The following is a 56,092-nucleotide window of genomic DNA, read 5'->3' as shown; positions in this document are numbered from 1 at the left end:
CGAGCGGCGAGGACGGCAAGCTTTCGGAGACGAGCTGGCCCGAGCTGCAGCGCAAATCGGCGGCGCTTGCGCTGCATCTGAAGGCCAGGAGCGTCCGTGCCGGCGATCGCGTCGCGGCCTATCTGCCGAACATCCCGGAGACGATCATCGCGTTTCTTGCGACCGCGAGCCTGGGTGCGATCTGGAGCGTCTGCGCGCCCGACATGGCAGCACCGGCGGTGATCGACCGCTTCAAGCAGATCGAGCCGAAGGTATTGATCGCCTGCGACGCTGTGACCTATGCCGGCAAGCGCCATGACCGGAAGTCGGTGATCGAGGAGCTGCGGCGCGCGCTGCCGACGGTCGAGCATGTCATCCTGCTCAGCGATGCCGCACCGTCAGAGACACGATTGTCGTCCATCCTTGCGGGCCAGAGCGCGGAGATCGACGCCTTCGAGCCGGAATGGCTGCCGTTCGATCATCCGCTCTGGATCGTCTATTCCTCGGGCACCACCGGATTGCCGAAGCCGATCCTGCATAGCCATGGCGGCGTGATCGTCGTGGCGCTGCCGCTCTCGACCCTGCACAACGACATCGGCTGCAGCTATCAGCCGAACTCGTTCGGCGAACGCTTCCACTGGTACTCGTCGACCGGCTGGATCATGTGGAACTGTCAGGCCAACGGCCTGCTCAATGGCACCACCTGCTGCATCTTCGACGGCAGTCCCGGCGGCACCAGGGACAAGCCGGACTGGACCACGCTATGGCGCTTCGTCGCCAATGCCAAGGCAACCTTCTTCGGCGCGGGCGCTGCGTTCTTCGCCAATTGCACCAAGGCCGAGATCGATCTCGCAGGGGTCGGCGACCTCTCGGGGCTGCGCACGCTCGGCTCGACCGGCTCGCCGCTGAGCGCCGACACACAAGCCTGGTTCAACGAGCGCTTCGCCGCGCTTTCGAAGCGCAACGGCAACGCAGCGCAGGCCGACATGTGGTGGGCCAATATCTCCGGCGGCACCGATTTCGCCGGCGCCTTCATCGGCGGCAATCGCGAGCTGCCGCAGACCCCGGGCATCATGCAATGCCGGCTGCTCGGCTGCGCGGTGGAGGCTTTCGACGAGCAGGGCCGCGCCGTGATCGACGAGGTCGGCGAGCTCGTCTGCACCGAGCCGCTGCCCTCGATGCCGCTGCGCTTCTGGAACGATCCCGGCAACGCGCGCTACATGGCGAGCTATTTCGAGACCTATCCCGACAATTTCGACGGCACCGGCCGCGGCCCGGTGTGGCGGCATGGCGACTGGCTCAAGATCAACCCCGACGGATCCTGCGTGATCTACGGCCGCAGCGACGCCACCATCAACCGCCATGGCTTGCGGATGGGCACCAGCGAGCTCTATTCGGCGATCGAGGCGCTGCCGGAGGTGCTGGATTCGATGGTCGTCGACCTCGAATATCTCGGCCGCGACAGCTACATGCCGCTGTTCGTGGTGCTGCGCGAGGGCATTGTCCTCGATGCCGCGATGAAGGCGAAGATCGACAAGGCCGTGGAAGCCGGGCTGTCGCGCCGCTTCCTGCCCAACGACATCTTCGTCGTGGCGGAAATTCCGCGCACCCTGTCCGGCAAGAAGCAGGAGCTGCCGGTCAAGAAGCTGTTGCTCGGCCATTCCGTCGAGAAGGTCATCAACCGCGACGCGATGGCCAATCCCGGCTGCCTCGACTGGTATCTCGACTTTGCCAGGAGCTATCTGAGCAGGCCGGCCGGCGCGGCGTAAGCGATCGCGCCGTCTGTCAGCGCGGCCTGCTGCGCCAGGGCGGCGGCGCGAGGGCGGTGCGCAGATGCTCGACGAAAGCCTGCGTGCGCCTGGCCCGGCCACCGCGGCCCGGATTGAGCAGCGCGACGATGTCGGCCGGCGGCAGGCGGAAGTTCGGCAGGACACGCACCAGCCGGCCACCGGCGAGATCCGCGGCGACATCCCATTCCGACCTGACGATCAGGCCGTGATCCGCCAGCGCCCAGGCCTTCACCACCTCGCCGTCATTGCTCGACAGCATCGGCTCGATCCTGACGACATCAGGTTCCGCCGGCGCGCGCCTGCGCGAGAAGCGCCAAAGCGTCACGTCCTCCTCGTTCTCACGCAACGCGATGCATTGATGCCCGCGCAGCTCCTGCGGGCTCGCCGGCGTTCCGCGGCGCTTCAGATAGGCCGGCGAGGCGCAGAGAACGCGTTCATTGGGCGCAAGGCGCAGCAAGCGAAGCGTGGAATCCTTCAACGCGCCGATATGGATCATGACGTCCCAGGCGCTCGCGGCGGCACGCCCCGGCCGATCGGATAGTTCGAGCTCAACCGACACGTCGGGGTGGCAGGATCGGAAGGCGGCAACGGCCGGGGCGATGTAACGGCGTCCGAAGCCGAGCGGCGCAAGAATCTTCAGGTGACCTGCGATGGTTCCGCGCCGCGCCTGCAGCGCCTCCGTCAACTCCGTCGCCTCGTCGAGCAGCGTGCCGCCACGCAGCACCAGCAGCTCGCCCTCATCGGTCAATGTCAGCCGCCGGGCCGAACGGCCGACCAGTTGGACACCCAGGCGCTGCTCGAGGCTCTGCAGCCGCTGCGACACCGCCGATGGCGTTACGTCGAGCGCCCGCGCCGCGGCCGCGAGCGACCGGGCCGCAGCGATGGCCAGGAAGAAGCGGATGTCGTCAGTCGAGATCATTAAGCCAAGACTTAATATAGGAATGACATTCGGTAAATTGTACTTAGCATGGAAACGGCTAGTCTCGCCGCATGTCATCAGCCCCTACCGTGAACGCCTCGCATCCGCTTGCCGATCTTGAGACGCCCTGCCTCGTCCTCGACGAAGACCGGATGCTGCGCAACATCGCCCGCCTGAAGACGCGGCTGTCGCGGCTTGGCGTGCCGCTGCGCCCGCATCTGAAGACCGCGAAATCAATTCCGGCGGCCCGCGCCGTGATGCACGGCCCAGGCGGCCCGGCGGCGGTCTCGACCTTGCAGGAGGCCGAGCTGTTTGCCGCGGCAGGCGTCAAGGACATCCTCTATGCCGTCGGCATCGCGCCGCAAAAGCTCGATCGCGTCGCGGCGCTGCGGCGGCAGGGCGTGGACCTGTCGGTGGTGCTCGACAGCCTCGAGCAGGCCGCCGCCGTCACCACGATGGCGCGCAGGACGAACGACCGCATTCCCGTGCTGATCGAGATCGATTGCGACGGCCATCGCGCCGGGGTCGGTGCGCGCGACCCGCTGCTGGTCGAGATCGGCCGCGCGCTGCATCAAGGCGGCGCCGAGTTGCGCGGCGTCATGGCGCATGCCGGCGAATCCTATTCCTGCCGCAGCGTGGCGGCGCTGGAGCAGGCCGCCGAGCAGGAACGCGCCGCCGCGGTCGCGTGCGCCGAGGCGTTGCGCGCGGCCGGACTGCCATGCCCCGTGGTCAGCGTCGGCTCGACGCCGACGGCCCATTTCGCGCGCCGGCTCGACGGCGTCACCGAGGTGCGCGCCGGCGTGTTCGTGATGTTCGACCTTGTCATGGCCGGGATCGGGGTCTGCGCGGTCGAGGACATTGCGCTGTCGGTGCTCGCGACGGTGATCGGTCATCGCGCCGATCGCGGCTGGACCTTCATCGACGCCGGCTGGATGGCGCTGTCGCGCGCGATCGCGGCACCGCGAAGCAGCCGATCGACCAGGGCTACGGCATCGTCTGCGACATCGATGGACGGCCCTATCCCGATTTGATCGTGACCGAAACCAATCAGGAGCACGGCATCATCGCCCTCCGCCCCGGCAGCACGGAGCCCCAGGTGACGTTGCCGGTCGGTGCGAAGGTGCGGATCCTGCCGAACCACGCCTGCGCGACCGGAGCCCAGCACGACCGCTATCATGTCGTCGCCACAGGCTCCGACACGGTCAGGCAATGGGAGCGATTTCGCGGATGGTAGGAGACGGAGCGCAGCCCATGACCCGAACCTATGACGCCGTTCTGTTCGATCTGCTGACCGCGCTGCTCGACAGCTGGTCGCTTTGGAACAAGGTCGCGGGCTCCGACGAAGCCGGGCTGCGCTGGCGGGCCGAGTATCTCAGGAACACCTACGCCACCGGACGCTACCGTCCCTATGAGGATCTGGTGGGCGAGGCCGCGCGCAATGTCGGGCTGCCGTTCGAACGGGCTGCGGAACTTAGCGCACGCTATGCGGAGCTCGATCCCTGGCCCGAGGTTCGCGATGTTCTGCAAACGCTGCACGATGCGGGCGTCGCGCTCGGCGTCGTGACGAACTGCTCGGAGCGGCTCGGCCGCATCGCCGCCGATCGCATCGGCGTTCCCCTCACCGTGTTCGTGACGGCCGAGCGTGCGGGCTATTACAAGCCGCAGCCGCAACCCTATCAGCTCGCGCTCGATGAATTGCCGGTCCCGGCCAATCGATGCCTGTTCGTCGCGGGATCGGGCTATGATCTGTTCGGCACGGCACGTGTGCAGTTGCCGACTTGGTGGCATAATCGCGCCGAAATGAACCTGCCGGAAGGGGCGCCCGCCCCGATCATGGTTCGTGACAATCTTGCGACCTTGCCGGCTTTTGTGCTCGGTCGCGACTTGTCCGGCCAGACCGTGCCCTGAGGACCGAACTGAGATGCCTTCACCCAGCTACATCGACCCGCCTCAACGGCAAGCTCTATCCGCTGGATGTTCCGCGCTGGTGCTCCGACGAGGGCAAGCCGCTGCTCGTCACAGCGCTGCCCGGCATCTCCCGAGACGAGGTCGATCGCGGGACGCGCTCGCTGTGGCGCTATCGCGCGGCGCTGCCGGTCGAGATCAAGCAGCCGATCACGATGGGCGAAGGCTGCACGCCCGCGGTCGAAAAGGCGTGGGGCGATCTGCGGCCGCATTTCAAGCTCGAATGGTTCAACCCGACCGCGAGCTTCAAGGATCGCGGCACCACGGTGATGCTGTCTTTGCTGCGCCAGCTCGGCGTCGACGCGGTGCTGGAGGACAGCTCCGGCAATGGCGGCGCGTCCGTCTCGGCCTATGGCGCGGCGGGCGGCATGCGGGTCAGGATCCTTGCGCCGGCGACGACATCGCCGATGAAGGTGGCCCAGATGCACGCCTTCGGCGCCGAGGTGCAGCTGGTCGAAGGCCCGCGCGAGGAATCCGAGGCGGAAGCGATCCGCCAGTCGAAGCAGATCTTCTACTCCAGCCACAACTGGCAGCCCTTCTTCCTGCAAGGCACCAAGTCGCTGGCCTACGAGATCTGGGAAGACTTTGGCTTCACCGCGCCCGACAATGTCATCATGCCGGTCGGCGCCGGCAGCAGCCTGCTCGGTTGCTATATCGGCTTCAAGGAGCTGCTCGCGGCTGGGCAGATCAAGAAGCTGCCGCGCTTGTTCGTCGCGCAGCCGCTCAACTGCTCGCCGGTCGATGCCAGCTTCGCCGCCGGCGTCGACACGCCGGTCGATCGCGCGGTCCGCAAGACGATCGCCGAAGGCACCGCGATCAAGCATCCGCTGCGCCTGAAGCAGATGATCGCGGCGCTGAAGGAGAGCGGCGGCGGCACGGTCGCGATTCCCGAAGACGGCATTGTCGCCGCATTGAAGCGGCTGGCGCGTACCGGCCTGTTCGTCGAGCCGACCTCGGCCTCGGCCGCCGCCGCGCTCGACGTCCTGGCGGCGCGCGGCGCGATCCAGCCGGCCGAGCGCACCGTCGTCATCATCAGCGGGACCGGGATCAAGGCAGCCGGGCTAATCACGGAGCTGCTCGGCAGCTAAAGCGCGATGAGATCAGGTTGAATCGTCATCGCGCATTAGCTCTTTGTTTGAGCATGATCTTTTCGGAAAACCGCGTCGCACTTTTCCGGATCATGCTTTAGTCAGCCCGCGACGGCTGCGCGCGTCGGCGAGGCGTGCGCCCGCCCGATATTGTCGAGGAACTGCCGCACGCTTTCCCGCCAGGTGAAGGTCAGGGCGTGGGCGCGGCATTTCTCGCGCGGCACCAGCAGCGCGCCGAGCGCCGCGCGGCGTAGATCGTGATCGAGACAACCGCAGCCGGACTTGCCGATCACGTCGAGCGGTCCCATCACCGGAAAGGCCGCAACCGGCAGGCCGCTGGCCAGCGCCTCGAGGATCACCATCCCGAACGTATCGGTCAGACTTGGAAACACCATGACGTCGGCGGACGCATAGACATCGGCGAGTGCGCGGCCCGTCCGCGTGCCGAGAAAATGGACGTGCGGAAACCGGGTCTGCAAACTGCTGCGCAGCGGCCCGTCCCCGACCACGACTTTCGAGCCCGGCAGGTCGAGACCGAGAAAGGCGTCGAGGTTCTTCTCGACCGCAACGCGGCCGACATAGAGGAACACCGGCGCCGGGAAGGCGATCGGCCGCTCCGTACGGGGGCAAAACAGTTCGGCGTCGACGCCGCGCGACCACGGCATCAATTTGCGGAAGCCGTGTGCCTGCAGCGCCTGCTCGAGCGACGGCGAGCCGACCATGATGCCGTCTCCGCTATTGTGGAAGCGGCGCAGCGCCGCGTAGCTCCACCGCAGTGGGACCGACAGCCGCGCGGCGAGATATTCGGGAAAGCGCGTGTGATAGCTGGTCGTGAACGGGTAGCCGCGTGTCCGGCAGACGTGCCGGCTGATCCAGCCGATCGGACCTTCGGTCGCGATGTGCACCGAGTCCGGGCGCGCAGCCGCGATCGCGCGCGCGATCCGCCCGATCGTCGGCAGCGCGAGCCGGATTTCCGGATAGCCGGGCAACGGCACGGTGCGGAAATCGGCCGGCGTCAAGAAGCTGATTTCCGCGCCGAGCGACGGCGCTTCACTGGCGAGATATTCGAGCGAGCGGACCACACCATTGATCTGCGGCCGCCAGGCGTCGGTTGCCACCAGCACGCGCATCAGGCGACCGCCTGCGTGAGCGGCGCGAGGCCTGCCCTATCCAACGCTGCCCGCGCTTCCGTCCATCGGACGATTTCAAACTGCCCGTTATAGCGCTCGACCACGCCCGTGCAGGACTCGACCCAATCCCCGGTGTTGACGTAGCGGACGCCGAAATGGTCGTGCAGTGCTGCGTGGTGGATGTGGCCGCAGATCACGCCTTGAACGTTGCTGCGCGCGGCCTCCGATGACAGCACCTCCTCGAACCGGCCGATGTGGTTGACCGCATTCTTGACCCGCAATTTCGCCCAGGAGGAGAACGACCAATAGCCGAACCCAAATCGGCGCCTGATCCAGTTGAGCCAGATATTGCAGGCCAGCGCGGCCCGATAGCCGGCATCGCCGATCAGCGCGAGCCAGCGCGCATGCCGCACCACGAGATCGAAATGATCGCCGTGAACGACGAGATAGTCGCGGCCGTCGAGGCCACGATGGATTGCCCGTTCGACAATCTCGACGCCGCAGAACGCCGCGCCGGCATAGTCACGCAGGAACTCGTCGTGATTGCCGGGAATGTAGACCAGGCGACGGCCCCGTTGCGCGAGCTCGATCAGCTCCCGCACGACCGCATTGTGCGCCGTGGGCCAATACCAGCTCGACCGCAGACACCAGCCATCGACGATGTCGCCGACCAGGAACACGGTTTCGGCATCATGGTGGCGGAGGAAGTCGATGAACCGCTCGGCCTGGCATCCCCGGGTCCCGAGATGGACGTCGGAGACGAACAGGCTCCTGACCTTGACGACATCCCGCGGCGAGACCCGTCTCCCGTCCGCGCGATCGCCAGCCCCAAGCATCGCAAATTGGGAATCGACTTTGCTGCCGTCCGGCCGAAACGCCGCCGCCATGGCCTCGGCCAATCCCGCGAGAACTTTCGTGACATCGCGGCTCGCGCATCGCCTGAAGATCGAGCGGTGCCAATAGATGCCTGCGATAAGCACCAGCAGCGCGAACTCGGCCGCGCGATATCGCCCGCTCGAAGCCGCGTGACCGAACTGATAGCTCGCGGCCAGGACCAGCAGGGTCGCGGCTGCACGCTCAAGCGTATCCGAGCCGGGCCGCAGGCGGGACAGCAGGGCTCTCATACGCCTTCCTCCACCGGCAAGCGTGAGGGTAGTGCGCGCGGCTCCCCGAGAGTGCGCGGCACCAGCGAGCGCTTGTAGAAGCGAAATCCGAGGAAGAGCGCAACCTCCACGGCGACCAGGATGACCACCACCCAGAAGCCGAGGCTGACCGGATCGTGGCTGCTGCCGCGCAGGGCATAGCCCAGGGTGAGGAACGGCATGTTCCAGATCACGGTGCCGATCGCCGTCGCCATCACGAAGGCGCGCGGCTCCAGCCGCAGCACGCCGGCGGGGAGTGCAAGGTAGATCCGCACGGTGGGCAGGGTCTGACCGATCAGCGTCACCCAGAAATGATTGCCGCGATAGGCGTCGGTGAGCTGTCGATAGAGCGAGGGCCGCAGCAACACGAACTTGCCATAGCGCGCCACCAGCCCCTCGATGCGCCGCGAGCCGAGCACGCGCCCGAGCCCGTACCACCCGATGGCACCGACGACCGACCCGGCGCTGGTCGCGAGGATGGTCATCGCAAGCATCGTGCCGTCGGAGACCGTCAAGCCGAGCAGCATCAGCAGCACGTAGGACGGCAGCAGCGGAATGAATTTCTCGGCGACGGCGAGGCAGCCGATACCCACCAGGCCGAAGTGCAGAAAGATTGCGATCGTGCTCGACGTGTCCATGGCGTCTCGATCAAGCGTGGGAGTGGCGGCGGCTGATCCGGTACACGGACGCCGGCGGCAGGTTGAAGAACGTCTGCCCGATGCAGCTCGCCTGCAGATCGAGGCGATCAAGGATCGCGTCTGCGACAGGACAACGCGGACCATAGGTGATCTGGTAGAACGCCCCGCCGGCGCGGAGATACCCAAAGGCGCCGTGGAGGATGGTTATGACTTTCTCCGGCGGCATCATGAGGAGCCCGAGGCCGCTCACGACCGCACCGACCGGCGCCCCGTCGAACAGACTCTCCCTCCGCAGCCAGGCCGCGTCCATCCAGAGCACCCGCGCGCCCGGGAAGCGCCGCTGCAGCAGCGGGATGAACTCGGAGCCGTACTCCACCAGCGTCAGATCCTGCTGCCTGACCCCGCGCTTCAGCAACGCGCGGGTGAAGACGCCCGTGCCGGGGCCAAGCTCGAGCACGGGGCCGGTGTCCGCGGTGATCTCCTGCGCCATGAGGGACGAGACAGCAGGCCCGGAAGGCGCGACCGCGGCGACACGCAACGGATTCCGCACCCAGGCGCGGACGAACGGCAGGATGTCAGCGGCCGACATGCTGGAGCTCCCGCACGATAAGCGCGCAATCGGTCTGGCGCCACGGATTCATTAACAAGGCCATTCGCGTGTCTTTCGCATTGCGGGTGCCCACCATCATGTGTGGTAGGCTCGCGCCGGTTGAGCAGTGTCGGTCGGTGTCGAGACGATTCGACCGTCCCGATGCAGCCTCTGTCTCATGCGAAGCTTGCGTCAGCCTGTCGCGAATGCGCGCGCGTGCGAAATTTCGGTCCGCGACGTATTCGCGCGGAGAAAACCGCAAGGTTGCCGCAATGAATCAGGCATAAAGCCGGCAGATCGAATGACGAACCAATGCAGAGGTAAGGACGACGAATGCGCGTGCTGTTGGTGGAGGACCAGCCGGATATGGTCGCGGCGCTGCGTGCGGCACTCGCGCGCCACGACATGCTGGTCGATCACGCGCCGGATCTTTTGGAAGCCGAGGCGATTGCCGCTGCGGGAAGTTACGACGCCATCGTGCTGGATCGCCAGTTGCCTGACGGCGACGGGCTGTCGCTGATTCCGAAATTGCGCGCGAGCGGCAACACCGTGCCGGTGCTGGTGCTGACTGCTCGCGGCGAGCTCGCGGACCGGGTCTCGGGTCTCGACAGCGGCGCCGACGATTATCTCGGCAAGCCGTTTGCGTTCGAGGAGTTGCTGGCACGGTTGCGCGCGCTGTTGCGCCGGCCCGCGAGCGTGCAGGAGCATGCCGCGCGGATCGGCCGCCTGTCGTTCGACTTCACCCATCGCGAGGCCAGCGTCGACGGACGTCCCCTGGAGATGCCGCGTCGTGAGCGGCTGGTGCTCGAGACGCTGCTGCATCGGATGGGACGCATGGTGCAGCGCTCCGCGCTGATGGAGGCGGTCTACGGCCTCGACGACGAGGTGCAGCCCAATGCGCTCGACAGTCATGTGTCGCGCTTGCGCCGCAGGCTCACCGAGGCCGACGCCGGCGTCACGATCAACGGCGTTCGTGGCCTCGGCTATGTGCTGCGAGAGACACCGTGAGCGTGCTGCGACCGCGATCCCTCACCTGGCGCCTGGTCGGACGCCTCGCGGGTCTGCAGGCCGTTGCGTTGACCCTCCTGATCCTGCTGATCGGGGCCGCCGCGATCGGGCTGCTGTGGGCAGGGCTGCTGATCGGCGAGTACCAAGGCAGCACCCTCGATACGCTGAGGGACGCCGTCACCCGCGATGAGGCGGGCGGACTGACGCTGCGCCAGACGCCGGAATTGGCCGCCCTGCGCGCCGAGCACGCCGATCTCTGGTTCATCATCCGCGACGCTGACGGTCACCAAATCTCCGAGGGCACGGTGCCCACGCAATTCGCACCGATCGCGTCGGCCCTCGAACATGTAAGCGAGGCGGTGCTCAAGTGGGACGCCGCCGAGGCCCCGCGCCCCGGTGGTCTCGTCAAATCGGTCGACACGTCGGCTGGACGGGTCCAGATCCTGACCGGAACATACGGCGAGCTCTCGATGTGGCGAGCGCTGGAGATCACACCGCAGCTGTTCCTCAACATGATCCTGCCGATCGTCGTGCTGATGACGCTGGCGACGTTGGTCGCGACCCCATTCGTGGTACGCCGGGCAATGAAGGGACTTGGCCAAGTCGCCGCGCAGGCCGAACGCATCGACATTGACCAGCGCGGCGCGCAGTTGCCGCTCGATGAGGTGCCGATCGAGATTGCCCCGCTGGTCAAGGCCATCAACGCCGCGCTCGAACGCCTCGACAAGGGTTACGAGCGCCACCGGCGTTTCCTCGCCGATGCCGCACACGAGCTCCGGACTCCGATCGCGATTCTTTCAACACGAGTCGCCTCACTGCAGGCCGGCCCGGAGAAGACCTATCTGCTCGAGGACGCGACTCGCCTCAGCGTCATGGCCGGCCAGCTGCTGGACCTGCAACGGCTCGATCAGCAGACCGACGTGTTCACCGCCGTCGATCTCGTCGGCGTTGCCCGACAGGTCGTGCTCGACCTCGCGCCACTTGCCTTCGCGGCAGGATATGAAATGTCCTTTGAGCAGAAGGACGGGACGATTGTGGTGAGCGGCGACCAGACCTCACTCGAACGTGCCCTCACCAATCTCGTGCAGAACGCCATCGATCATGGACAGCGGCGCGGCACGATCCTGGTCCGGGTGACGACAGCCGGTTGCATCGAGGTCTGCGACGACGGCGACGGCATTCCGCCCGACGAGCGCGAGCAGATCCTGGAGCCATTCCGCCGGCTGCATCCGGGCGGACGCGGCGCTGGCCTCGGCCTCGATCTGGTGCAGAGCATCATGCGTCTGCACGGCGGCCGGATCGAGGTCGATCAGGCGCCGTCCGGCGGCGCCTGCATGCGCATGGTGTTCCCGAAGGTTTAACCCGCCTTGCGCAGTTTCAGGGCCTCGTAGAATGCGGTTTCGAGATTGATGTAGCCGACGAAGGATGTCGGATCACCAAACGGCAGGATCTGCGTCGCCCAGAATCCGCCGAAACCATTCTGGCGATCGATCCAGTAGAACAGGTTGGCGAGGCCGGCCCAGCCGAGCGCGCCGGCGGGGCGGCCGGTCGGCGCCTGCTCATCATTGATCATGAAGCTGAGCGCCCAGGATTTCGACTGGCCGGGGAAGAACTCGGCATCGTTGGCGAGCGAGGTGATCACGCCGGTAATCGCAGTGACCTTGTTGTTGCCGAGATGGTTCTTCTCCGCCATCCGCACGGTTTCGGCCTTCAGGACCCGGCCATGCTCGCCGGCGCCGTCGTTCAGCCACATCCGGATGAAGCGCATGTAGTCGCCAACGGTGCCGTAGAGGCCGTGGCCGCCCATGTGGACTTCGGGGTTAGCCGGCAATTCGAAATCCATCGGCGTGAGCGAGCCGTCGGCGTTGCGGGCGTGAATGCCGGCGAGGCGGCGGCGCATCGCGTCGGTGAGCTCAAATGCCGTGTCCTGGATTCCGAGCGGCTCGAAGATCCGCGTCTTGAACACCTCGCCGAGCCGGCGGCCGGCGATCGACTCGACGATCTGGCCGCACCAATCCAGGTTGGTGCCGTACTCCCATCGCTCGCCGGGATCGAACAGCAGCGGCGTCATCAACGAAGCCTTGGACGCCGTGATCACGCTGGGCTGCCCCTTCTCCTGCGCGAGGCGATTGTAGGTGTGATTGATGAAGTCGTAGCCCAGGCCTGCGCTGTGGACCATCAGCATGCGTGTGGTGATGTCGCGCTTGGGCGCACGCAGCCGTGGCTCGCCATTGTCGTCAAATCCCTCGATGACCTGGAGCTTGCCCAGGTCGGGTGCGTAGGTCTTGGCCGGCGCGTCGAGATCGAGCTTGCCCTCCTCGACGAGTTGCAGGACCGCCGTCCCGGTGATCGCCTTGGTGGTCGAGAAGATGGCGAACACGCTGTCGGTGGTCATGTCCGCGGCCTGATCGAGGCGGCGCTTGCCGGCGGCACCTTCGTAGATGTTGCGATGGCGGTCGGTCACCATGGCAACGACGCCGGGAACGCGCGGGTTGGATGTCACGACGCCGTCGAGAATCGCATCCGCTGCCGCACCAAAATTCATGCTCATTGTCGTCCTCCCATACTTGTGATGTTGACCTGTAGCCCGGATGGAGCGAAGCGAAATCCGGGGGCTGATGCAGCCGGTATCACCGTCCCCGGATTGCGCTTCGCTCCATCCGGGCTACGAAGTCCAGTTGCGATCAGGCGCTATTGCATGGCAAAGCCCTGATAGCCGCTCGCGGCGACCTCGTCGCATTTCTGGCGATAGGTACCGACGCCGCCGCAATAGGACAGCACCCGGCGCGGCTTGCCCTCGACATTCGAGCCGAGGTACCAGGAATTGGTCTTGGCGATCAGCGTTGCGTTGGCGGTCTCGTCGTGATGCGCCACCCACTGATCCTCGGCATCCCTGGTCGGCTCGATGACGTGGAGGTTCTTGCCGCGCAAATACTTGATGCAATCGGCGATCCACTCGACCTGCTGCTGCAGGCAGGTGGTCATGTTGCAAAGCGCGGCCGAAGGCGCGAGCGGCACCGCGGTCGTGAACAGGTTCGGATAGCCATGGACCTGCAAGCCCATCGTGGTGCGGATGTCCCTGCCCCAATCCTCCTTCAGCGATCGCCCCTCGCGACCGCGGATGTCGATCCGCGTCAACGCCCCCGTTCCGGCGTCGAAGCCCGTGGCCAGGATGATGACGTCGAACGCGTGGACGGTGCCGTCTGCGGTCTGGATGCCCTCGGGTGTGATGCGGGCGATCGGATTGTTCTTGACGCCGACGATCTCGACATTGGGCCGGTGGAAGGCCTCGAGGAAATTGCTCTCCAGCGGCACCCGGTGCGTGCCGAAACCGTAATCGGACGGAATCAGCTGCTCGCACAGCTTGGGGTCCTTGATCCGCTCGCGCATCTTTCCGCGCACGAATTCGGTGATCTCGGCGTTGATGGCTTCGTCGAAGAACAATTCGGCAAAGGACGAAACCCACAGTTTGAGCGATCCGTCATTCCAGCAGTCCTCGATCACCTGGCGGCGCTGCTGCGGCGTCAGGTCAGCCCAGACGTGCTCGAAGTCGAACTCGAATCCGGTGAACGTCTTCGGCAGCCGTTCGGTAAGGAACTTGAACTTCGACTTGTAGGCCACGGCATCCGCCGCATCCCATTTCGGGTTCTTCATCGGAATGATGTATTGCGGGGTGCGGATGAACACCTTGAGATGACCGACCTCGCCGGCGATCGACTGGATCACCTGGATTCCGGTCGCGCCGTTGCCGACCACGCCGACGCGCTTTCCCGCAAGCTCGATCGGCCCCTTGGGCCAGCGCGCGGTGTGGAACAGCTCGCCCTTGAATGTCTCCTGTCCCGGAAAGGATACGTGCGGCGCCGAGAGCATGCCGCAGCAGGTGACCAGGAATTGGGTATCGATCACATCGCCCTGGTCGGTCGTCACCAGCCAGCGTTGCGTCGCCTCATTGAAATGCGCGCTCTTGACCGTGGTGCCGAACCGGATGTCCTTCCTGAGGTCGAGGCGGTCGGCGACGTAGTTCAGCCAGCGCTCGATCTCCGGCTGGCCCGGGAACCGCTCGCTCCAGCTCCAACCCTTGTAGAGTTCTTCGGAGAACAGGTACTGATAGGTGTGGCCTTCGGAATCGAAGCGTGCGCCGGGGTAGCGGTTCCAGTACCAGGTGCCGCCGACGCTTGAACCGGCATCGATCGCCTTCACGCTCAGCCCCTGCTCGCGCAGACGGAACAGTTGGTAAAGACCGGCGACGCCGGCGCCGACGACCACGGCGTCGAGCTTGGTCGTTGCACGCGCACCATTGCTTCCATTCGACCTTGTGACGGTCTCGGTCATCGTTTCCTCCTGTTGTCTTGCTTCGCACGCGCTCATACCCACCGTGTCGCCGGGTGATGGTGCGTTGCGTCAATTGGATCTCGGCCGCTGGCGCTGTCGCCGAGACGCAGAGCAGGCTACGTGCCGTGCGACCGAGCGGCTTGGATGAAACCGACAATCTCTGGAACGCGGCCGTGCAATCGAGCCATCGGCCGTTGGTCGCCTTGGCAAACGGCGAAAGCGGCCTATCCTGCGCTCAGACGTTCGGCCAAGAAGAAGCGGTCAACCGCGCCACAGATTCCACGGAGGAGGCTCGCGCGATGGGCCAATTGATCACGGTCGAGGAGCTGCCGCGCTATGCGCCCGGTGAACTGAAGCTGGACAGCGCCTCAGTCGGGAGGAGCGACTTCCGGCTGCGGATTTTCCGCTATGAGCCATCGGATATCTGGGTTCCCCCGTCGGAAAACTTCCTGCTCGTACTCTATCGCGACGGCGTGACGTCGATGAACCGCCGCGTCACCGGCGCGTGGAAGCAAGATCACGTCGGTCGCGGCGTCACGTCATTGCTGACCCGTGCCGAGCCATCAAGCTGGCACTGGAAGAACGACATCGAAGTCACCCATTTCTATATCGCTCCAGCGCTCATGATGAAGACCGCGAGCGATGCCTTCGACCGCGACGCCGATGCGATCGAGCTTCACGACCTGCTCAAGGCCGAAGACCCGATGCTGACCTGGATCAACGACCAGATGGTTCAGGAGGTTGCCGCAGGCGGTCCGGGCGGACGCCTCTGCTATGACGCGCTGGCGCTGCAGGCGAGCGTGCACATCTTGCGGAAGTATGCGGCGATCGAATTCAAGATGCCGTGCGCGCAAGGACGCTTTCGCCCGGCGCACGCCCGGCTGATCGAGGACTATATCGAGCAGAACATCTTCCGGAACATCACGCTGGAAGAGCTCGCGAACATCTGCAATTGCACGCCGATCCAGTTCGCCCGCAAGTTCCGCGTGCATTACGGCACGCGGCCGCATGCCTATGTCCTGAGGCGCAAGGTGGAGCACGCGTGCCAGCATCTGCGCAAGGACCGCGTTGCGCTGAAGGAGATCGCGCTGCTCAGCGGCTTTGCCGATCAGAGCCACCTCAATCGCGTCTTCCGCCAGCAGATGAACATCACGCCGGCGGAATATCGCCGGCAAGTCTGCGAACATTCCACACAAGCGTGAGACCGTGACGCCGGCAGGCCCGCGGCCGGCTCACACCGGCGGCGGGTTCAGTCGCGCAAAACCTTCCTGGATTCGGTAAGGGTAGTACGGATAAGCCGGCATCACCGCGCTTGCCTTGTCGAGACGCGCGATCTGGTCCGCCGAGAGCGACCACCCGACTGCGCCGAGGTTGTCGCGAAGCTGCGTCTCGTCGCGCGCGCCGATGATCACGGACGAGACACTCGGCCGTGCCAGCAGCCAGGCAATCGCAACCTGCGGCACGCTACGGCCCGTCTCTGTGGCGACGACGTCCAGCGCGTCGACGATTGCATAAAGCTTGTCGTCGTCGACCGGCGGTCCGAACTGCGCGGTCTCGTGCAGACGGCTGTTCGCCGGCAAGGGTTGCCCGCGCCTGATCTTGCCGGTGAGCCGGCCCCATCCGAGCGGACTCCAGACCAGCGCGCCGACGCCCTGGTCGAGCGCGAGCGGCATCAGCTCGGATTCATAGTCGCGGCCGACCAGCGAATAATAGACCTGGTGCGCCACATAGCGCGGCCAGCCGTGCCGGTCGACAACGCCGAGCGATTTCATCAGATGCCAGCCGGAGAAATTCGAGGCGCCGACATAGCGCAGCTTGCCGGCGCGCACCAGCGCATCGAGGGTCGACAGCACCTCGTCGATCGGCGTGAAGGCGTCGAAGGCATGAAGCTGCAGGAGGTCGATATAGTCGGTGTTGAGCCGGCGCAACGCGGCATCCACCGCGCCGACGAGGCGGTATCGCGACGTGCCGGCATCGAGCGGGCCGTCGCCCATCGGCAGGCCGGTCTTGGTCGAGATCAAGACCCTGTCGCGGCGGCCCTTGAGCGCGGCGCCGAGGATCTCCTCCGACGCGCCGTTCGAATAGACATCGGCGGTGTCGAACAAATTGACGCCGGCCTCGAGGCAGATGTCGATCAGCCGTCGCGCTTCGTCGACGCCGCTGCGGCCCCAGGCCGAGAACAACGGTCCCTGGCCGCCGAAGGTGCCGGTGCCGAAGCTGAGCACCGGGACCTTCAGGCCGGACGCGCCGAGATTGCGATATTCCATGGTCATGCTCCTTTGATCCGGTTCATTCAGCCGGGTACTGCGTGGCGAGGACGACCGGCCGGTCGAGGCGCAGGCTCCACAGCGCGAGCAGCAGCCCGACCGCAGTGATGACGGCGGCGACCAGCGGCAGCGCGCCGAGACCAAGGCCGCGATCGATGGTGACGCCACCAGCCCAGGCGCCGAGCGCGTTGCCGAGATTGAAGGCCGCGATGTTCAGGCTGGAAGCCAGCGTCCGTCCTTCCACACCGGCGGCTTCGAGCACGCGAAGCTGCAGCGGCGCGACGGTCGCAAACGCCGCGATGCCGAGCACGAACAACAATGCGACCGCCAATGCCTTGATCGAGATCACCGCCGCCAGCGCGACGAGGACGGCGGCGAGGCCACCGAGCGACACCAGCAACGCACGCGCAAGCCCCTTGTCGGCGAGCCGCCCGCCCGCGACGTTGCCAATTGCAAGGCCGGCGCCGAACACCAGCAGGATCGGCGACACCGCGGCGTCGGAAAATCCGGTGAGGCGCGTCAGGATCGGCTGCACATAGGTGAAGACCGCGAACAGCCCGCCGAAGCCGAACACCGTCATGGCAAGCCCGAGCAGGACCTGCGGACGGCCAAGCACGGCAAGCTCCTCGCGCAGCGGCGCGGGCTTGTCGTTGGCTCCGACATGGCCGGGCACCAGCACGGACAGCACGATGAACGCGATCACGCCGATCACGGCCACCGCCCAGAACGCCGCGCGCCAGCCGAGCATCAGGCCGAACCACGCGCCGAAGGGAACGCCGAGCAAGGTCGCGACCGTCAGCCCGATGAACATCGTGGCGATCGCCGATGCGCGCTTGTCTTCCGGCACGAGGCTTGTCGCGACCACCGAGCCGACGCCGAAGAAGGTGCCGTGCGCGAGCGACGTGAGAATGCGCGCCGCCATCAGCAGTTCGTAGTTCGGCGCCAGCGCGCAGGCCGCGTTGCCGAGCGTGAAGATCGCCATCAGCGCCAGCAGCACCGCCTTACGCGGCATCCGCCGCGTTGCCAGCGTCAGGATCGGCGCGCCGACGAACACGCCGAGCGCGTAGCCGGAGATCAACAGGCCCGCCGCGGAGACGGATACCTGCATATCGGCGGCGACCTGCAGCAACAGCCCCATGATGAGGAATTCGGTGGTGCCGATGCCAAAAGCACCGGCGGTCAAGGCAAGGACTGCAGCAGGCATGTGTCGCTCCGGAGGGAAGGATTCCGCAATGCGACATAGCGAGGCCGTCCCAAAAGGATTAGAATGGCCGCAATCCAATCATTTGTGACGTGAATTCAAGATGTCCCGAACAGACACCAACCGCTCCGGGGAGATGGACGTGTTCGTCCGCGTCGTCGATCTCGGCGGCTTCACGGCGGCGGCGAACAGCCTGCGCCTGACGCCGTCGGGCGTCAGCAAGCTGGTCTCGCGGCTCGAGACGCGGCTCGGCACGCGGCTGGTCAACCGCACTACCCGCAAGCTGCAGCTCACCGAGGAGGGGCAGGCCTTCTACCAGCGCGCCCAGCGCATCCTCGCCGACATCGACGAGGCCGAACGCGAGGCCGCCTCATGCGTGCCGCGCGGCCATCTCACCGTGAACAGCAACATCCCGTTCGGCATGCTGCATGTGATGCCGCTGTTGCCGCGCTTCATGCGCGAGCATCCGGACATCACGCTCGACATCGTGCTGACCGACACGCTGGTCGATCTGATGCAGGCGCGCGCCGACGTCGCGATCCGCGTCGGCCCACTCGGCGCCTCGAGGCTGATCGCGCGCAAGCTCGGCACCAGCCGCATGGTGGTGGTCGCCGCACCGTCCTATCTCGCGCGCTTCGGCGCGCCGAAGAGCCCGGCGGACCTCGCCGTCCATCGCGGCATTGGCTGGACCTTTCCGCGCAGCATCCGCGGCTGGCCGTTCCGCCGCGCTGAAAAGATCGAGGAGGCGCTGCCGCCGCCGGTCGCCCGCGTCAGCGACGGCGAAGCCGCGCGCCAGCTCACGCTCGGTGGCATCGGGCTCGGACGGCTGGCGCTGTTTCACATCGGACCCGACATCGAGGCCGGGCGTCTGGTGCCGGTGCTGCAAAATCTCAATCCCGGCGATCGCGAGGACATCCACGCGGTCTATGTCGGCCACGCCGGCCCGCTGCCGGCGCGGGTGCGGGCGTTCATCGATTTTCTTGCAAGCAATGTCCGCATCGGCGATCCGGCGCTGCGCCGTGGCGCGGATGGGAACTGGAAAGTCGTAGGCGACAAGTGAGCATTTGATGACGAACGAAACCTCGGTCTTGCAGACTGTCACCGAATCGATCCGGATCGCCGCGCAGCCAACGCAGGTGTGGGACGCGATCACGGGTCCCAAAGCGGGCGAGACATGGCACAACGCGCATTTCAACACCGATTGGCAGATCGGCGCGTCGATCGAGATCGAGGCGGAGATCGGCGTGAAGCGCTATCGCGACAAGGGCCACGTCCTCCGTGTCGAACCGTCGTCACGGCTCGAATATTCCTATTGGTCGCAGGTCTCCGGCCTGCCGGATATTCCGCAATCCTATGCAACAATCACGATGACGCTCGCGGCTGACGGCGGTGAGACGTTGCTGACCGTCACCCAGCAGGTGCCGCCGTCGCCGATTCGGCGCGGGGACGGTTGGGAAATCGGCGCCGACTCCGGTGCGAAGCACGTCGCGTTCTACTGGCGCATGACGCTGCCGCGCCTGAAGCAGGCCGTCGAGCAAGGACGCGCCGCGCAATAGCGAGGTCTCGAAAGCGCTCTAGGTCCGCTTCAGCAAGAAGAGTTGCGTGACATAAGGAAACACCACCTCGTCGGAATCACCGAGGCCGGCCTCACGCAGGATGGCGTCGGTCTTGTCGCGAAGGACCGCCTTTTCGGCGTCGGGAAGATTGGCGACATAGCTCGTCGACACGACGCGTTCATAGACACCCTGGCGCGCCATCCGATGCGGATGGTCCTGCACGAATTCCTTCTCGAGCACGAAGCGGGGATCCTGCAAGATCCAGCGCCAGCGCCCCGAGCGTTGCCGGGGCGTGTCGCCCGCGTAGCCCTCAATCATGACGGACAAGGCGTCGACCCACGGCGCGCGGTCATCCCTGTTGTTCCAGACCAGCGCCAGCGTACCGCCGGGACGCAGGAGGCGCGCGATCTCGGCGACCGACGGCTCGTTGTCGAACCAGTGGAACGCCTGCGCGCAGGTCACGAGATCGACGCTGCCGGTTTCGAGGCCGATCGCATCGGCGCGGGTGTTGATGACCTCGATCCCTGCTTCGCTCGCGAGTTTCGCCGACATTTCGGCGACGGGCTCGATAGCGACCAGACGCGCTGTCTCGGACAAATGCGGAAGCAGCAGGCGGGTGAACTTGCCGGTTCCGGCTCCGAGATCGACGACACAGCGCGCGGCCTGCAGCGGCAGCGCCGCGACGATCTCCGCCGGATAGCTGGGCCGGCCCGCCTCATAGGCTGCGACCGCGACACGATAATTCCTGGCCGTAGGGTTCAATGTCATTGTTGCTTCTCCTGCGAGCCGGGCGTCTGCGATGAGATCTGCGGAACGGTATAAAGCAGCGCTGGCGCAGAACCGGAAGAGCGCGTCGATTCAAAATTCGCTGAGGACCCGTCACCTCTGCGTCAGTGCCAGGCGCCTGGCGTTGCTCCTTGTTGAACAAAGTGCGCGCAGTTTGAATGATCTTGCTTCGGCAAGAATTGATATCGCAACTTTGCGCGCTTGTGTTGCATCAACGTCGCAGTTCCCGGTTGCAAGTTACGGTTGATTGAACCACAGTTCTTGAGAGCGGACGCGGTCTGTTGCGCTTGCGCAGGACAAGCACGGTGCCTCTTCCGCACTGGTGCAGCCATGCAGCGATCCAGGGCTGTCTTTGTCACGGGTATCGTCTACGCCTTGATCGGCTTGGTCCTCGCGGGCGGCGGCATCTGGCTCGCCGCGCTGGGTGGATCCATCTCCTACATTGTCATCGGCGTCGGCATTCTCGCCACGGCTGCGCTCTTGCTGGCGCAGCACCGTTCGGCACTTTGGCTGTTTGCGATCGTGCTGGTCGGCACGCTGGCGTGGGCCGTCTATGAGGTGAAATTCGACTGGTGGCCGCTTGCGGCGCGCGGCGACATCATCTTCCCGATGGCGCTCTGGCTGCTGACCCCGGTGATCGTTCGCGGGCTAGTCCGAAACGAGCCGGTGTCCTACAGGCGTGCGACCGCGCCACTCTGGGTCGGCGTCGTGGCGGCTGCGGCGGTCCTCGTGGCCGGGCTGCTGTCGAGCTATCACGACATCAATGGCACGATTGCCGAGGCCGGTCCGGCCGTGCAGCAAAGCGAGGCCGACCCGCAACCGGACGGTGATTGGCGCGCCTATGGACGCACGCAATTCGGACAGCGCTATTCGCCGCTGAAGCAGATCACGCCCGACAATGTCGGCAAGCTCAAGGTCGCCTGGACCTTCCGCACCGGCGACGTGCCGACGCCGGAGGATTCCGGCGAGACCACCTTCGAGGTCACCCCGATCAAGGTGCGCGACACGCTCTATCTCTGTTCGCAGCACCAGGTGCTGTTCGCACTCGACGCCAGGACCGGCACCGAGCGCTGGCGATACGATCCCAAGCTTGTGCACAACAAGACGTTCCAGCACATGACCTGCCGCGGGGTCTCCTATCACGAAACCGCGGCTGGCGCCGTCGACAGCAGCGGCAGTCCGGCGCCGGCCGAATGCCCGCGCCGGATCTTCCTGCCGGTCAACGACGGCCGCATGATCGCGCTCGATGCCGACAGCGGCAAGCTCTGCGATGGCTTTGCCGATCACGGCATCCTTGACCTGCAGCAAGGGATGGGGATCAAGACCGCCGGGTTCTTCGAGCCGACCTCACCGCCGGTCGTCAGCGACAGGATCCTGGTCGTTGCCGCTGCGGTGATCGACAATTACGCCGTCGAAGTGCCGTCGGGCGTGATCCGCGGCTTCGATGTCTACACCGGCAAGCTGGTCTGGGCCTGGGACTCCGCCGCTGCCGACGAGAACGCGCTGCCGTCGCCGACGCGTCATTACACCAACGGCTCACCGAATTCCTGGATCACGGCCTCGTTCGATCCGAAATTGAATCTCGTCTACATTCCGACCGGCAACAACGGACCCGACATCTGGGGCGGCAATCGCGATGCGCTGGTCGAACGCTATTCGAGCTCCATCGTCGCGCTGGACGTCGACACCGGCAAGCGCGTCTGGTCGTACCAGACCGTGCATCACGATCTCTGGGACATGGACGTTCCCTCGCAACCGAGCCTCGTCGATGTGACGACGGCCAAGGGCGTCGTTCCCGCGATCATCCAGCCGACCAAGGTGGGCAACATCTTCGTGCTCGACCGCAGGACCGGCGAATTGATCGTGCCGGCGCCGGAACGTCCGGTGCCGCAGGGCCCCGCGCCCGGCGACCGCTCCGCACCAACCCAGCCGTTTTCCGAACTGACATTCCGGCCGCAAGCAAAGCTGACCGGCGCCGACATGTGGGGCGGCACGATCTTCGACCAGCTGCTGTGCCGGATCATGTTCCACCGCTTGCGCTACGAGGGCACGTTCACGCCGCCGTCGTTGCAGGGCACGCTGGTCTTCCCGGGCAATCTCGGCATGTTCGAATGGGGCGGCATCGCGGTCGATCCTGTGCGGCAGATCGCCATCGCCAATCCGATGTCGCTGCCGTTCGCCTCAAGGCTGATTCCGCGCGGCCCGCAAAATCCTCCGGCGCCGACCGCCGAGAAGCCGGTCGGCAGCGAGGTCGGGACGCAGCCGATGTACGGCACGCCGTTCGGGGTGGATATCTCGAGCTTCCTCTCGCCGCTCTCCGTGCCGTGCTACCGGCCGCCATGGGGCTCGATGGCCGCCATCGATCTCAGGACGATGAAGATCGTCTGGCAGCATCCGAACGGCACGATCAGGGACACCACGCCGCTGCCGCTTCCGTTCAAGATGGGCGTGCCAATGCTCGGCGGGCCGATCACCACCGCCGGCGGCGTCGCGTTCTACACCGGCACCTATGAGTACACGATCCGTGCCTATGACGTGCGCGACGGCAAGGTGCTCTGGGAAGATCGCCTGCCCGCCGGCGCGCAATCGACGCCGATGAGCTACGAGGCCGGCGGCAAGCAGTACGTCGTCACCGCGGCCGGCGGCCACGGCTCGTTCGGCACCAAGCGCGGTGACTATGTCATCGCCTACGCGTTGAAGGATTGAACCCGGGAGCGTCGTCATGCTTGCGTCCGGCGACCGAACACAGCATCCGACGGCGTTCTGTCTCTGGCTGGCTCTCGCGGCGATGTCGGTCTGTGCGGGTGGCGAGGTCGCACATGCCGCCGACCTGACGGCTCAAGGCGCAGCGCCCAATCCGGTGCCGGCACCGATTCCCTGGCTGCTCGGCGATTGGGACGGCGCGCGAACCCGGCTGTTGAATGCCGGCATCGATTTTCAGTTCGGCTACACCAGCGAGCTTGCCGGCAATGCAACGGGCGGCCAGCGGCAGCAGGTCGCCTACACCGATCAATGGACCTTCGGTACCACGTTCGATCTTGCAAAGCTCGGTGTCGTGCCCGGCGGCACGATCCAGGTCACGTGGACCGACCGCAACGGCAGCAATCTGAGCGACGACGCGCACCTCGGCACGCTACAGCAGGTGCAGGAGCTGTTCGGACGCGGCCAGACGCTCCGGCTTACGCAATTCTGGTACGACCAGAAATTCATCGACGGTCTCGTCGACTGGAAGATCGGACGCATCACCTTTGGTGAGGACTTCGCATCGTTCGCGTGCGACTTCCAGAACCTGACCTTCTGCGGCGCGCAGCCCGGCAACCTCGTCGGCAACTACATCTACAATTGGCCGGTCAGCCAATGGGCAACGAGGCTGAAGTTCAATCTGCCGGGCTTCGGCTATTTTCAGTTCGGCGTCTATGACGCCAATCCCAATTACCTGAAGGTCTCGCAGTCGGCGCTCCCGGTGTTCTATTCGGGATCCACCGGCCTGCTCATCCCGGCCGAGCTCGCCTGGCTGCCGAAGTTCGGCAATCTGCAGGGCAGTTACAAGTTCGGCGGCTGGTACGACACCTCGACCGCCCCCGATGTGGTCACCGACGTCAACGGCAACCCGGCCGTCCTCAGCGGGCAACCACTGTTGCAGAGCCGCGGACGTTACGGCGCCTATGTCAGCTTCGTTCAGCAGGTGATCCGGCCATCGCAAGCGAGCTCCGCGGGCATGCTCAGCCTGTTCTTCAATGCGACCATGGCCGACCGCCGCACAGCCACCACCGATTATCAAATCGCAGGCGGCCTGACCTATACCGGACCCTTCCAGTGGCGGCCCGAGGACGATATCGGATTTGCGGTCGGCACCACCCATGTCAACGGCCGCATCGCCTGGTCGGAAGAGCTGCAAAATCTGGCCGGCCTCGGCCCGGTCGCCGTCCAGGGCAACGAATACGTCATGGAACTCTACTACTCGTACCGGCCCCTCGCCGGCCTGCAGGTGCGACCGAACATCCAGTACGTGATCGACCCCGGCGGGACCAGCACGAACGCAAACGCATTGGTGTTCGGTCTGAAGACGGTCGCGAACTTCTGACACCCGAGCGCAACGCGATCCAGCCACGAACGAGGTGTCCTCCCTCTCCCGCTTGCGGGGGAGGTGAAGCGAGTCTGCTGCCGCACCGGCTCAACCTAACTTCATCGTGAACTTTGCGGCGTCCGGAAGGGTTGGCAAATCCGGCCAAAGCCGCTAAAGGTCCGCCCCCTTTCACAGACAATCCGAGCATGACATGACGAGCGCCCCGCCCGCCGTCTCGATTGGCGTCGATTTTGGCACCAGCAACACCGTCGTCGCGCTGTCCGATGCCGACGGCCGTGTCGAGGCGATCCGCTTCGACCATGGCGGCCGCACGCATAGCGTCTATGTCTCCGCGCTGTGCTTCTGGGAGGACCGGCCGGGCGCCGGCCTGCATCCGCGCGCCGAGGGCGGCCCGTGGGCGATCGAGCAGTTCCTTGAGGGACGCACGATCCATCGCTTCATCCAGTCGTTCAAGACCTTTGCGGCAAGCTCGGCGTTCAACACCACCCAGATCTTCCGGCAGCGCTACAAGTTCGAGGATTTGCTCGCGGCGTTCCTGCGCACGCTGACGCGCCATGCCGGCGAAGGCTTCGACTTGGGCGCACCGACCATCATGGTCGGCCGCCCGGTGAAGTTTGCCGGCGGCAATCCCAATGACGAGCTCGCCATGCAGCGTTACCGGGCCGCGTTCGAGCGGCTCGGCGCCGGCCACGCGCGCTATGTCTACGAGCCGGTCGGCGCGGCGTTCTCCTTTGCGCGCAGCCTCGATCACGATGCGACCGTGCTGGTCGCCGATTTCGGCGGCGGCACCAGCGACTTCTCCGTCATGCGCTTCTCGCGCAAGGGCGGCGTGCTGCGCGCCGAGCCGCTGGGACATGCCGGCATCGGCATCGCCGGCGACACCTTCGACTACCGCATCGTCGACCACATCGTCTCGCCGCGGCTCGGCAAGGGCACCAACTACCGCTCGTTCGACAAGGTGCTGCCGATCCCCAATCACTATTATTCGAGCCTCGCGCGCTGGCATCAGCTCGCGATGATGCGAGGCAATGGCGATTTGCGCGAGTTGCAGCAGCTCGCGCGCACCGCGATCGATCCGGCGCCGCTGCACGATTTCATCACGATCGTCGACCACGATCTCGGCTTCGCGCTGTACCGCGCCGTATCCGACACCAAGGTCGCGCTGTCGAGCCGCGACCGCGTCGAGTTCCGCTTTGCCCGGCAAGGCATCGATATCGGCGCGACCGTGACGCGCGACGATTTTGAATCCTGGATCGCCGACGACATCGAGCGGCTCGGCGCAACTGTCGACGAAGCACTGGCGAAGTCGGGCATCACCGCGCGCGACGTGGAGAAGGTGTTCCTGACCGGTGGCACCTCGTTCGTGCCGGCGGTGCAGCGCCTGTTTGCCGAGCGCTTCGGCGAAGCGCGGCTGACCTCAGCGGACCAGTTCGAATCGATCGCCTATGGTCTCGCCTTGATCGGCCACACGCCTGACCCCGACCGCTGGACCTTCGCCGAAGCGGCGTGACGGTTCGCGTCGCGCCTTGATCCCGGCCCAATACGCGATTAGATAATCTTACTTCATCAATTCGAGAGGATTGCCGACAGCCATGGATTTCATCCGGACCGCAACGCCCATCAGCCTTGCCCACCGGGATATCCATTGCCATGCCTGCATCGATCACGCTCTCCCATCTGACCCTGTCCGCGCCTGACGGCCGGGTTCTCCTTTCCAATATCGATCTGAACTTCGGACCCGAACGGACCGGCCTTGTCGGCCGCAACGGCGTCGGGAAGACGACCCTGCTCGGCCTGATCGCAGGCGCGCACGCGCCGCAATCCGGCACGGTCGCTGTTCAGGGACGCGTGGGGATGCTGCATCAGGCGGTTCAGGTGCAGCCGGACGAATGCGTCGTCGACCTGTTCGGTGCGCGCGGTGCGCTGGCTGCATTGCGCCGGGCCGAACAGGGCCTTGCGAGCACTGAAGAGCTTGCGGATATCGACTGGACGCTCGACACCCGCATCGCATCGGCACTGGCGCGTGTCGGACTGAGCGATGTGCTGGACGCCCCGCTGGCGACGCTGTCCGGCGGACAAGCCACCAGGGCGCGCCTCGCCGCACTGACCTTCGCGCAACCGGACTTTCTGCTGCTGGATGAACCCACCAACAATCTCGACCGCGCGGGACGCCAGGCGGTGATCGACCTGCTCGCGGACTGGCGGCATGGCGCCATCATCGTCAGCCATGACCGCGAGCTGCTCGAGACCATGGATGCGATCGTCGAGCTGACCTCGCTGGAAGCCCGACGCTATGGCGGCAATTGGAGCCAGTACCGTGCGCGCAAGGCCATCGATCTGTCGGCAGCACGACACGATCTGGCCGATGCCGAGAAGCGCGTCGCCGAGATCGACCGCAAGGCAAGGGAAACATCCGAACGGCAAGCCCGCAAGGATGGCGCCGGTGCGAGGAAGCGCGCCAAGGGCGATCTGCCGCGCATCGCCGCCGGGCTGCGCAAGGATCGCAGCGAGGACACCGGCGGCGAGAACGCCCGCCTTGCCGAGCGGCGGCGGACGCAAGCGCTTGAATTGGCCACTGCGGCGCGCCAGCGCATCGAGGTGCTGCAACCGTTCTCCGTGCAGCTGCCGTCGACGCAGCTGCCGGCGGGCAGGATGGTGCTGCGGATCGATGCCGCCGATGCCGGCTACACCGCGGACGCGCCGATCCTGCGCGATCTCACCTTCTCCATGTCAGGACCGGAGCGCGTCGCGATCACGGGCCCCAACGGCGCCGGCAAGACGACGCTGCTCAAGCTCGTCAGCGGCGATCTGACCGCGGCGCGCGGCACCGTCGAGGTGATGACCCGCTTTGCGATGTTCGATCAGGCGGTGAGCCTGCTCGATGCCTCGGTCTCGATCCTGGATAATTTCCGGCGCATCAATCGGGATGCCAGCGAGAACGCCTGTCGCGCCGCGCTGGCGCGCTTCATGTTTCGCGCCGATGCCGCCCTGCAAATCGTCGCGAGCCTGAGCGGCGGCCAGTTGCTTCGTGCCGGCCTGGCCTGCGTTCTCGGCGGCGTGAGCCCGCCGCCGCTCCTGATCCTTGATGAGCCGACCAATCACCTCGACATCGAATCGATGGAAGCGGTCGAGGCCGGACTGCGCGCCTATGACGGCGCGCTGCTGGTTGTGAGCCACGATGAGACCTTCCTCGAGGCGATCGCAATCACCCGCAGGTTGGATCTCGCTTCGTGAAGATGATGCGGAGATTTGGAGGAATTGCCATCACGATCAATGTTTCGAACGACGAAGGTTGGTCAGGAATTGAACAGCCGAGCACGCGTCGCCTTGGGGCAGGTTGTAGGCGCGGTGCTCGGCTGTCAGGCCGCGCGGCGGTGCGGCCATTCCGCCAGCTTCGCTCGTCCCCACGAGCGAGGCCGTCGGAGCTGAATCTCGCCGGTTGCTAAATCCGCGCCGTCGAATGGAGTGCGTTTCTCCAAAGGGCAAATGCGACGAAGCCTGCCAGCAGCAAAAAGCCGCCACCGGCCGCGATCAAGAAATGCGCGAACGTCATCTTGGAAATCCCAATTGAGAAGCATCATGCGGCGCGACATGCACCGCAACCTGGCAATCAAATGCACTTCAGAATTGATTTGCCCCGCCGGCCGCAGCCGGACAGCCCGAAAGGTGGCTGGCATTGCGCTCTGCCCACCCTTCGATTCCAGAGAGGTCGTCAAGCCACTCGGCTGTTGCCCCTCGTCGTGCGGTTCGTCACGCCGCTCAAGTGTCAGCAGGATAATCGATAAAACTTTATCGACAATCGAAACGGAAAATTAAGGTTACCGGCGCGCCGGCAAGGTTCGATCGCCCCCCGGCGGCCGCGGCTCCCAGCAAAATATCGAAAACAACCCCATGCAAAGCAGCCCGCAGCCACCGCTCCAGCCTGGGTGGCGGTCAATTGGAGCAACATCCTCCGGACCAAGGTTCGGGGGGCATGTCACGTTTCGACGCGCTGCCTTGTCTTAGCTTCTGCAATGGCAGCAGCAGAGGACACCATGCATCATATCGGAACCGGAGGCGATCGCATCCTGATCGCGATCGTCTATCATAGCGCCTACGGCCACACCCGGCGTCAGGCGGAGGCCGTCAGGTCCGGCGTTGGGGATGTCGATGGCGCGGAGGCCCTTCTGGTGCCTGTCGAAAGCGTGGAACAGAACTGGGACAGACTGATGAGTGCGGAAGCCTTGATCTTCGGCACGCCCACCTATATGGGCGCCGCCTCCGCGGCCTTCAAAGCCTTTCAGGAATCGACTTCAAGTGCAGTGATGTCCAAAGGCTATCGCTGGAAGGACAAGCTCGCGGCCGGCTTCACCAATTCGGGGGCCCACGCCGGCGACAAGCTCTCCACATTGATCCAGCTTGCATTGTTCGCCGCCCAGCATGGGATGCACTGGGTGAATCTTGACCTGCCGCCGGGAAACAACTCCGCGTCGGGATCCGAATCCGATCCGAACAGGCTGGGGTTCTGGCTGGGAGCCGGCGCGCAGTCGAACACCGACGAGGGCGCGGATACCGCGCCGCCTGCATCCGATCTCGCAACCGCCCGTCACCTGGGACAGCGCGTGGCGAAGGCAGCACTTCAGTTTGCACGCGGCCGCGACGCGGCCTCAGCGACCGTTCGGGCGATGTCATGAAGGATGCAGCCGAAGCATCGGCGGCCGACATCTTCGCCGATCTGCGGCCGCGCCTGATCCGGCTGGCGTATCGGATGCTAGGCTCGGTCGCCGACGCGGAGGATGTCGTGCACGACGCCTGGCTGCGCTGGCTCGCGGCCGATCGCGATCAGGTGCGCGATCCCAAAGCCCTCCTGCACACCATCGTCACGCGCTTATCCCTCAACGAATTGAAATCTGCGCGGCGCCGGCGGGTGGCCTATGTCGGACCATGGCTCCCCGAGCCCTTCTTCGACCCCGAAGACGAGGAAGCGGCCGACGATCTGACCCTGCCGTTGATGATCGCGCTGGAACGCCTGTCGCCCTTGGAGCGGGCGGCTTTTCTGCTGCATGACGTGTTCGGATTGGGGTTCGATGCCGTATCCGAGACGATCGGACGTGAGGCTGCGACCTGCCGCAAGCTTGCCAGCCGCGCCCGCGCGCATATCCACGATGCCAAGCCGCGATTCGTCGTCGGGAATGAAGAAGGCCTGCGGCTCGCGAATGCCTTCTTCACGGCAACGCGGACAGGCGACCTTGCCGCGTTGCGCGCCATGCTCGCCGAGGATGTCGTGGTCTATGCGGATGGCGGCGGCCGGGTCCCGGCACCGACAGAGCCTCTGGTCGGGTGTGATGCTGCGATGGAGCGTTTCGCGGGGCTCGCCCGCCTGTTCGCCCTGCATCCCTCGCGGTTGATCCGCTATGCCATCATCAACGGATTGCCGGGCTTCATCACGATCGAGAACGGGATTGTTCAAACGACGGCCTTGCATGTCGACAATGAGCGGGTCGTTGCAATCTATGTGACCCGCAATCCCGACAAGCTACACAACGTGCCTGATGTGACGGGCTGGCGGAATTGATGATGCGTCATCCGTCTCCGCTCAGCGCGCCCGATAGCGGTAGACGAGATCGTGCGGGTCGTCTCTCGGCGCTGACGGATCGAGCTCGCCGCCCAATCGCTTCGCCACCGCGGCGGACATCGCATTGTCGGGCGCCATGTAGCTGACCAGCGAGGGAAGCTTCAGCGTCGCGAAGGCCCAGTCGCGCAATCCGAGTGCGGCTTCGGTGGCGTAGCCGTGTCCTTCCTGCTCGTCATGGAGCAGCCAGCCGAGCTCCTTTTCGTCCCGACGATCGGAAACCCACGGTCCGAGCTACTAGGGTGCGTACTCATATCAAGCCCGCCAGAAGGGTTTGGTGACTTCCAGAGCGATGTCGCTCCAGGAAAGCCCGACATCATGCAAGTCGCGATCGGTCCATTGCGCCAATTCGCGGCGCCGCCGAACCCGGTCGCGCCAGGTGTGCAGGGTGCCGCTGACTTGCTTAACAAGACCCAACCATGATGATTTGTCATCGACGCCCTGGTCTGCGGCCTCCCGGGAGTACCACATAAGCTCGACCTGCCTCCTTTCATCGCCCCTACTTTGCCCGGCCCTGCACGATCGCGACCGCACCTGCGAGCAACACAGCGGCCGATATCATGAGCGAGGCATGCGCGCCTGCCATGAACGCGTTGTTCCCTCCGACCAGCGAACCGAACAGGGCAACGCCAACCACGCTGCCGGTCTGCCGCGTCGCGTTCAGTACACCCGCGGCGATGCCGGATCGCGATTTCTCGACACTGCCGAGCAGCGTCGAAGTCAAAGACGGCACGAGCAGGCCGAGCCCGCCGCCGAGGATGATGAGCTGAGCGCCGATCGCCCAGTAGCTGGTGCCTGAGGTCATAGGCAGCAGCGCAACGCAGCCCGCGGCGGCGATCATACAAGCCAGCGCGATGGCTTGCGGCGCGCCAAGGCGCTCGCTGACCGACGCGGCGATCAGGTTGGCGGGGAGCACCATGGCCATCATGGGTACGAAGGCGAGGCCCGTTGCGAACGGCGACCAGCCATTGACGTTCTGGAAGTAGAGACTGAGCATGAAGATCAGGCCGTAGAAGGCGATGTTGAAGAGAAGCCCGACCAGAGCGGTCAGCGCGAACATGCGATGGCGGAACAGCGACAGCGGCAGCATTGGTTGCAGCGCGCGCGCCTCGCGCCATACGAACAGGAGTCCGATTACGGCCGCCGCCGCGAAGCCCGTGATGACGAGCGGATGGCTCCAGCCGAGCGCGCCGCCCTCGATCAGGGCGCCGGCCAGCGCGCCGAGCGCCGTGATCGCCGCGATCTGGCCCGGCAGATCAATCTCGCGCTGCGCGAGCCGCGGCGTCTCCTCGGCGTAACGCCAGGCGAGCCAGAGGCCGGCGGCGCCAATCGGCAAGTTGACAAGAAAGATCGCGCGCCAGCCGACCAGCGCGATCAGCGCGCCGCCAACTAGCGGCCCCGCAGTCAGTGCGACGCTCGCACCTGCGGCCCAGAAGCCGACCGCGCGGCCGCGCGCCTTCGGATCGGTATAGGCGTGATTGAGTAGCGTCAGCGAGTTCGGCACCAGGATTGCCGCCGCCAGGCCCTGCACGGAGCGAGCAACGATCAGGAACATCGCCGACGGAGCCAATGCGCAGGCGAGCGAAGCCAACGTGAAGATTGCAAAGCCCCCCATGAATATCCGCTTGGCGCCAACGCGATCACCGAGCGCACCAGCGGTCAAAATGAAGGCAGCGAATACGATGGTATAGGAGGTCACCACCCATTGCAGCTCGGCCACGCTGCCGCCGAGCGAGGTGCTGATGCTGCTCAGCGCGGTATTAACGATGGTGATATCCAGCTGCACAACGCCGAGGCCGAGGCTCGTGGCGGCAAGCGCCAGCGCCGCGGCGAGAGGCGAACGGGATGACGCGCTGTCAGAGCCGGCTTGTTCCGGCTGCCTTGTGTTGAGCGAAGTTGTTTGCATTGATCACACTCGGTTGTCTGTGAGATTTTGATGGCTCAGACCAGCTCGTTTTTCGATTGTCATTCGATGCCAATCGAATACTTGGAGCCGCGAGACGATCTTTCGTCCCGTCGCGGCGATGCCTTTCGCTTGGGCTTAGTGGTGTCCAGACAACCTATGTCCCGCGATCGAATCGGTCTTGCAGAAACACTACGGTCTTGGCCGAAGTATTCGTGCTTGGCACTGCGTCCTCATCGGCGTAGGAGAAAGACATGGATACGGGACCCAAGATCGCCCAAGTCGCTGCACTCATCGGCGATCCGGCGCGCGCCAACATGCTCAGTGCGCTGATGGATGGTCGAACGTTGACCGCCTCGGAGCTCGCCTATGTGTCTGGCGTGGCGCCGCAGACTGCGAGTGGCCATCTTGCGAAACTCAGCGACGCTGGATTGCTTGCGCTCGCAAAGCGGGGCAGACGACGATATTTTCGCTTGGCCTCTCCGCACGTCGCGCGCGTGCTGGAAGGTCTCATGGTCGTGGCCCAGGAAGGGCCCGCCCGGCGCGATCTCTGGCGCGGCGGAGAAACGCTCCGACACGCGCGCACGTGCTATGACCACATGGCCGGCCGCATTGCCGTCGCGATCGCCGACCGGCTTGTCCAGCAGTCGTTTATTCTGCTCGACGAGGATGGCGGACAACTGACCGATGCCGGTCGGTCATTCTTCGATGAGTTCGGCGTTGATCTTCGCCTTGCCTCCAAGCGCCGATTGTTCTGTCGCCCCTGTCTCGACTGGAGCGAGCGCCGGCCGCATCTGGCCGGGTCGCTCGGCGCTGCCATCCTTCACCACGCTCTCGAGCACGATTGGGTTGAGCATGTCCGGGATAGCCGCGCGCTCGTCGTGACGCCTGCTGGTGTTAGAGGACTTGCCACAACGTTCGGCATCGAGGGCGCCCTCTCGATGGACGGCCGCGAACGGCAGGTTGCATCACTGTCCAGAGGCCGGGTAGCGGTTTTCTCGGGTTGAGTCAGCGCCCCCGGACGGACGTAGCAGTGCGATCAGTCGCTTCGACCGCAAGTACTGTCCATACTTGACCTCAAAAATTGCGGGATTAGCCTTGCCGGCGTGCGCCCGGCCCGCCGCCGGCAGGCGTGACCGCGTCTGTCCATCGCGCGCGCATTCCGGTGAAAAGCACGGTCGATCGGCGAACTCATCTGCTCACAAGCAAATAAGGGCCCCCGCAATGTCGTTCGCGGACCTTCGGGAGACACCCTTCGCCCTAGTTGAAAGGGTGGCGGAGAGGGAGGGATTCGAACCCCCGATAGGCTTGCACCTATGCCGCATTTCGAGTGCGGTGCATTCAACCACTCTGCCACCTCTCCGATGGCCCGGGTGATTTGCGCCACCCGCGGTCGGGGCGTGTTCTAGGCGAGGATGGCGGGCCAGACAAGGCGCTGCAATAATATTTCCGTCACCAGCGCCTCGCGCCATCGAAGCACCGGGATGACGCAAGAAAGTGCGCGGAAACAAAGCGCTAGCGGGACCGGTCGGGTTCGATCGGCGCGTGGGCGAAGCAAAAGCAGCAGGAGCGGCCCATGGAGCATGTGACGATTCGAGCCAATGGCGCGGCATTCCACGTCGCGCGGACCGGGAGCGGCAGGCCGCTGCTGCTGTTGCACGGCTGGCCGGAATTCTGGCTGACCTGGAAGCCGGTGATGGCGCGCCTCGCCGACCGCTACACCCTGATCGCGCCCGACCTGCGCGGCTTCGGCGACAGCGACAAGCCGCAAGGCTCGTTTGGCCCCGATCAGCATACCGACGACATGCTGGCGCTGCTGGACGCGCTCGGCATCGAAAAGGCCGGCGTGGTCGGCCACGACGTCGGCGGCGCGGTGATGCAGCCGCTCGCCCGCAAGGCGCCCGAGCGTATCGCAGGGCTGTTTTTCTTCGATTTCGTCTATCCCGGCATCGGGGCGCGGATGGCCGCGCCGGACCGGCTCAACCACATCTGGTACCAGTCGTTCCACCAGATGGAGATGGCGCCCGCGCTGGTCGGCGCCAGCCGCGAGACCTGCCGCACTTACATCGGCCATTTCCTGCACGACTGGACGCATCGCAAGGCCGCGTTCGACGACGTGATCGAGGACTTCGCCGACAACTTCTACAAGCCCGGCAACCTCGCCGGCGGCTTCGCGCATTATCGCGCGTCACATGCAGGGCGCGTGAAGATGATGCAGGGCGAAGCGCCCGCGCTGCCGCCGATCGCCGTGCCGACCTGCATCCGCTGGGCCGAGCACGACCCGCTGTTTCCCTATGCCTGGACCGACCGGCTGGGCGAGACCTTCTCGAATCTGGACCTGAAGATGTTTCCCGATGTCGGGCACTTCCCGCATCGCGAGGACCCCGATCGCTCAGCCGCCGAGATCGCCGGCTTCTTCGCGCGGATCAATTGGAAGTAGAAAGTGGTGGGACCGCCAGGACGCGACAAAAACTGGCGGTCCCGTGCCGCTTCTCTATATTGCTGGCCGGGAAGTGCGGCTTCGCCGGTCGGCGGGAGCGACGCTTCCACGGTAGCGGCCGGCGCCCAAACGGCAACGCGAACCCGATCTTAACCTAACCGATCAACCTTACCGGGCGATCGGCCAGCCCAAGAGCCGCTCAGGCATCGGCCTTCCTGGCTTTCTTGGCCTTTTTCTCGCCCTTTTCGTCCTCGTCGTTCTTGTCCTTTTTCTCGGCCTTCTTGTCGTCCTTGCCGTTGTCTTTCTTGCGATTGGTGTAGCGGGCATTGCCGAGCCCGGTTCCGATCGTCAGCACGCCCCAGCGCGCGACATCCTGCATGAACGGCACCTCGGCCAGTCCCTGCGCCACGCCGTCATTGTGCATCACGATCGCGGTGTCATGATCGCCGATCTGCGGGATCGCCTCGACCAGGCTAGCCGGCAGGTTGAATTTGCTGCTCTCCCAATTGCCCGGCAGATTCTGTGCGCCCTTCTCGATCGAGCCGTCCTCATTGATGACGCCGGGACAGGCGATGCCGATGAATGGCGCGAGCCTGAGGTTCTCCTTCCCGGCGGCGGCAATCAGATCCTTCAGCATCTTCACCAGCCGCTTCACCGCGCCTTCACGCGTCGGCTCGTCATCGGCGTGGCGCCACAGCTCCGATTTCCAGACTGCCGCCTTGGAAAGATCGGGCGCCTTCTTCCAGCGCGTCTCGACGACGCCGCAGCGGATATTGGTGCCGCCGATATCGACGGCGAGCACGCCGTCATGAGCCTCGAAAATCCACGACGGCGCCAGATGCAGCGTGCCGATCAGCCCGGCATCATCGGGATGAAAGCGGATCGGCACCAGATCGACCTTGAAATCCTCCGACTTCAGGATGATGTCGGTCCGCGCGATGGCGAGCTCGCCGAGCCTGGAGTCGCGAAAGCCGCCGCCGACCACGATGCGCTCGGTCTTGGCCCAGGCCTTGGTGCCGAGGAAGCGCCGCGTCACATAGGCGAGCTCCTGCGCAAACTCCTCGATCGCGCTGTGCACGACCGCGGAGGCCTCGGTGTCCTCGCCGACCAGCAACTCATCCAATTTCTTCTTGCTGATCTGGTCCGACGGCTCCTCGCCGAACGGATCCTCATCGGATTTGCGCAGCGGCTTGCGCCAGCGGTCGAGGATCTTGCGGAAGGCGCCCTTGGAGGCGCGATCGCCGAGAAAACCCTCGTCGTCCTTCAGCTCGATGTTGAAGCTGTCGATGTCGACGGATGGCAGCCGCGCGGCACCGTGGTGCGCGATTCCTGTGGTCAGTCCAGTGTCTTCGGCCATTCGCCCTGCCCGCTCGAGATTCCCTGCACTAACGACGGGGAACTCAAATGGTTGCGTCCCGCGCTCTGGCGCTCGGCCTGCGCGGGACGCAATTTTCGCAGGGGCGTCAGACGGCCTTCACCCCGTAGCGCGCCGCAGGGGTGCTGCGCGACAGGTTCGGCATCAGCTTCTGGCGCGCTGACTCATAGGCCTGCCAATCGGCAGCATCCGGCAGCGACGGCACGGTGAAGACCTCGCCCTGGTCGAAGCCGGCCAGCGCAGCGTTCACCATGTCTTCGGCCTTCATCACGATCTCGCCGGGCAGATGCTCGACCGGCGTGCCGGCGATGTCCCAGAACTCGGTGGCCGTGGCACCCGGCAGCACGGCCTGGACGCGAATGTTCTTGTCCTTCAGCTCGTGCTGCAGCGAGTGGGTAAGCGCCAACACGAAGGCCTTGCTGCCTCCGTACACGCCGTTGAGCAGTTCCGGCTGGACGCCGACGACCGAGGCGATATTGATGATGGTGCCGCCGCCGCGCGCGACGAATCCCGGCACCGCCGCATAGGTCAGGCGCATCAACGCGTCGACATTGAGCGCGATCAAATCGCTCATCTTGTCGACATCGGATGCGAGCAGCGGTGCGGTGGCGCCGACGCCGGCGTTGTTCACCAGCACGCTGATGCCTTCGTTGCTGCGCAGAATGGATTCGATCCGTGCGACATCGCCGCGCTTGGCGAGGTCGGCGGCAACGATCTCGATCGATCGGCCTGTCTCCTGCGAAAGACGCGTGGCAAGCCCATTAAGGCGCTCGCGGTTACGTGCAACGAGGATCAGATCGTAGCCACGCCGTGCGAGCCGGTCCGCGTAGATGGCACCGATTCCGGACGACGCACCGGTAACGAGCGCCGTTCCTTTGGCTGACTTGGTCATGTTGGTCTCCTGTTTGACCCGAACGGCCGGTTTTGGCCGCTGCTCAGGTTTTACAGGCCCCCCTTGCATGTCTCAAATGTCATATATACACCTTTTTAGGACATAGACTCGGTCGGAGGGTTCCATGCAGGAGATCGGCTTCGTCATCTTCAGGGATTTCCAGGTGATGGGCTTCACCGCCATCACCGCCTTCGAGGTCGCCAACCTGATCGCAGGCGCGCCCTTCTATGAGGTCACGCTGCTGTCGGAGAACGGAGGCCCGGTGCGATCCTCCGCCGGCTTCAATGTCGAGACCGAAGCCTTTGGCGAGCGCAGCTTCGACACGCTGTTCATCGGCGCCGGCCACGAGCTTCATCCGGCATCCCCAAAATTGATCGACTATATGCGACGCGCCATGACGACGTCACAGCGCATCGCTGCGCCCTGTATCGGTGCCTTTTCACTGGCTGAAGCCGGCCTGCTCGACGGCCGGCGCGTCTCCACGCACTGGCAATTCGCCCCGGAATTGCAGGCACGATTTCCAGGGCTCAAGGTCGAGCAGGACCGCATCTACATCGTCGACGGGCCGATCTGGACCTCGGCCGGCATGACCGCGACGATCGATCTGGCGCTGGCGATGATCGAGCATGATTTGGGCGTCGAGGTCGCCCGTTCGGTGGCCCGCAAGCTCGTCGTCTATCACCGCCGCACTGGCGGACAATCGCAGTTCTCGGCGCTGCTCGAGCTCGACCCGAAATCCGACCGCGTCCAGAACGCTCTCCACTACGCCAAGGCGCATCTGCGCAACGAGCTCTCGGTCGAGGAATTGGCTGAGGTGGCACGGCTCAGCCCGCGGCAGTTCAGCCGCGCCTTCCGCGCCGAGACCGGCCAGTCGCCGGCCAAGGCGATCGAGCAGCTCCGGGTCGAGGCTGCGCGCGAATTGATCGGCGACGGCCGCCATTCGATGGACGAAATTGCTGTAGAGACCGGCTTTGCCGATCGGGAACGGATGCGGCGGGCGTTCTTGCGGGTGCTGGGCCAGCCGCCCCAGACCATCCGCCGGCACGCGCGGGCCGCGGCAAAGACCGCAGCCTGAGGGTCAATCCAGGCCAAAATCACGCCAAACCCTTCATTTTTGGCCGGTTTTTGCCCTGCTTTACCTTGACTCCGCGTCGTCAGCAGCTATAAGTCCGCCCATCCGGCGCGGAGTTTTCTCGCGCCGATTGTTTTTGTGCGATCCAGTTTGGGAATTCATTCCCTTCGCGCGAAACACATAACCCATAGCGACTGAACAAAAAGCCGACCCGGGCGATTCGTCCGAGGCCGGAACCGAACACGAAGGAATCAAACGATGTTCGCAGTCATCAAAACCGGCGGCCGGCAGTACCGTGTCGTTCCGAATGATGTACTCGAGATTGGCAAGATCGCCGGCGATGTCGGCACGATCGTGCAGCTAGGCGAAGTTCTGGTGCTCGGCGGTGACACGCCGGTGCTGGGAACGCCCACCGTGGCAGGCGCCACCGTTGCGGCCGAAGTGCTGCAGCACAAGCGCGGCGCCAAGGTGATCGCGTTCAAGAAGCGTCGCCGCAAGAATTCACGCCGCAAGCGCGGCTATCGCGACGAGCTCACGGTGCTTCGCATCACCGAGATCCTCGCCGATAACGCCAAGCCGACTGTCGGCCCGCGGCCGAAGAAGGAAAAGGTCGCAGCGCCCGCCGATGATGGCGAGGACGCAGCACCGAAGGCGGCCAAGAAGAAGGCGCCCGCAAAGGCGCCGGCCGCGAAAAAGGCTCCGGCCAAGAAGGCCGCGGCCAAGAGCTAAGAAGAAGTGATCGTCGCGCATTCAGATTTGAAGCGTGACAAAACGTGAAATGATTCCGTCAAGGAATTGATCTAGAGATCAAAGCGAAGTCGGAGACGAGCTATGGCTCATAAAAAAGCAGGCGGTTCATCGCGCAACGGACGTGATTCCAAGGGCAAGCGCCTTGGCATCAAGGCGTTCGGTGGCGAGCGCGTGATCCCCGGAAACATCATCGCGCGTCAGCGCGGCACCACCTGGCATCCTGGCCTTAATGTCGGCATGGGCACCGATCATACTCTCTTCGCCAAGGTCGAGGGTCATGTCGAGTTCCGTGCCAAAGCCAATGGCCGCACATTCATATCGGTTATTCCGATGGCAGAGGCGGCCGAGTAGACGGTGGACACACATGAGTCCGCCGGGTCCTGTTGAACCGGCGGAGTCGCAAAGGGCTCCAAGGGGAGGCGGGATGACCGGCCTCCCCTTTTTGTTGCGCGCGTTCGACTTCGACCGCGCGCAACGTTCCAAGCGTTGCGTACCGATTGTCGCATCACAGGAGCTCGACATGTTGCAGGACATCCCGACGCCGACCTTGCGCGAAGCAAGAGCTTGCGTCCTCGAGACCGAACGGCTGACATTGCGCAAGCCGACGCTCGCGGACGTAAAAGCCATTGCACGCCTCGCCAATGACCGCCGCATCGCGGAGAACACCCGCCGCCTGCCGCATCCCTATACCCAGGACGACGCCATCGACTTCGTGCGCGCGCTCGGCGCCGGCGGACGCGAAACCGTCTTCCTGATCGAGAACAATCACACGCCGATCGGCATGGTCGGCATCGACTGGCGCGAGGAGACCGCGGCCGAACTCGGCTACTGGCTCGGCGTCGACCATTGGGGCCAGGGTTTTGGCACCGAGGCCGCGCGCGCGGTGATCGACTACTTCTTCGAGGAATTCGATCTCGACCAGCTGATCGCCGGCGCCCGCGTCGTCAACCCGTTGTCGCGCAACATCCTCGAGAAGTGCGGCTTCCAGTGGAGCGGCGTCGAGCTGCACCGGTTCGAGGCGCTGGGCTCATCGAGCCCGGTGGATGCCTTCCGGCTGTCGCGCGGCGTCTGGGCTTCGCTGAAGAGCTGGAACAACTCGACCCGGCGGGAGAGCTAAGGCTCGATCCACAACAACGGTCGTCGTCCCCGCGAACGCGGGGACCCATAACCACAAATGGTCATTGTTCGGCCGAGCTGTGGCTCCAGCGTAGGTGACGACAAGCAACGGTGGTTATGGGTCCCTGCGTTCGCAGGGACGACAGCTGTTATGCGGGTGCGTCTTTGCCCACCCTGCACAGTCACGCCGGCGGATTGATCGCGGAATCCGTGCGTCCAAGCTGCTGCTCGCGCACGAAGATGTAGAGGCCGGCCGCGATGATGATCGCGGCGCCGATGATCGTGGCCCAGGACGGCACGTCGCCGAACACCACGAAGCCGAAGATCACCGCCCAGACGATCATCGAATACTGGTACGGCACCACCACGCTCGCCGGCGCGAGTTTCAGCGACCGGTTCACGCACAGCAGCGCCGCGACCGAGATGATGCCGGCGGTGAAGAACAGCACCAGGCTGCCGGGGGTCGGCGTCACCCAGCCGATCGGCGAGAGCACGAGGCCCAGGATGAAGGTGCCGCCGAATTGCGACGTCGCCAGCACGATATCGGGCGTCGCGCGGAGCGAGCGCGTGATCAGCATCAACACCGCAAACGACAGGCTGCCGCCGAGCGCGATCATCGCCGGCCAGCTGATGGTCTGCGCCGATGGCCGCAGCGCAATCAGCACCCCGCAAAAGCCGATCAGGATCGCGGTCCAGCGCCGCCAGCCGATATGCTCGCCGAGCACCAGGCCCGACATCGCGGTGACGAAGATCGGTCCGGCCAAATAGTAGGTGATGACGTCGGCGAGCGGCAGATAGACGGTCGCCAGGAAGAACGCCGCGACCTCCAGCGTCGACAGCGTGACGCGCAGCAATTGCAGCCACGGGCGCTCCAGATGCAGGAAATCCGCGCGCCGCTTCCACACGATCGGCAGCAGGACCAGCAGCGCCGCGCAGGCGCGCAGCCACAACAATTGCCCGACCGAATAGGTGGCGACGATGAATTTGCCCATCGCATCGCCGAACGAGAACATGAAGATCGACAGCAGCATCAACCCGATGCCGGCGAGCCGCGCCGATCGATCGTCGTAGGAGGACAGTTTTGCGAACAGGCTCATTGTTCTCTTGTTGTCGCCGCCTCTGAGTCGGGCCGGTCCTGTCGCCGGTTTTACCGACGTCGTTGCGCAGGACAACCCCGGCACCTGCAGATCGAACCAATTGTCGCAGTGCGGCGCCTGCGCTACCGGTAGGGCAGCCATTCAAGAAGCAGAGCAGGAAACGCCGCATGAGCGAATTCGACCCCACCCAGCATCGCATGGTCCCCGCGCAGCGGTGGTTCGAGGATTTCGTGCTCGGCGAGCGCTTCGTGATTCCGAGCCGGACCCAGACCTCGGCCGTGTTCGCGGCGTTCCAGACCGCTAGCGGCGACACCCATCCGATCCATTACGACGTCGAATATTGCCGCACGCGGGGCATGCCGGACCTGCTCGCGCACGGCTTCCAGACCCTGGTGCACACCGCGCCCGGCGCCGGGCTGTTTCCCTATGTCGTGGAGGAGTCGCTGGTCGGCTTCCTGGAACAATCGAGCAAGTTCCTGAAACCGGTCTATGCCGGCGATACCATCTACCCCGCGCTGGAGGTGATCGAGCTCGCGCCGGGCCGGACCACGGGCGTCGTGACGCTGCGCTCGACCGTGCACAACCAGCGCCGCGAGCTGGTGCTGGAGGGGATGCAGAAATTTCTGGTGCGGCGCCGGCCCAGCTAGCGGGAGGGTCGTAAAAAGGCCCGAAAATTAAGGCTTTTCGCCGAAGTCAGGGCCTTTCCGGGTTGCCGCCGCGGCCCCCCTGCCCTAACTAGTACGGATCATGAAATTCCTCGATGAAGCAAAGGTCTATATTCGCTCCGGCGACGGCGGCAACGGCTGCGTTGCGTTCCGGCGCGAGAAGTTCATCGAGTTCGGCGGCCCCTCCGGCGGCAATGGCGGCCGCGGCGGCGACGTGATCATCGAGGCCGTCGACGGGCTGAACACGCTGATCGACTACCGCTACCAGCAGCACTTCAAGGCGCCAAAAGGCACCAACGGCATGGGCAAGGATCGCCATGGCGCCAACGGCAAGTCGATCGTGCTGAAAGTGCCCGTCGGCACCCAGGTGTTCGACGAGGACCGCGAGACGCTGCTGCACGATTTCACCGAGCTCGGCGAGAAATTCGTGCTGGCCGAAGGCGGCAATGGCGGCTTCGGCAATGCGCATTTCAAGTCTTCCACCAACCGCACGCCGCGCAACGCCAATCCCGGCGCGCCGGGCGAGGAGCGCTGGATCTGGCTGCGGCTGAAGCTGATCGCCGATGCCGGCCTGGTCGGCCTGCCCAACGCCGGCAAATCGACCTTTCTGTCCGTGGTCAGCGCGGCGCGACCGAAGATCGCCGACTATCCCTTCACCACCTTGCATCCGCAGCTCGGCGTCGTGAATTACGGCGGCCGCGAATTCGTGCTCGCCGACATTCCCGGCCTGATCGAAGGCGCCCATGAGGGTGCAGGTCTCGGCGACCGCTTCCTCGGCCATGTCGAGCGCTGCCGCGTGCTGCTGCATCTGGTCGATGCGACCTGCGAGCATGCCGGCAAGGCCTACAAGACGGTGCGCACCGAGCTCGAGGCCTATGAGGGCCAGCTCGCCGACAAGATCGAGATCGTCGGGTTGAACAAGATCGACGCGGTCACACCAGACGAGTTGAAGAAGCAGAAGGATCGCCTCAAGCGGGCGGCGAAGAAGACGCCGCTGTTGCTCTCAGGCGCGACCGGCGAAGGCGTGCAGGATGCGTTGCGCGCGCTGGTCGAGGTGATCGGCGAGGCGCCGGTGTCGAACAAGGCCAAGGCTCAGTCGGAACCGTGGGCGACGCCGCTGCCGCAGGGTTGAACGGCACAAGCCGAGCAACACTTGGACTTCTTAAGCCACATCGTGGCGCCTCTTGCTTCCACCTTCCTGCCAGACCAAACCCATGAAACGCCCCGCGCTCAAGAACTTTCGCCGCATCGTCGTCAAGGTCGGCTCGTCGCTATTGGTCGACTCGCAGGCCGGCGAGGTGCGCGCGTCCTGGCTCGCCGCGCTGGTCGACGACATCGCAAAACTCCACAAGCGAGGCTGCGAGGTCATGGTGGTGTCGTCGGGCTCGATCGCGCTCGGCCGCAGCCGCCTGAAGCTGCCGCGCGGTCCGCTAAAGCTCGAGGAGAGCCAGGCTGCCGCAGCGGTCGGCCAGATCGCGCTGGCGCGAATCTGGTCGGAGGTGCTCGGCCATCACGGCATCGGCGCCGGGCAGATCCTCGTGACGTTGCAGGATACCGAGGAGCGCCGCCGCTATCTCAACGCGCGCTCGACCATCGCCAAGCTGCTGGAATGGGGCGCGGTGCCTGTCATCAACGAGAACGACACGGTCGCCACCACCGAGATCCGCTACGGCGACAATGATCGCCTCGCCGCCCGCGTCGCCACCATGGCGAGCGCGGATCTGTTGATCCTGTTGTCCGATATCGACGGCCTCTACACCGCGCCGCCCGCGATCGATCCCGATGCGAAGCTGATCCCGGTGGTCGAAAGCATCACCTCGGAGATCGAGGGGATGGCCGGCTCGGCCGGCTCCGAACTGTCGCGCGGCGGCATGACCACCAAGATCGAGGCCGCGAAGATCGCGACCACCGCCGGCACCCACATGCTGATCGCCTCCGGCAAGATCGAGCATCCCTTGCAGGCGATCGCCGACGGCGGCCGCTGCACCTGGTTCCTGACCCCGGCCAATCCCGTCACCGCGCGAAAGCGCTGGATCGCGGGCTCGCTCGAGCCGAAGGGCACGCTGACCATCGATGCCGGCGCAGTGGCGGCGCTGCGCGCCGGCAAGAGCCTGCTGCCGGCGGGCGTGATCCGGGTCGACGGCCAGTTCGCCCGCGGCGACGCCGTGGTGGTGCGCGGGCCGGACACCCATGAGATCGGCCGCGGCCTGGTCGCCTACGACGCCGAGAATGCCGAGAAGATCAAGGGCCGCTCCTCGCCCGACGTGATGGCCATTCTGGGCATCAGCGGCCGCTCCGAGATGATCCACCGCGACGACCTCGTGATCGGCCCGGCCGGGGCGATCCCGGCCAAATAGGCCCAGATAGCCGACCCGGCCGACGGGAGCGGCCTGCCGCCCACCTGCCATGCCGGTTCCGCGCCTCGCCACCCCTCAATTGCCATGCTAGAACATGGCCTTAATCCCAAGCTGGGACTTCCATGAGCGCCCCCTTGAAGGCGATCGACGGCAACGCCGATCTCGCCGCCCTGATGACCGACCTCGCCGCCAAGGCGCGCGCCGCTGCGCGCGTGCTGGCGCTGGCGCCGCCGGAGCAGAAGAACCGAGCGCTCGCCGCGATCGAGCGCGCGATCCGCGCCAACGCGCCGGCCATCCTCGCCGCCAACGCCGAGGATGTCGCCGAGGCGCGGGCTGGTGGCATGACCTCTGCCTTCGTCGACCGCCTGACACTGACGCAGGCCCGTGTCGCCGGCATGGCCGATGGCGTGGCCACCGTGCGCGAGATTATCGATCCGGTTGGCGCCGTCACCGAAAGCTGGCAGCGTCCGAACGGCATGACCATCGAGCGCGTCCGCGTGCCGCTCGGCGTGATCGGCGTGATCTTCGAGAGCCGCCCCAACGTCGCCGCCGACGCCGGCGTGCTGTGCCTGAAGTCCGGCAACGCCGTGATCCTGCGCGGTGGCTCCGACAGCTTCCGATCCTGCCGCGCGATCCATGATTGCCTGGTGCAGGGCCTGCGTGAAGCCGGTCTGCCTGAGGCCGCGATCACCTTGGTGCCGACCCGTGACCGCACGGCCGTCGGCCTGATGCTGACGGGATTGAACGGCGGCATCGACGTGATCGTGCCGCGCGGCGGCAAGAGCCTGGTCGCACGCGTCGAGGCGGAGGCACGCGTTCCGGTGTTCGCGCATCTGGAGGGCGTCAACCACATCTATGTCGATGCCAGTGCCAGACTCGATATGGCCAAGGAGGTCGTGCTGAACGCCAAGATGCGCCGTCCCGGTGTCTGCGGCGCCGTCGAGACCCTGCTGATCGATCGCAACGCTGCCGCGACGAAGCTGAAACCGCTGGTCGAGTTGTTGATCGATGCCGGTTGCGAGGTGCGCGGCGACGACATCGTGCAAGGCGCCGATGCCAGGGTGAAGCCCGCGTCCGACGAGGACTGGAACACCGAATATGAGGATGCGATCATCTCGGCGAAGATCGTCGGCAGTCTCGATGAAGCGATTGCGCATATTCAAGATCACGGCTCGCATCACACCGATGCGATCGTGACGGAGGATGCCGCTGCCGCGCAGAGATTTCTCAACGAGGTCGATTCGGCGATCGTGCTGCATAATGCCTCGACCCAGTTCGCCGACGGCGGCGAGTTCGGCTTCGGCGCCGAGATCGGAATTGCCACCGGCAAATTCCACGCCCGCGGGCCGGTCGGCGCCGAGCAGCTGACGAGCTTCAAGTACCGCGTCCACGGCACCGGGCAGACACGGCCGTGATCATTGTCGCACGCGCACGGTAGACCATTGCAACAAGCTTCCACCGTGCCGTTATCCCCGGCCCAGGCGCTTCCGTTCTATACCAACGGCATGCGCATCGGGCTGCTCGGCGGCTCGTTCAATCCGCCGCACGCCGCGCATCGCGCCATCAGCCAGTTCGCGCTCAAGCGTTTGCAGCTCGACCGCGTGTGGTGGTTGCTGACGCCGGGCAATCCGCTGAAGAACCATGATGGCCTGCATGCGCTCAACGAGCGTGCCGCGGCCGCGCGTCGCGTTGCCGACGATCCGCGCATCGACATCAGCTGTCTCGAAGCTGTCATCGGTGTCCGCTACACTGTCGACACGATCATCCACTTGCGCCGCCGTGTCTCCGGCGTGCACTTCGTCTGGATCATGGGCGCTGACAATCTCGCGCAATTTCATCGCTGGAAAGATTGGCGGCGCATCGCGTCCGATGTGCCGATTGCCGTGATCGACCGTCCGCCCCAGAGTTTCCGCGCCCTTGCCGCACCGGCGGCGCAGGCGCTCATGCGCTATCGCTTGCCCGAAAATCAGGCGACACGGCTGGCCGACCAACAGGCGCCGGCATGGGTGTTCCTGACAGGAATGAAATCCAATCTGTCTTCGACCGGACTGCGGAACCCGGACGGGAGCTGGAGAACGGCGTGAGGCGCAAAAGGGTAACTGGAATATTGAAACCATTAACCCCACATGCGTAATATGGTGCGTGGGGCCGGATTCGGCACCCGCGATACAGTGAAAGGAATGGTCCCTGGCCACATCTGTATTGTCCAAGTCTGTTTTACCCAAGGTTCCCAAGACTGCGCGTAAAACATCGACGAAAACCGCGGCCTTGCAGGCGCAACCGGATGCCGACAAACCGGATGCCAACAAGACGCTGAGCCTGATCCTCTCCCGCCTCGACGATATGAAAGCGGAAGAGACGGTCACCATCGACCTTCGCGGCAAATCCGCATATTCCGACTACATGATCGTCACCACCGGCCGGGTTAACCGGCACGTTGGCGCGATCGCGGAAAATGTGACGAAGAGCCTCAAGGAAAACGGGGTCAAGAACATCCATGTCGAGGGCTTGCCCAATTGCGACTGGGTGCTGATCGATTCCGGCGAGGTGATCGTGCACGTGTTCAGGCCTGAGGTGCGCGAGTTCTACAACCTCGAGCGGTTGTGGACTCAGAACCCGGCGGTCGCGGCGGTCTAAGGCGTATCGAAGCCGATGCGAATCGGCTGCAGCGCAGCTAGTCTGCGTTGATGCGTCTTGTCGTGATCTGCATCGGCCGCCTGAAACAGGGCCCTGAACGGGAGCTCGCCGAGCGCTACCGCGAGCGCTTCGAAGATATCGGCCGCAAGCTCGGCTTTCGCGGCCTTGAGATCCATGAGATTGCAGAGAGCCGCGCGCGCGACACGGCCGCGCGCATCGCTGAGGAGGCCGCGGCGATCGCGGCGCTGCTGCCGGAAAAGCACATGCTGGTCGCGCTCGACGAACGCGGCAAGAGCATCGACAGCGCGAGCTTTGCGCAGCAGCTCGGCCGCTGGCGCGACGAGGGGGCAGCGCATACTGTCTTCGTGATCGGCGGCGCGGACGGACTTTCGCCTGAATTGCAGCGCAAGGCTTCGTTGCGTATTGCATTCGGCTCCGCGACCTGGCCGCACCAAATGGTCCGCGTCATGCTTCTGGAACAGATTTATCGGGCCGCGACCATTTTGGCCGGCCACCCCTACCATCGCGCCTGAGGCGCGGTGACGGACAGTCGAAAGCGCTGAACGCACGCGAATGCAGCACAAGCGGGACACAGCTTCGGATTCGCATCTCGGCACCGCGCGCCGCCGCTGGTTGCCGGCATCCCTGCCTCTGTCGATCGCTATGCTCGCCGCGTATCCGCTGACCGCGGCGCATGCGCAGGCGACACCACCCGCGCAACAGTCCGCCCCGCCGGCACAGCAGGCCGCGACGGCAGAGACATCGCCCGACGCCATCAAGCAGCGCGAGCAGGAGCTCGAGGCCGCGCGCGAACAGCAGCGCAAGGCGACCGAGTTGCAGGAGAAGCTGAAGGCCGACATCGCCGCGATCGGCCAGGATCGCAGCAAGCTCAATCAGCAGCTGATCGACATTGCCGGCCAGGTGCGCGGCGTCGAGACGCGGATCGCCGACGCCGAGGCACGCTTGCAGCCGCTCGACGGCCGCGAGCGCGAAATCCGCGGCTCGCTCGATTCACGCCGCTCCGAAGTGATCGAGGTGCTGGCCGCGTTGCAGCGCGCCGGACGGCGCACGCCGCCGGCGCTGCTGGTGCGGCCCGAGGACGCGCTGCAATCGCTGCGCACTGCGATGCTGCTCGGCGCGGTGGTGCCGGAATTGCGCGTCCGCGCCGAAAAGCTTGCGTCCGATCTCGGCGAGCTGGTGGCGCTGCGCAAGACCATCTCGACCGAGCGCGATGCGCTGGCGACCGACCGCGACAAACTGAGGGAAGACCAGACCCGCCTCGCGGCGCTGGTCGACGAACGGCAGCGCCAGCAAAGCGCAGCCGAAAAGGACATGGAAGCCGAAGGCGCCCGCGCCATCGCGCTGTCGAAGCAGGCCGCCGATCTGCAGAGCCTGATCGCCAAGATGGAGCAGGATCTCAAGAGCGCGGCCAAGGCCGCCGCCACGGCCAGCCTCCAGGGGGCCCCGGCGACCGTTAACGGCAAGCCCAATCTGGGGGCGCTCAAGGACCCCGCCCGCATGAGCCCGGCGGTCGCGTTCGCCTCGGCCAAAGGCCTGTTCTCCTATCCCGTGAATGGCACCAAGATTCGCGAATTTGGCGGTTCCGACGGCGCAGGGGGCGTACAAAAGGGCATTTCTTTGGCCGCCAAACCGGGCGCTCAGGTCACAACCCCGTGTGACGGCTGGGTTGTTTACGCTGGTCCTTTCCGCAGCTACGGACAACTCTTGATCCTCAATGCCGGGGGCGGGGTATCATGTCCTGATCGCCGGGATGGAGCGTATTTCGGTAAACATCGGCCAGTTTGTGCTAACGGGGGAGCCGGTTGCGACCATGGGGTCGACGTCCCAGGTTGCATCCATTCTCGCGACCAATGCGAGCCAGCCAGTGCTCTATGTCGAGTTCCGGAAAGACGGCACTCCAATCGATCCAGGTCCATGGTGGGCCGCAAATGAAGGCGAAAAGGTTCGCGGATGATGCGCAAGACTTCGGTAATTCTCCTTAGCGCCGCCACCGGCGCGGCCCTGACGCTTTTCGTCACGCAGCCCCGCGCTGTGCTGATGGGATCGAGCGCGCGCGCCGCGACGTCGGACACCTACCGCCAGCTCAATCTGTTCGGCGACGTGTTCGAACGGGTGCGCAGCGACTATGTCGAGAAGCCGGATGACAGCAAGCTCGTCGAGTCCGCGATCTCGGGCATGCTGTCCGGCCTCGACCCGCACTCGAGCTACATGGACGCCAAGAGCTTCCGCGACATGCAGGTGCAGACCCGCGGCGAGTTCGGCGGCCTCGGCATCGAGGTCACGATGGAAGACGGCCTGATCAAGGTCGTCTCGCCGATCGACGACACCCCGGCCTCGAAGGCCGGCATCATGGCCAACGACATCATCACCAATCTCGACGACGAAGCCGTGCAGGGCCTGACGCTGAACCAGGCCGTCGAGAAGATGCGCGGTCCGGTCAACACCAAGATCAAGCTCAAGATCATCCGCAAGGGCCAGGACAATCCGATCGACGTCACGCTGGTGCGCGACAACATCCGCGTCCGCTCGGTACGTGCGCGCGTCGAGGCCGACGACATCGCCTATATCCGCATCACCACCTTCAACGAGCAGACCACCGAAGGCCTGAAGAAGGAAGTCTCCAACCTGCAGAGCCAGATCGGCGACAAGCTGAAGGGCTACATCATCGATCTCAGAAACAACCCCGGCGGCCTGCTCGAAGAAGCCGTCACCGTGTCCGACTCCTTCCTGGAGCGCGGCGAGATCGTCTCGACCCGCGGACGCAATGCCGAGGAAACCCAGCGCCGCGCCGCGCACCCGGGCGACCTGACCAAGGGCAAGCCGGTCATCGTGCTGATCAACGGCGGCTCGGCATCGGCCTCCGAAATCGTCGCCGGCGCGCTGCAGGACCACAAGCGTGCGACGCTGGTCGGCACCCGCTCGTTCGGCAAGGGTTCGGTGCAGACCATCATCCCGCTCGGCTCGGGCAACGGCGCGCTGCGCCTGACCACCGCGCGCTATTACACGCCGTCGGGCAAGTCGATCCAGGCCAAGGGCATCGTGCCCGACATCGAGGTGCTGCAGGACGTGCCGGAAGAGCTGAAGGCGCGCACCGACACCAAGGGCGAGGCCTCGCTGCGCGGCCATCTGAAGAACGACGGCGACGAGAAGACCGGCTCGCAGTCCTACGTCCCGCCGGACGCCAAGGACGACAAGGCCCTGAAGATGGCCGATGACCTGCTGCACGGCATCAAGTCGACCTCGAGCGCGACGCCGGCACCGGCAGCGCCCGGCGACAAGGCCGCGGTCGACAAGCCCGGCAACAAGGCCGCGAACTGATCCCATCCAATGGTTTAGGCGAACAGGGCGGCCCTCGGGCCGCCCTTTCTGCTTTCGCCGCCCACCTCCAGCCGTGCTTTGACGGGGAGGCCGGCGCGCGGGAATGCACCGCATCGTGCTATCGTTCGCGCTGTTGATTCGGGGAGGGTCATGGCAGAAGCGGCCGACGAACTGAGCACGCCGCTTGGGCAGAACACCGTGGGCAAGACGCGCCGTGTCCGCTTGCCATTCACGGCGATGCAGATGCTCGCCGTGCTGCTGGGCCTCGTGCTGGTCGGCTTCGCCGGCGTCGCGCTGTTCAACGACAATCCGCTCGGCGGCGAACCGATTGCCCGCATCACGCTCCGCAATCCCCCGCCCGCAGCCGCCGACGATAAGCACGCCCCGGCCGAACCGGTGGTCAAATCCGCCGCCAAGGCGCCGGCCGCAGCCGGCGATGCCAAGAACGACGCCAAGACCGTCACCATCATCGACGGCTCCAGCGGCAAGCGCCAGGACGTGGTGATCGGCGCCGGCGATCCGGCCGAAAAGACGACGGATGGCGACGCGCCGCCGCTCGCGATGACCGGGATCGACCCGCGCCTGCTGGAAAAATCGCGCTACGGCATGATCCCGGTGGTTGCCGACGGCCTGAAGCCGTTCACGGTCTATGCGGCCGAAGCCGACCGCGCCAAGGCAGCCCGGATGCCCGTGGTCGCCATCGTGGTCGCCGGCCTCGGCGTCGGCGCCGCCAAGACCACTGACGCCATCATGAAGCTGCCGCCGGCCGTGACGCTGGCCTTCACGCCCTACGGCGCCGACCCCGGCAAGCTCGCGGAACGCGCCCGAACGCAGCGCCACGAGATCCTGCTGCAGATCCCGATGGAGCCGTTCGACTATCCCGACAACGATCCGGGCCCGCAGACCCTGCTGACCACATTGAGCAGCGAGCAGAATCTCGACCGTCTCTATTGGCACCTCAGCCGCCTGCAGGGATATGCCGGGATCGCCAATTTCATGGGAGCCCGGTTCGTCGCGACCGATCCCGTGATGCAGCCCATCGTGCGCGAGGCGGCCAAGCGCGGCCTGAGCTTTTTCGACGACGGTTCCACCCCGCGCAGCGTCGCGCAGAGCCTCTCGGCCGGCCAATCGTTGCCGTTCGCCAAGGCCGATTTCGCCATCGACGTGGTGCCGACATCGGCGGAAATCGACCGCGCGCTGGTCAAGCTGGAAACGATCGCCAAGGAACGCGGCACGGCCGTGGGCGTCGCCTCGGCGCTGCCGGTCTCGATCGAGCGGCTCGGCGCCTGGCTCAAGACACTGGACTCCAAGGGCATCATGCTTGTGCCATTGACAACGGCGATGCTGAAATCAAAATCGGGCTAGAGATCAATCTGTTGGTGCAACCTAAGACCTTGCCGGGGGGCCGGGTCGGGCGGCGCCAGGAACTGTGCGAGGTAGCGGCGGCATGGCACGTTATGAAGACCTGCCCTATCGAACCTGCGTCGGCATCATGCTGCTGAATACCGCGGGACTGGTCTTCATCGGACGCCGCGCCGGCGGCATCGAGCATGTCGACGACGCGCATGTCTGGCAGATGCCGCAAGGCGGCGTCGATCCCGGCGAGGATACGTTTCAGGCCGCACGGCGCGAGCTCTATGAAGAGACCAGCGTCAAGTCGGTGGAGAAGCTCGGCGAGGTCTCGGACTGGCTGATCTACGATATCCCGCGCACGGTCGCAGGCCGCGCCTGGAAGGGTCGCTACCGCGGCCAGCGGCAAAAGTGGTTCGCATTGCGCTTCACCGGCGACGAGAACGAGATCAACGTCGCCTACCCCGGCGGCGGCCACAAGGCCGAGTTCATCACCTGGCGCTGGGAGCCGATGAAGAATCTGCCGGAGCTGATTGTGCCGTTCAAGCGTCCGGTCTATGAGCGCGTCGTGAAGGAATTCGCCGGTCTGGCGGCCAAATAGACGGCCATATGATCGGCCAGACAAACGCGCGGCGCACCGGTCGAGATGTCATCAGATAAGCCCTATCGCCCCAATGTGGGCATCGCGCTGTTCAACGGCGACGGACGCGTGTTGATCGGCCACCGGATCAAGGACGACGGTCCGGAGATCGTGCTGCCCGGCCTCGAATGGCAGATGCCACAAGGCGGCATCGACGCCGGCGAGGACCCGCGCCAGGCCGTGATGCGCGAATTGTGGGAAGAGACCGGGGCGGTCAACGCCGACTATCTCGGTGAGACCGACTGGATGACCTACGAATTCCCGGCCTATGACGGGCCGGCATCGCATCGGCTGGCCAAATTCCGCGGCCAGCGGCAGAAATGGTTTGCGCTGCGCTTCACCGGGCGCGACGAGGAGATCGATCCATTGACGCCGCGCAACGGCCAGCCCGCCGAGTTCGATCAATGGCGCTGGGAGCGTCTCGATCGCGTCGCCGATCTGGTGGTGCCGTTCCGCCGCGAGGTCTATCGCGCGGTCGCGATCCGGTTCGCGGAATTCACCGGCTGATCCTGCGGCGGAAGGCGCCGCGCATCACCCGGCGTCATGCCGTAGGTCGCGCGGAACACGCGATAGAAGGTCGCGATGCTGTCGAAGCCGCATGAGAACGCGATCTCGTCGATGCCGCGCTCCTGCATCGCTGAGAGAAGCCGCCTCGCCTCCTTCAACCTCGCCGCCGTCAGCGTTCGCGCGAACGAGAGACCGGTCGGCTCGAACAGCGCATGCAATTGCCGGAGCGAAATGCCGAGCTCGGTGGTGACCGCGGCCGGCGTGAGCGAGGCGCGATGCAGATCGCGCAGCAGAATTTCCCGCGCGGCATGGAGGTAGCCGGCATGCAGCGCGGCACGGATCTCATCCTGGCGTGGCCGCAAGCGTCCACGCGCAAGCAGCGCCAGCCGCACCATATGCGTTACCTCGCCGGCGAACTGCCCGGCTTGCGCCGGATCGCGCGTCATGGCGCGGAACATGGCGCCGACAAGCCGGGTCAGGCTCGCATCACGCGCCAGCGCGACCAGCGGCACGCCCTCGATCCGCGCCCCGAGCACGAGCTCGTCGGTGACGGGAATCTTGAGGCTGAAGAAGCGAAAGCCGTCGGTCCGTTCGGGCGTCGACGCAAACGGAAGATTGGAATGGCCGAACACCATATCTCCGTTGCCTACCCATTGGATGCGATCGCGGCCGATATTCATGTGGCCGGGGCCGCGCACCTGCCAGCCGAGATGCAGGCTGTTGCTCGGAACACGTCCGATGTCGGATGACGTCCGGCTGACGCGGTAGGACGACGCCGACATTTCCGCCAGCACGGCATCGCCGACCGGCGTCGCGGAAAACCGTCCATGGAAATCGGGCCGCCTGTCGCGCTCGAGCTCGATCGTGACCCCGAACAGGTTTTTGCCGCGCACGTCGCACCAATGCTCAAAGCGGTCCTGCGGGCGGAGAGCATCGGTGGAGAAATTCAGCACAGTATCTTGTCCGTTATTCCGGGGATAAAATCGCGACGCAATCGCATCAACTCGTCATCGCGCCGCAGCTTGTCATTGGTGCACGATCCCCGCTGTAAGCTACTTCACATTTTCCGGATCGTGTTCCAAAGCGCAATGACGATTCACCGCAATCTGATCTCGCCTCTCGGTGTGCGCATGATTCCCGCACAGATGCGTTACGCGTTTGTCGCGGGGGAAAGCTGCTTCGCGCTTTTCCAGATCATGCTCTAGTTCGGGCCGACCGTGAGCGGACCGACCGCGATGACATGGCAGTCGCTGTCGCGCTTGGCGCAGTCACCGAGCGCGGCGTTGACCGCGCTCTGCTCGTTCTCCGCCTTCAATTCAAATCCCGGCCGTCCCTGCGTCCCGACCACAACCGCATTCCTGCCGTCGCAGACGCTTCCGGGCGCAACAAGCATTCACCGCCCGCCGGGGACGGCGAGCGTTGAATGCTTCAAGTCCTGGCAGACGATGACTGGAAGAGTGTGAGCGATTTCACAAAGGAGCCGGCTCACTCGACACTATGGCGCGATCGCTGGTCGGCAATCGCGCCTTAGTGCATAGCGGTCGCGTTGAGCTCGTGCTGGATGCTCTTGAAGTGGTCGAGCCGCTCGATCTCGTGGTCGAGCTCGGAGCCTTCCTTCTCGGAGAGCTTCTCCTGCATTTCGTTGATCGTCTCGGCAAACTTCGCGCGATCGAGATCAGCAAGCGTGGTGGCGACGTCGGCGAGCACGGTGAGGCCCTTGTCCGACACCTCAGCAAGGCCGCCGAGCACGATCACCTTCTCGCGCTTGCCCGCGGTCGTAATCGTCAGGATACCCGGACGAACCGTGGCGACGACCGGAGCGTGGCCGGCGAGCACACCGAAATCACCCTCCACACCGGGGACGTCAACCTGATCGACCTCGCCGGAGAAGGCGAGCTTTTCGGGAGAGACGAGATCGAAGTGGAAGGTGGCCATGGTCTTTCCGTTCTTTGCGCTGTCACCCGCGGGCTCGACCCGCGGGTCCATCAGTCAAAATGCTTCTCGTTCGATGGATCGCCGGATCAAGTCCGGCGATGACGATATCCCAAAGCTTAGGCCGCTTCGGCGGCGAGCTTCTTGCCCTTCTCGACGGCTTCTTCGATGGTGCCGACCATGTAGAACGCCGCTTCCGGCAGATGGTCGTACTTGCCCTGGCAGAGATCGCGGAAGCCCTTGATGGTGTCGGCGAGGTCGACGAACTTGCCCGGCGAGCCGGTGAAGACTTCGGCGACGTGGAACGGCTGCGACAGGAAGCGCTCGACCTTGCGGGCGCGGGCGACCGTCAGCTTGTCCTCTTCAGACAGTTCGTCCATGCCGAGAATGGCGATGATGTCCTGCAGCGACTTGTAGCGCTGCAGAATCTGCTGGACCATACGCGCGGTGTTGTAGTGCTCTTCACCGACGACCAGCGCCGACAGCATGCGCGAGGTCGAGTCGAGCGGGTCCACCGCCGGATAGATGCCTTTTTCCGAGATCGCGCGCGACAGCACCGTGGTGGCGTCCAAATGCGCGAACGAGGTGGCGGGCGCCGGGTCGGTCAAGTCGTCGGCCGGCACGTAGATCGCCTGCACCGAGGTGATCGAACCCTTCTGGGTGGTGGTGATGCGCTCCTGCAGCGCGCCCATGTCGGTCGCGAGCGTCGGCTGATAACCCACCGCCGAAGGAATACGGCCGAGCAGCGCCGACACTTCCGAACCCGCCTGGGTGAAGCGGAAGATGTTGTCGACGAAGAACAGCACGTCCTGGCCCTGGTCGCGGAAGTGCTCGGCGACCGTCAGACCGGTCAGACCGACGCGGGCACGGGCGCCCGGCGGCTCGTTCATCTGGCCGAACACCAGCGCGCACTTCGACTTCACGCTCGGATCCGGATTGTGCGGATCGGCGTTGACCTTCGATTCGATGAACTCGTGATAGAGGTCGTTGCCTTCACGAGTCCGCTCGCCGACGCCGGCGAACACGGAGTAACCACCGTGCGCCTTCGCGACGTTGTTGATCAGTTCCTGAATCAGCACCGTCTTGCCGACGCCGGCGCCGCCGAACAGGCCGATCTTGCCGCCCTTGGCGTACGGAGCGAGAAGATCGACGACCTTGATGCCGGTGACGAGGATTTCCGCCTCGGTCGACTGGTCGGTATAGCTCGGCGCTTCCTGGTGGATGGCGCGCAGGCCTTCGGACTTGATCGGACCGGCTTCGTCGATCGGCTCGCCGATGACGTTGATGATGCGGCCGAGCGTACCTTCGCCGACCGGTACCCGGATCGGCTCGCCGGTGTCGGTGACTTCCTGGCCGCGCACCAGACCTTCGGTGATATCCATCGCGATGGTGCGGACGGTCGATTCACCGAGATGCTGTGCGACTTCGAGCACCAGGCGGTTGCCGCCGTTCTTGGTCTCGAGCGCATTCAGAATCGCCGGAAGGTGGCCTTCGAACTGCACGTCGACCACGGCGCCCGTGACCTGGGTAACGCGACCGATCTGGTTGGCTGCTGTAGCCATGGACTGTTCTCCTTCGAAAATCTGCCTTAGACCGCCTCAGCGCCGGAGATGATCTCGATCAACTCCTTCGTGATCTGGGCCTGACGGGTTCGGTTGTAAATCAGGGTTTGCTTACGGATCATCTCGCCGGCATTGCGCGTCGCGCTGTCCATCGCGCTCATCTGCGCGCCATAGAACGAGGCGTTGTTCTCCAGCAGCGCACGGAAGACCTGCACCGCGAGGTTGCGCGGCAGCAGGCTGCCGAGAATCTGGTCCTCTTCCGGCTCGTATTCATACGAGGTCGCGGGAGCCACGCTGGCCGCGGGCGCAGCCACTTCGAGCGGGATGATCTGCTGCGCGGTCGGGATCTGCGCGATCACCGACTGGAAGC

50 protein-coding genes, 1 tRNA gene and 4 pseudogenes (2 of these 55 cut by a window edge) are annotated in these 56,092 nt (G+C 65.1%); 33 read left to right on the top strand and 22 right to left on the bottom strand.

Annotation, left to right across the window (positions count from 1 at the left end):
* A protein-coding gene (locus tag ACVIGB_RS33310) for an acetoacetate--CoA ligase (protein WP_456719480.1) crosses the window boundary here: on the top strand, window positions 1-1,748 show its 3' portion. The gene continues 298 nt to the left of window position 1, outside the view; 1,748 of the gene's 2,046 nt are visible here — the last part of the coding sequence; its start codon lies beyond the left edge, outside the window; its stop codon occupies window positions 1,746-1,748.
* Between the two features lie 16 nt (window positions 1,749-1,764).
* Here ACVIGB_RS33310 and ACVIGB_RS33305 read toward each other — a convergent pair whose 3' ends face one another.
* Window positions 1,765-2,688: a LysR substrate-binding domain-containing protein gene (locus ACVIGB_RS33305; protein WP_456719481.1), complete on the bottom strand. Its 924-nt coding sequence runs from the start codon at window positions 2,686-2,688 to the stop codon at window positions 1,765-1,767.
* Between the two features lie 71 nt (window positions 2,689-2,759).
* Between ACVIGB_RS33305 and ACVIGB_RS33300 the strand changes: the two are divergent.
* The 3 genes and pseudogenes from ACVIGB_RS33300 to ACVIGB_RS33290 all read left to right on the top strand — a co-directional run bounded on the left by ACVIGB_RS33300 (window position 2,760) and on the right by ACVIGB_RS33290 (window position 5,741).
* Window positions 2,760-3,922, top strand: a pseudogene (locus ACVIGB_RS33300) (DSD1 family PLP-dependent enzyme).
* A 17-nt stretch (window positions 3,923-3,939) separates the two neighbouring features.
* A complete protein-coding gene (locus tag ACVIGB_RS33295) occupies window positions 3,940-4,596 on the top strand; it encodes an HAD-IA family hydrolase (RefSeq protein ID WP_456719482.1) in 657 nt (218 codons plus the stop codon).
* 13 nt (window positions 4,597-4,609) lie between these two features.
* Window positions 4,610-5,741: pseudogene (locus ACVIGB_RS33290) on the top strand (threonine synthase).
* Window positions 5,742-5,842: 101 nt separating this feature from the next.
* Here ACVIGB_RS33290 and ACVIGB_RS33285 read toward each other — a convergent pair.
* From ACVIGB_RS33285 to ACVIGB_RS33270, 4 genes are read right to left on the bottom strand one after another with little or no spacing between them, the layout of a single operon-like run.
* The gene (locus ACVIGB_RS33285; RefSeq protein WP_456719484.1) at window positions 5,843-6,871 is read right to left on the bottom strand and encodes a glycosyltransferase family 4 protein; all 1,029 of its coding nucleotides are present in this window, start codon (window positions 6,869-6,871) and stop codon (window positions 5,843-5,845) included.
* The gene (locus ACVIGB_RS33280) at window positions 6,871-7,995 is read right to left on the bottom strand and encodes a UDP-2,3-diacylglucosamine diphosphatase (RefSeq protein ID WP_456719485.1); all 1,125 of its coding nucleotides are present in this window, start codon (window positions 7,993-7,995) and stop codon (window positions 6,871-6,873) included. The genes ACVIGB_RS33285 and ACVIGB_RS33280 overlap by 1 nt, the downstream gene beginning before the upstream one ends.
* Window positions 7,992-8,651 (bottom strand): DedA family protein, encoded by a 660-nt coding sequence (locus ACVIGB_RS33275; protein ID WP_456719486.1) that lies wholly within the window; start codon window positions 8,649-8,651, stop codon window positions 7,992-7,994. Before ACVIGB_RS33275 ends, ACVIGB_RS33280 begins: the two co-directional genes overlap by 4 nt.
* A gap of 10 nt (window positions 8,652-8,661) precedes the next feature.
* A complete protein-coding gene (locus tag ACVIGB_RS33270; protein WP_456719487.1) occupies window positions 8,662-9,240 on the bottom strand; it encodes a class I SAM-dependent methyltransferase in 579 nt (192 codons plus the stop codon).
* Between the two features lie 333 nt (window positions 9,241-9,573).
* Between ACVIGB_RS33270 and ACVIGB_RS33265 the strand changes: the two genes are divergently transcribed.
* Together ACVIGB_RS33265 and ACVIGB_RS33260 are read left to right on the top strand one after the other, a co-directional pair.
* Window positions 9,574-10,248: a response regulator transcription factor gene (locus tag ACVIGB_RS33265; RefSeq protein WP_092121741.1), complete on the top strand. Its 675-nt coding sequence runs from the start codon at window positions 9,574-9,576 to the stop codon at window positions 10,246-10,248.
* Window positions 10,249-10,253: 5 nt separating this feature from the next.
* Window positions 10,254-11,609, top strand: a complete 1,356-nt coding sequence (locus ACVIGB_RS33260; protein ID WP_456725023.1) for a sensor histidine kinase — start codon at window positions 10,254-10,256, stop codon at window positions 11,607-11,609.
* Here the strand turns inward: ACVIGB_RS33260 and ACVIGB_RS33255 are convergent.
* Both ACVIGB_RS33255 and ACVIGB_RS33250 read right to left on the bottom strand, forming a co-directional pair.
* The gene (locus ACVIGB_RS33255; RefSeq protein ID WP_456719488.1) at window positions 11,606-12,799 is read right to left on the bottom strand and encodes a serine hydrolase domain-containing protein; all 1,194 of its coding nucleotides are present in this window, start codon (window positions 12,797-12,799) and stop codon (window positions 11,606-11,608) included. The genes ACVIGB_RS33260 and ACVIGB_RS33255 overlap by 4 nt on opposite strands.
* 140 nt (window positions 12,800-12,939) lie before the next feature.
* Window positions 12,940-14,580, bottom strand: a complete 1,641-nt coding sequence (locus ACVIGB_RS33250; RefSeq protein ID WP_456719489.1) for a flavin-containing monooxygenase — start codon at window positions 14,578-14,580, stop codon at window positions 12,940-12,942.
* 299 nt (window positions 14,581-14,879) lie between these two features.
* Here ACVIGB_RS33250 and ACVIGB_RS33245 point away from each other — a divergent pair, with 299 nt between their 5' ends.
* Window positions 14,880-15,782, top strand: coding sequence for a helix-turn-helix transcriptional regulator (locus tag ACVIGB_RS33245; RefSeq protein WP_456719490.1), 903 nt, complete (start codon window positions 14,880-14,882; stop codon window positions 15,780-15,782).
* Window positions 15,783-15,812: 30 nt separating this feature from the next.
* On the opposite strand, the gene ACVIGB_RS33240 is transcribed toward ACVIGB_RS33245, so the two are convergent.
* Window positions 15,813-16,847: an aldo/keto reductase gene (locus ACVIGB_RS33240; protein ID WP_456719491.1), complete on the bottom strand. Its 1,035-nt coding sequence runs from the start codon at window positions 16,845-16,847 to the stop codon at window positions 15,813-15,815.
* A 22-nt stretch (window positions 16,848-16,869) separates the two neighbouring features.
* A complete protein-coding gene (locus ACVIGB_RS33235; RefSeq protein ID WP_456719492.1) occupies window positions 16,870-18,051 on the bottom strand; it encodes an MFS transporter in 1,182 nt (393 codons plus the stop codon).
* Window positions 18,052-18,151: 100 nt separating this feature from the next.
* On the opposite strand from ACVIGB_RS33235, the gene ACVIGB_RS33230 reads away from it, so the two are divergent.
* Complete coding sequence (locus ACVIGB_RS33230; protein WP_456719493.1) at window positions 18,152-19,108, top strand: LysR family transcriptional regulator; 957 nt, start codon at window positions 18,152-18,154, stop codon at window positions 19,106-19,108.
* Between the two features lie 7 nt (window positions 19,109-19,115).
* Window positions 19,116-19,604, top strand: coding sequence for an SRPBCC family protein (locus ACVIGB_RS33225; protein WP_456719494.1), 489 nt, complete (start codon window positions 19,116-19,118; stop codon window positions 19,602-19,604).
* 18 nt (window positions 19,605-19,622) lie between these two features.
* On the opposite strand, the gene ACVIGB_RS33220 is transcribed toward ACVIGB_RS33225, so the two are convergent.
* On the bottom strand, window positions 19,623-20,372 hold the full coding sequence (locus ACVIGB_RS33220) for a class I SAM-dependent methyltransferase (RefSeq protein ID WP_456719495.1): 750 nt from the start codon (window positions 20,370-20,372) through the stop codon (window positions 19,623-19,625).
* Between the two features lie 348 nt (window positions 20,373-20,720).
* On the opposite strand from ACVIGB_RS33220, the gene ACVIGB_RS33215 reads away from it, so the two are divergent.
* The 6 genes from ACVIGB_RS33215 to ACVIGB_RS33190 all read left to right on the top strand — a co-directional run bounded on the left by ACVIGB_RS33215 (window position 20,721) and on the right by ACVIGB_RS33190 (window position 30,031).
* On the top strand, window positions 20,721-23,096 hold the full coding sequence (locus ACVIGB_RS33215; RefSeq protein WP_456719496.1) for a glucose/quinate/shikimate family membrane-bound PQQ-dependent dehydrogenase: 2,376 nt from the start codon (window positions 20,721-20,723) through the stop codon (window positions 23,094-23,096).
* A 16-nt stretch (window positions 23,097-23,112) separates the two neighbouring features.
* Window positions 23,113-24,474: a carbohydrate porin gene (locus tag ACVIGB_RS33210; protein WP_456719497.1), complete on the top strand. Its 1,362-nt coding sequence runs from the start codon at window positions 23,113-23,115 to the stop codon at window positions 24,472-24,474.
* 193 nt (window positions 24,475-24,667) lie between these two features.
* Window positions 24,668-25,987 (top strand): Hsp70 family protein, encoded by a 1,320-nt coding sequence (locus ACVIGB_RS33205; RefSeq protein ID WP_456719498.1) that lies wholly within the window; start codon window positions 24,668-24,670, stop codon window positions 25,985-25,987.
* A 140-nt stretch (window positions 25,988-26,127) separates the two neighbouring features.
* Window positions 26,128-27,711 (top strand): ABC-F family ATP-binding cassette domain-containing protein, encoded by a 1,584-nt coding sequence (locus ACVIGB_RS33200; protein WP_456719499.1) that lies wholly within the window; start codon window positions 26,128-26,130, stop codon window positions 27,709-27,711.
* Window positions 27,712-28,511: 800 nt separating this feature from the next.
* Window positions 28,512-29,150, top strand: a complete 639-nt coding sequence (locus tag ACVIGB_RS33195; RefSeq protein ID WP_456719500.1) for a flavodoxin family protein — start codon at window positions 28,512-28,514, stop codon at window positions 29,148-29,150.
* Window positions 29,147-30,031 carry a sigma-70 family RNA polymerase sigma factor gene (locus ACVIGB_RS33190; protein ID WP_456719501.1) on the top strand — a complete coding sequence of 295 codons (885 nt, stop codon included), beginning with the start codon at window positions 29,147-29,149 and terminating at the stop codon, window positions 30,029-30,031. Before ACVIGB_RS33195 ends, ACVIGB_RS33190 begins: the two co-directional genes overlap by 4 nt.
* A gap of 21 nt (window positions 30,032-30,052) precedes the next feature.
* On the opposite strand, the pseudogene ACVIGB_RS33185 reads toward ACVIGB_RS33190, so the two are convergent.
* The 3 genes and pseudogenes from ACVIGB_RS33185 to ACVIGB_RS33175 form a co-directional block, all read right to left on the bottom strand.
* A pseudogene (locus ACVIGB_RS33185) lies at window positions 30,053-30,292 on the bottom strand (GNAT family N-acetyltransferase); the annotation flags it as partial.
* A 51-nt stretch (window positions 30,293-30,343) separates the two neighbouring features.
* Window positions 30,344-30,559 carry a DUF1127 domain-containing protein gene (locus ACVIGB_RS33180; RefSeq protein ID WP_456719502.1) on the bottom strand — a complete coding sequence of 72 codons (216 nt, stop codon included), beginning with the start codon at window positions 30,557-30,559 and terminating at the stop codon, window positions 30,344-30,346.
* Window positions 30,560-30,587: 28 nt separating this feature from the next.
* Entirely contained in the window at window positions 30,588-31,994 is a 1,407-nt protein-coding gene (locus ACVIGB_RS33175; protein WP_456719503.1) for an MFS transporter, read from the bottom strand.
* A 314-nt stretch (window positions 31,995-32,308) separates the two neighbouring features.
* Between ACVIGB_RS33175 and ACVIGB_RS33170 the strand changes: the two genes are divergently transcribed.
* Window positions 32,309-32,998 carry an ArsR/SmtB family transcription factor gene (locus ACVIGB_RS33170; RefSeq protein ID WP_456719504.1) on the top strand — a complete coding sequence of 230 codons (690 nt, stop codon included), beginning with the start codon at window positions 32,309-32,311 and terminating at the stop codon, window positions 32,996-32,998.
* Between the two features lie 266 nt (window positions 32,999-33,264).
* Here ACVIGB_RS33170 and ACVIGB_RS33165 read toward each other — a convergent pair.
* Window positions 33,265-33,354 (bottom strand) — tRNA-Ser (locus tag ACVIGB_RS33165).
* A 213-nt stretch (window positions 33,355-33,567) separates the two neighbouring features.
* Between ACVIGB_RS33165 and ACVIGB_RS33160 the strand changes: the two genes are divergently transcribed.
* Entirely contained in the window at window positions 33,568-34,431 is an 864-nt protein-coding gene (locus ACVIGB_RS33160; protein WP_456719505.1) for an alpha/beta fold hydrolase, read from the top strand.
* Window positions 34,432-34,630: 199 nt separating this feature from the next.
* Here ACVIGB_RS33160 and ACVIGB_RS33155 read toward each other — a convergent pair whose 3' ends face one another.
* Complete coding sequence (locus tag ACVIGB_RS33155) at window positions 34,631-35,788, bottom strand: ROK family protein (RefSeq protein WP_456719506.1); 1,158 nt, start codon at window positions 35,786-35,788, stop codon at window positions 34,631-34,633.
* 106 nt (window positions 35,789-35,894) lie between these two features.
* Complete coding sequence (locus ACVIGB_RS33150; protein ID WP_456719507.1) at window positions 35,895-36,698, bottom strand: SDR family NAD(P)-dependent oxidoreductase; 804 nt, start codon at window positions 36,696-36,698, stop codon at window positions 35,895-35,897.
* 124 nt (window positions 36,699-36,822) lie between these two features.
* Between ACVIGB_RS33150 and ACVIGB_RS33145 the strand changes: the two genes are divergently transcribed.
* From ACVIGB_RS33145 to ACVIGB_RS33130, 4 genes are all read left to right on the top strand, one after another.
* Window positions 36,823-37,773 carry a GlxA family transcriptional regulator gene (locus ACVIGB_RS33145; protein WP_456719508.1) on the top strand — a complete coding sequence of 317 codons (951 nt, stop codon included), beginning with the start codon at window positions 36,823-36,825 and terminating at the stop codon, window positions 37,771-37,773.
* Window positions 37,774-38,028: 255 nt separating this feature from the next.
* Complete coding sequence (rplU, locus tag ACVIGB_RS33140; protein WP_092121674.1) at window positions 38,029-38,499, top strand: 50S ribosomal protein L21; 471 nt, start codon at window positions 38,029-38,031, stop codon at window positions 38,497-38,499.
* A gap of 102 nt (window positions 38,500-38,601) precedes the next feature.
* On the top strand, window positions 38,602-38,871 hold the full coding sequence (gene rpmA, locus ACVIGB_RS33135; protein WP_024583287.1) for a 50S ribosomal protein L27: 270 nt from the start codon (window positions 38,602-38,604) through the stop codon (window positions 38,869-38,871).
* Window positions 38,872-39,040: 169 nt separating this feature from the next.
* A complete protein-coding gene (locus ACVIGB_RS33130; protein WP_456719509.1) occupies window positions 39,041-39,637 on the top strand; it encodes a GNAT family N-acetyltransferase in 597 nt (198 codons plus the stop codon).
* A 181-nt stretch (window positions 39,638-39,818) separates the two neighbouring features.
* Here the strand turns inward: ACVIGB_RS33130 and ACVIGB_RS33125 are convergent, their stop codons facing one another.
* On the bottom strand, window positions 39,819-40,733 hold the full coding sequence (locus ACVIGB_RS33125; RefSeq protein ID WP_092121671.1) for a DMT family transporter: 915 nt from the start codon (window positions 40,731-40,733) through the stop codon (window positions 39,819-39,821).
* A gap of 167 nt (window positions 40,734-40,900) precedes the next feature.
* Between ACVIGB_RS33125 and ACVIGB_RS33120 the strand changes: the two genes are divergently transcribed.
* The 12 genes and pseudogenes from ACVIGB_RS33120 to ACVIGB_RS33065 all read left to right on the top strand — a co-directional run bounded on the left by ACVIGB_RS33120 (window position 40,901) and on the right by ACVIGB_RS33065 (window position 52,228).
* Window positions 40,901-41,380: a MaoC family dehydratase gene (locus ACVIGB_RS33120; protein ID WP_092121668.1), complete on the top strand. Its 480-nt coding sequence runs from the start codon at window positions 40,901-40,903 to the stop codon at window positions 41,378-41,380.
* 100 nt (window positions 41,381-41,480) lie between these two features.
* Window positions 41,481-42,530: a GTPase ObgE gene (gene obgE, locus ACVIGB_RS33115; RefSeq protein WP_456719510.1), complete on the top strand. Its 1,050-nt coding sequence runs from the start codon at window positions 41,481-41,483 to the stop codon at window positions 42,528-42,530.
* A gap of 82 nt (window positions 42,531-42,612) precedes the next feature.
* The gene (gene proB / locus ACVIGB_RS33110) at window positions 42,613-43,755 is read left to right on the top strand and encodes a glutamate 5-kinase (protein ID WP_092121662.1); all 1,143 of its coding nucleotides are present in this window, start codon (window positions 42,613-42,615) and stop codon (window positions 43,753-43,755) included.
* Between the two features lie 122 nt (window positions 43,756-43,877).
* Window positions 43,878-45,170 carry a glutamate-5-semialdehyde dehydrogenase gene (locus tag ACVIGB_RS33105; RefSeq protein WP_456719511.1) on the top strand — a complete coding sequence of 431 codons (1,293 nt, stop codon included), beginning with the start codon at window positions 43,878-43,880 and terminating at the stop codon, window positions 45,168-45,170.
* A 45-nt stretch (window positions 45,171-45,215) separates the two neighbouring features.
* Window positions 45,216-45,839: a nicotinate-nucleotide adenylyltransferase gene (locus ACVIGB_RS33100; protein WP_176534335.1), complete on the top strand. Its 624-nt coding sequence runs from the start codon at window positions 45,216-45,218 to the stop codon at window positions 45,837-45,839.
* Window positions 45,840-46,023: 184 nt separating this feature from the next.
* Entirely contained in the window at window positions 46,024-46,392 is a 369-nt protein-coding gene (gene rsfS / locus ACVIGB_RS33095) for a ribosome silencing factor (RefSeq protein WP_173640701.1), read from the top strand.
* Window positions 46,393-46,442: 50 nt separating this feature from the next.
* Entirely contained in the window at window positions 46,443-46,925 is a 483-nt protein-coding gene (gene rlmH / locus ACVIGB_RS33090; protein ID WP_456725024.1) for a 23S rRNA (pseudouridine(1915)-N(3))-methyltransferase RlmH, read from the top strand.
* 130 nt (window positions 46,926-47,055) lie between these two features.
* Window positions 47,056-48,367, top strand: a pseudogene (locus ACVIGB_RS33085) (murein hydrolase activator EnvC family protein).
* The gene (locus ACVIGB_RS33080) at window positions 48,364-49,731 is read left to right on the top strand and encodes a S41 family peptidase (RefSeq protein WP_092121646.1); all 1,368 of its coding nucleotides are present in this window, start codon (window positions 48,364-48,366) and stop codon (window positions 49,729-49,731) included. Before ACVIGB_RS33085 ends, ACVIGB_RS33080 begins: the two are co-directional and overlap by 4 nt.
* A 150-nt stretch (window positions 49,732-49,881) precedes the next feature.
* Window positions 49,882-51,096: a divergent polysaccharide deacetylase family protein gene (locus ACVIGB_RS33075; protein WP_456719513.1), complete on the top strand. Its 1,215-nt coding sequence runs from the start codon at window positions 49,882-49,884 to the stop codon at window positions 51,094-51,096.
* Window positions 51,097-51,178: 82 nt separating this feature from the next.
* Window positions 51,179-51,682, top strand: coding sequence for an RNA pyrophosphohydrolase (locus ACVIGB_RS33070; RefSeq protein WP_456719514.1), 504 nt, complete (start codon window positions 51,179-51,181; stop codon window positions 51,680-51,682).
* A 45-nt stretch (window positions 51,683-51,727) separates the two neighbouring features.
* Window positions 51,728-52,228, top strand: coding sequence for an RNA pyrophosphohydrolase (locus ACVIGB_RS33065; RefSeq protein ID WP_456719515.1), 501 nt, complete (start codon window positions 51,728-51,730; stop codon window positions 52,226-52,228).
* Here the strand turns inward: ACVIGB_RS33065 and ACVIGB_RS33060 are convergent.
* The 5 genes from ACVIGB_RS33060 to ACVIGB_RS33040 all read right to left on the bottom strand — a co-directional run.
* Entirely contained in the window at window positions 52,186-53,181 is a 996-nt protein-coding gene (locus ACVIGB_RS33060) for a helix-turn-helix domain-containing protein (protein WP_456719516.1), read from the bottom strand. The two genes, ACVIGB_RS33065 and ACVIGB_RS33060, sit on opposite strands and share 43 nt — an antisense overlap.
* A gap of 248 nt (window positions 53,182-53,429) precedes the next feature.
* Complete coding sequence (locus tag ACVIGB_RS33055; RefSeq protein ID WP_456719517.1) at window positions 53,430-53,621, bottom strand: hypothetical protein; 192 nt, start codon at window positions 53,619-53,621, stop codon at window positions 53,430-53,432.
* Window positions 53,622-53,755: 134 nt separating this feature from the next.
* On the bottom strand, window positions 53,756-54,163 hold the full coding sequence (locus ACVIGB_RS33050) for a F0F1 ATP synthase subunit epsilon (protein ID WP_456719518.1): 408 nt from the start codon (window positions 54,161-54,163) through the stop codon (window positions 53,756-53,758).
* Between the two features lie 116 nt (window positions 54,164-54,279).
* Window positions 54,280-55,722: a F0F1 ATP synthase subunit beta gene (gene atpD, locus ACVIGB_RS33045; protein ID WP_092121637.1), complete on the bottom strand. Its 1,443-nt coding sequence runs from the start codon at window positions 55,720-55,722 to the stop codon at window positions 54,280-54,282.
* Window positions 55,723-55,748: 26 nt separating this feature from the next.
* A protein-coding gene (locus tag ACVIGB_RS33040) for a F0F1 ATP synthase subunit gamma (protein WP_212318930.1) crosses the window boundary here: on the bottom strand, window positions 55,749-56,092 show its 3' end. It continues 535 nt past the right edge of the window; the window shows 344 of its 879 coding nt (coding positions 536-879); the start codon falls outside the window, past its right edge; its stop codon occupies window positions 55,749-55,751.

The sequence above is a fragment of the Bradyrhizobium sp. USDA 4341 genome (assembly GCF_054063755.1).
This window is presented reverse-complemented; position numbering and strand designations above follow the sequence as displayed.

What these genes read in the sequence shown, in the direction of transcription:
- ACVIGB_RS33145 (WP_456719508.1), top strand. Translation starts at nt 36,823, where the DNA reads ATGCAGGAGATCGGCTTCGTCATCTTCAGGGATTTCCAGGTGATGGGC.
- ACVIGB_RS33190 (WP_456719501.1), top strand. Translation starts at nt 29,147, where the DNA reads ATGAAGGATGCAGCCGAAGCATCGGCGGCCGACATCTTCGCCGATCTG.
- ACVIGB_RS33200 (WP_456719499.1), top strand. Translation starts at nt 26,128, where the DNA reads ATGCCTGCATCGATCACGCTCTCCCATCTGACCCTGTCCGCGCCTGAC.
- ACVIGB_RS33225 (WP_456719494.1), top strand. Translation starts at nt 19,116, where the DNA reads ATGACGAACGAAACCTCGGTCTTGCAGACTGTCACCGAATCGATCCGG.
- ACVIGB_RS33160 (WP_456719505.1), top strand. Translation starts at nt 33,568, where the DNA reads ATGGAGCATGTGACGATTCGAGCCAATGGCGCGGCATTCCACGTCGCG.
- ACVIGB_RS33205 (WP_456719498.1), top strand. Translation starts at nt 24,668, where the DNA reads ATGACGAGCGCCCCGCCCGCCGTCTCGATTGGCGTCGATTTTGGCACC.
- ACVIGB_RS33285 (WP_456719484.1), bottom strand. Translation starts at nt 6,871, where the DNA reads ATGCGCGTGCTGGTGGCAACCGACGCCTGGCGGCCGCAGATCAATGGT.
- ACVIGB_RS33295 (WP_456719482.1), top strand. Translation starts at nt 3,940, where the DNA reads ATGACCCGAACCTATGACGCCGTTCTGTTCGATCTGCTGACCGCGCTG.
- ACVIGB_RS33075 (WP_456719513.1), top strand. Translation starts at nt 49,882, where the DNA reads ATGGCAGAAGCGGCCGACGAACTGAGCACGCCGCTTGGGCAGAACACC.
- ACVIGB_RS33210 (WP_456719497.1), top strand. Translation starts at nt 23,113, where the DNA reads ATGCTTGCGTCCGGCGACCGAACACAGCATCCGACGGCGTTCTGTCTC.
- atpD (WP_092121637.1), bottom strand. Translation starts at nt 55,722, where the DNA reads ATGGCTACAGCAGCCAACCAGATCGGTCGCGTTACCCAGGTCACGGGC.
- ACVIGB_RS33255 (WP_456719488.1), bottom strand. Translation starts at nt 12,799, where the DNA reads ATGAGCATGAATTTTGGTGCGGCAGCGGATGCGATTCTCGACGGCGTC.
- ACVIGB_RS33275 (WP_456719486.1), bottom strand. Translation starts at nt 8,651, where the DNA reads ATGGACACGTCGAGCACGATCGCAATCTTTCTGCACTTCGGCCTGGTG.
- ACVIGB_RS33125 (WP_092121671.1), bottom strand. Translation starts at nt 40,733, where the DNA reads ATGAGCCTGTTCGCAAAACTGTCCTCCTACGACGATCGATCGGCGCGG.
- proB (WP_092121662.1), top strand. Translation starts at nt 42,613, where the DNA reads ATGAAACGCCCCGCGCTCAAGAACTTTCGCCGCATCGTCGTCAAGGTC.
- ACVIGB_RS33155 (WP_456719506.1), bottom strand. Translation starts at nt 35,788, where the DNA reads ATGGCCGAAGACACTGGACTGACCACAGGAATCGCGCACCACGGTGCC.
- ACVIGB_RS33270 (WP_456719487.1), bottom strand. Translation starts at nt 9,240, where the DNA reads ATGTCGGCCGCTGACATCCTGCCGTTCGTCCGCGCCTGGGTGCGGAAT.
- ACVIGB_RS33175 (WP_456719503.1), bottom strand. Translation starts at nt 31,994, where the DNA reads ATGCAAACAACTTCGCTCAACACAAGGCAGCCGGAACAAGCCGGCTCT.
- obgE (WP_456719510.1), top strand. Translation starts at nt 41,481, where the DNA reads ATGAAATTCCTCGATGAAGCAAAGGTCTATATTCGCTCCGGCGACGGC.
- ACVIGB_RS33065 (WP_456719515.1), top strand. Translation starts at nt 51,728, where the DNA reads ATGTCATCAGATAAGCCCTATCGCCCCAATGTGGGCATCGCGCTGTTC.
- ACVIGB_RS33070 (WP_456719514.1), top strand. Translation starts at nt 51,179, where the DNA reads ATGGCACGTTATGAAGACCTGCCCTATCGAACCTGCGTCGGCATCATG.
- ACVIGB_RS33170 (WP_456719504.1), top strand. Translation starts at nt 32,309, where the DNA reads ATGCTCAGTGCGCTGATGGATGGTCGAACGTTGACCGCCTCGGAGCTC.
- ACVIGB_RS33230 (WP_456719493.1), top strand. Translation starts at nt 18,152, where the DNA reads ATGTCCCGAACAGACACCAACCGCTCCGGGGAGATGGACGTGTTCGTC.
- ACVIGB_RS33220 (WP_456719495.1), bottom strand. Translation starts at nt 20,372, where the DNA reads ATGACATTGAACCCTACGGCCAGGAATTATCGTGTCGCGGTCGCAGCC.
- ACVIGB_RS33280 (WP_456719485.1), bottom strand. Translation starts at nt 7,995, where the DNA reads ATGAGAGCCCTGCTGTCCCGCCTGCGGCCCGGCTCGGATACGCTTGAG.
- ACVIGB_RS33055 (WP_456719517.1), bottom strand. Translation starts at nt 53,621, where the DNA reads ATGCTTGTTGCGCCCGGAAGCGTCTGCGACGGCAGGAATGCGGTTGTG.
- rlmH (WP_456725024.1), top strand. Translation starts at nt 46,443, where the DNA reads ATGCGTCTTGTCGTGATCTGCATCGGCCGCCTGAAACAGGGCCCTGAA.
- ACVIGB_RS33305 (WP_456719481.1), bottom strand. Translation starts at nt 2,688, where the DNA reads ATGATCTCGACTGACGACATCCGCTTCTTCCTGGCCATCGCTGCGGCC.
- ACVIGB_RS33195 (WP_456719500.1), top strand. Translation starts at nt 28,512, where the DNA reads ATGCATCATATCGGAACCGGAGGCGATCGCATCCTGATCGCGATCGTC.
- ACVIGB_RS33150 (WP_456719507.1), bottom strand. Translation starts at nt 36,698, where the DNA reads ATGACCAAGTCAGCCAAAGGAACGGCGCTCGTTACCGGTGCGTCGTCC.
- ACVIGB_RS33180 (WP_456719502.1), bottom strand. Translation starts at nt 30,559, where the DNA reads ATGTGGTACTCCCGGGAGGCCGCAGACCAGGGCGTCGATGACAAATCA.
- ACVIGB_RS33240 (WP_456719491.1), bottom strand. Translation starts at nt 16,847, where the DNA reads ATGGAATATCGCAATCTCGGCGCGTCCGGCCTGAAGGTCCCGGTGCTC.
- ACVIGB_RS33120 (WP_092121668.1), top strand. Translation starts at nt 40,901, where the DNA reads ATGAGCGAATTCGACCCCACCCAGCATCGCATGGTCCCCGCGCAGCGG.
- rplU (WP_092121674.1), top strand. Translation starts at nt 38,029, where the DNA reads ATGTTCGCAGTCATCAAAACCGGCGGCCGGCAGTACCGTGTCGTTCCG.
- rpmA (WP_024583287.1), top strand. Translation starts at nt 38,602, where the DNA reads ATGGCTCATAAAAAAGCAGGCGGTTCATCGCGCAACGGACGTGATTCC.
- ACVIGB_RS33080 (WP_092121646.1), top strand. Translation starts at nt 48,364, where the DNA reads ATGATGCGCAAGACTTCGGTAATTCTCCTTAGCGCCGCCACCGGCGCG.
- ACVIGB_RS33250 (WP_456719489.1), bottom strand. Translation starts at nt 14,580, where the DNA reads ATGACCGAGACCGTCACAAGGTCGAATGGAAGCAATGGTGCGCGTGCA.
- ACVIGB_RS33130 (WP_456719509.1), top strand. Translation starts at nt 39,041, where the DNA reads ATGTTGCAGGACATCCCGACGCCGACCTTGCGCGAAGCAAGAGCTTGC.
- ACVIGB_RS33235 (WP_456719492.1), bottom strand. Translation starts at nt 18,051, where the DNA reads ATGCCTGCTGCAGTCCTTGCCTTGACCGCCGGTGCTTTTGGCATCGGC.
- ACVIGB_RS33105 (WP_456719511.1), top strand. Translation starts at nt 43,878, where the DNA reads ATGAGCGCCCCCTTGAAGGCGATCGACGGCAACGCCGATCTCGCCGCC.
- ACVIGB_RS33215 (WP_456719496.1), top strand. Translation starts at nt 20,721, where the DNA reads ATGCAGCGATCCAGGGCTGTCTTTGTCACGGGTATCGTCTACGCCTTG.
- ACVIGB_RS33245 (WP_456719490.1), top strand. Translation starts at nt 14,880, where the DNA reads ATGGGCCAATTGATCACGGTCGAGGAGCTGCCGCGCTATGCGCCCGGT.
- ACVIGB_RS33050 (WP_456719518.1), bottom strand. Translation starts at nt 54,163, where the DNA reads ATGGCCACCTTCCACTTCGATCTCGTCTCTCCCGAAAAGCTCGCCTTC.
- ACVIGB_RS33265 (WP_092121741.1), top strand. Translation starts at nt 9,574, where the DNA reads ATGCGCGTGCTGTTGGTGGAGGACCAGCCGGATATGGTCGCGGCGCTG.